General features: G+C 60.1%; 57 protein-coding genes and 1 pseudogene (2 of these 58 cut by a window edge). 20 read left to right on the top strand and 38 right to left on the bottom strand.

The genetic code is table 11. The annotated features are described in order from the left end of the window. From AC1Q64_RS05655 to AC1Q64_RS05640, 4 genes are all read right to left on the bottom strand, one after another. On the bottom strand, positions 1-427 hold the 5' portion of the coding sequence (locus AC1Q64_RS05655; protein ID WP_288852070.1) for a helix-turn-helix domain-containing protein. 26 nt of this gene lie to the left of the window's left edge; only the first 427 of its 453 coding nucleotides appear in the window; the start codon lies at positions 425-427; the stop codon falls past the left edge of the window. A gap of 148 nt (positions 428-575) precedes the next feature. After that, positions 576-887 carry an HU family DNA-binding protein gene (locus tag AC1Q64_RS05650; RefSeq protein ID WP_056057356.1) on the bottom strand — a complete coding sequence of 104 codons (312 nt, stop codon included), beginning with the start codon at positions 885-887 and terminating at the stop codon, positions 576-578. A gap of 70 nt (positions 888-957) precedes the next feature. Next, the gene (locus tag AC1Q64_RS05645) at positions 958-1773 is read right to left on the bottom strand and encodes a DNA/RNA non-specific endonuclease (RefSeq protein ID WP_288852069.1); all 816 of its coding nucleotides are present in this window, start codon (positions 1771-1773) and stop codon (positions 958-960) included. Positions 1774-2084: 311 nt separating this feature from the next. Beyond that, complete coding sequence (locus AC1Q64_RS05640) at positions 2085-2783, bottom strand: SOS response-associated peptidase (RefSeq protein ID WP_492250717.1); 699 nt, start codon at positions 2781-2783, stop codon at positions 2085-2087. Between the two features lie 36 nt (positions 2784-2819). Between AC1Q64_RS05640 and AC1Q64_RS05635 the strand changes: the two genes are divergently transcribed. Further along, positions 2820-3266, top strand: coding sequence for a LexA family protein (locus AC1Q64_RS05635; RefSeq protein WP_492250716.1), 447 nt, complete (start codon positions 2820-2822; stop codon positions 3264-3266). A gap of 20 nt (positions 3267-3286) precedes the next feature. After that, complete coding sequence (locus AC1Q64_RS05630) at positions 3287-4585, top strand: Y-family DNA polymerase (RefSeq protein ID WP_288852066.1); 1299 nt, start codon at positions 3287-3289, stop codon at positions 4583-4585. A 225-nt stretch (positions 4586-4810) separates the two neighbouring features. On the opposite strand, the gene AC1Q64_RS05625 is transcribed toward AC1Q64_RS05630, so the two are convergent. From AC1Q64_RS05625 to AC1Q64_RS05605, 5 genes are all read right to left on the bottom strand, one after another. Continuing rightward, positions 4811-5464 (bottom strand): DUF599 domain-containing protein, encoded by a 654-nt coding sequence (locus AC1Q64_RS05625; protein WP_108500256.1) that lies wholly within the window; start codon positions 5462-5464, stop codon positions 4811-4813. Positions 5465-5554: 90 nt separating this feature from the next. Continuing rightward, positions 5555-6844 (bottom strand): MFS transporter, encoded by a 1290-nt coding sequence (locus tag AC1Q64_RS05620; protein WP_108500257.1) that lies wholly within the window; start codon positions 6842-6844, stop codon positions 5555-5557. Positions 6845-6851: 7 nt separating this feature from the next. Beyond that, positions 6852-7607 carry an MBL fold metallo-hydrolase gene (locus AC1Q64_RS05615; RefSeq protein ID WP_108500258.1) on the bottom strand — a complete coding sequence of 252 codons (756 nt, stop codon included), beginning with the start codon at positions 7605-7607 and terminating at the stop codon, positions 6852-6854. A gap of 101 nt (positions 7608-7708) precedes the next feature. Further along, positions 7709-8377, bottom strand: coding sequence for an ArsR/SmtB family transcription factor (locus AC1Q64_RS05610; RefSeq protein WP_108500259.1), 669 nt, complete (start codon positions 8375-8377; stop codon positions 7709-7711). Between the two features lie 428 nt (positions 8378-8805). After that, the gene (locus AC1Q64_RS05605; RefSeq protein WP_288852065.1) at positions 8806-9780 is read right to left on the bottom strand and encodes a ChbG/HpnK family deacetylase; all 975 of its coding nucleotides are present in this window, start codon (positions 9778-9780) and stop codon (positions 8806-8808) included. Between AC1Q64_RS05605 and AC1Q64_RS05600 the strand changes: the two genes are divergently transcribed. Next, a complete protein-coding gene (locus tag AC1Q64_RS05600) occupies positions 9718-10086 on the top strand; it encodes a GtrA family protein (RefSeq protein WP_288852064.1) in 369 nt (122 codons plus the stop codon). The two genes, AC1Q64_RS05605 and AC1Q64_RS05600, sit on opposite strands and share 63 nt — an antisense overlap. On the opposite strand, the gene AC1Q64_RS05595 is transcribed toward AC1Q64_RS05600, so the two are convergent. The 3 genes from AC1Q64_RS05595 to AC1Q64_RS05585 form a co-directional block, all read right to left on the bottom strand. Then, positions 10010-11506 (bottom strand): ArnT family glycosyltransferase, encoded by a 1497-nt coding sequence (locus AC1Q64_RS05595; RefSeq protein ID WP_288852063.1) that lies wholly within the window; start codon positions 11504-11506, stop codon positions 10010-10012. The two genes, AC1Q64_RS05600 and AC1Q64_RS05595, sit on opposite strands and share 77 nt — an antisense overlap. Before the next feature lie 92 nt (positions 11507-11598). Continuing rightward, a complete protein-coding gene (locus tag AC1Q64_RS05590; protein WP_492250715.1) occupies positions 11599-12654 on the bottom strand; it encodes a glycosyltransferase family 2 protein in 1056 nt (351 codons plus the stop codon). Further along, entirely contained in the window at positions 12651-13232 is a 582-nt protein-coding gene (locus AC1Q64_RS05585) for a phosphatase PAP2 family protein (RefSeq protein ID WP_288852062.1), read from the bottom strand. Before AC1Q64_RS05585 ends, AC1Q64_RS05590 begins: the two co-directional genes overlap by 4 nt. A 258-nt stretch (positions 13233-13490) precedes the next feature. Here AC1Q64_RS05585 and AC1Q64_RS05580 point away from each other — a divergent pair, with 258 nt between their 5' ends. Beyond that, positions 13491-14453, top strand: coding sequence for a cation diffusion facilitator family transporter (locus AC1Q64_RS05580; protein ID WP_288852060.1), 963 nt, complete (start codon positions 13491-13493; stop codon positions 14451-14453). A gap of 202 nt (positions 14454-14655) precedes the next feature. Here AC1Q64_RS05580 and AC1Q64_RS05575 read toward each other — a convergent pair. The 7 genes and pseudogenes from AC1Q64_RS05575 to AC1Q64_RS05545 all read right to left on the bottom strand — a co-directional run. Further along, positions 14656-15072: pseudogene (locus AC1Q64_RS05575) on the bottom strand (HD-GYP domain-containing protein); the annotation flags it as partial. Between the two features lie 329 nt (positions 15073-15401). Further along, complete coding sequence (locus tag AC1Q64_RS05570; RefSeq protein WP_288852059.1) at positions 15402-16667, bottom strand: IS256 family transposase; 1266 nt, start codon at positions 16665-16667, stop codon at positions 15402-15404. 83 nt (positions 16668-16750) lie between these two features. After that, positions 16751-17422, bottom strand: a complete 672-nt coding sequence (locus tag AC1Q64_RS05565) for a hypothetical protein (RefSeq protein WP_288852058.1) — start codon at positions 17420-17422, stop codon at positions 16751-16753. A 393-nt stretch (positions 17423-17815) separates the two neighbouring features. Continuing rightward, positions 17816-18244, bottom strand: a complete 429-nt coding sequence (locus tag AC1Q64_RS05560; RefSeq protein WP_288852057.1) for a hypothetical protein — start codon at positions 18242-18244, stop codon at positions 17816-17818. A gap of 24 nt (positions 18245-18268) precedes the next feature. Next, positions 18269-18598, bottom strand: coding sequence for a hypothetical protein (locus AC1Q64_RS05555; RefSeq protein ID WP_288852056.1), 330 nt, complete (start codon positions 18596-18598; stop codon positions 18269-18271). 76 nt (positions 18599-18674) lie between these two features. Further along, the gene (locus AC1Q64_RS05550) at positions 18675-18809 is read right to left on the bottom strand and encodes a hypothetical protein (protein WP_255409640.1); all 135 of its coding nucleotides are present in this window, start codon (positions 18807-18809) and stop codon (positions 18675-18677) included. A 21-nt stretch (positions 18810-18830) separates the two neighbouring features. Then, positions 18831-19052: a hypothetical protein gene (locus AC1Q64_RS05545; RefSeq protein ID WP_100409567.1), complete on the bottom strand. Its 222-nt coding sequence runs from the start codon at positions 19050-19052 to the stop codon at positions 18831-18833. A 110-nt stretch (positions 19053-19162) separates the two neighbouring features. Here AC1Q64_RS05545 and AC1Q64_RS05540 point away from each other — a divergent pair, with 110 nt between their 5' ends. After that, positions 19163-19468 carry a helix-turn-helix domain-containing protein gene (locus tag AC1Q64_RS05540; RefSeq protein WP_288852055.1) on the top strand — a complete coding sequence of 102 codons (306 nt, stop codon included), beginning with the start codon at positions 19163-19165 and terminating at the stop codon, positions 19466-19468. Positions 19469-19500: 32 nt separating this feature from the next. Here AC1Q64_RS05540 and AC1Q64_RS05535 read toward each other — a convergent pair whose 3' ends face one another. Continuing rightward, on the bottom strand, positions 19501-20385 hold the full coding sequence (locus AC1Q64_RS05535) for a hypothetical protein (RefSeq protein WP_492250714.1): 885 nt from the start codon (positions 20383-20385) through the stop codon (positions 19501-19503). Positions 20386-20997: 612 nt separating this feature from the next. On the opposite strand from AC1Q64_RS05535, the gene AC1Q64_RS05530 reads away from it, so the two are divergent. Next, entirely contained in the window at positions 20998-21279 is a 282-nt protein-coding gene (locus tag AC1Q64_RS05530) for an H-NS histone family protein (RefSeq protein WP_288852052.1), read from the top strand. Between the two features lie 755 nt (positions 21280-22034). Here AC1Q64_RS05530 and AC1Q64_RS05525 read toward each other — a convergent pair. From AC1Q64_RS05525 to AC1Q64_RS05515, 3 genes are all read right to left on the bottom strand, one after another. Beyond that, positions 22035-23015 carry a recombination directionality factor gene (locus AC1Q64_RS05525; RefSeq protein WP_288852051.1) on the bottom strand — a complete coding sequence of 327 codons (981 nt, stop codon included), beginning with the start codon at positions 23013-23015 and terminating at the stop codon, positions 22035-22037. Positions 23016-23146: 131 nt separating this feature from the next. Next, a complete protein-coding gene (locus AC1Q64_RS05520) occupies positions 23147-24160 on the bottom strand; it encodes a YqaJ viral recombinase family nuclease (RefSeq protein WP_288852050.1) in 1014 nt (337 codons plus the stop codon). 165 nt (positions 24161-24325) lie between these two features. Continuing rightward, positions 24326-25327, bottom strand: a complete 1002-nt coding sequence (locus AC1Q64_RS05515) for a DUF932 domain-containing protein (protein ID WP_288852049.1) — start codon at positions 25325-25327, stop codon at positions 24326-24328. Between the two features lie 238 nt (positions 25328-25565). On the opposite strand from AC1Q64_RS05515, the gene AC1Q64_RS05510 reads away from it, so the two are divergent. Further along, a complete protein-coding gene (locus AC1Q64_RS05510) occupies positions 25566-25703 on the top strand; it encodes a hypothetical protein (RefSeq protein WP_172727755.1) in 138 nt (45 codons plus the stop codon). Between the two features lie 515 nt (positions 25704-26218). Here AC1Q64_RS05510 and AC1Q64_RS05505 read toward each other — a convergent pair. From AC1Q64_RS05505 to AC1Q64_RS05475, 7 genes are all read right to left on the bottom strand, one after another. Further along, positions 26219-26569 carry a hypothetical protein gene (locus tag AC1Q64_RS05505; RefSeq protein ID WP_069105678.1) on the bottom strand — a complete coding sequence of 117 codons (351 nt, stop codon included), beginning with the start codon at positions 26567-26569 and terminating at the stop codon, positions 26219-26221. Positions 26570-26854: 285 nt separating this feature from the next. Beyond that, positions 26855-27397 carry an Rrf2 family transcriptional regulator gene (locus AC1Q64_RS05500; protein WP_492250713.1) on the bottom strand — a complete coding sequence of 181 codons (543 nt, stop codon included), beginning with the start codon at positions 27395-27397 and terminating at the stop codon, positions 26855-26857. Positions 27398-27457: 60 nt separating this feature from the next. Further along, positions 27458-27952 carry a hypothetical protein gene (locus AC1Q64_RS05495; RefSeq protein ID WP_108500008.1) on the bottom strand — a complete coding sequence of 165 codons (495 nt, stop codon included), beginning with the start codon at positions 27950-27952 and terminating at the stop codon, positions 27458-27460. Continuing rightward, positions 27949-29274, bottom strand: a complete 1326-nt coding sequence (locus AC1Q64_RS05490; RefSeq protein ID WP_492250712.1) for a hemolysin family protein — start codon at positions 29272-29274, stop codon at positions 27949-27951. Before AC1Q64_RS05490 ends, AC1Q64_RS05495 begins: the two co-directional genes overlap by 4 nt. 184 nt (positions 29275-29458) lie before the next feature. Next, positions 29459-29800: a hypothetical protein gene (locus AC1Q64_RS05485; protein WP_288851644.1), complete on the bottom strand. Its 342-nt coding sequence runs from the start codon at positions 29798-29800 to the stop codon at positions 29459-29461. 876 nt (positions 29801-30676) lie between these two features. Then, on the bottom strand, positions 30677-31360 hold the full coding sequence (locus AC1Q64_RS05480; protein ID WP_108500232.1) for a heavy metal response regulator transcription factor: 684 nt from the start codon (positions 31358-31360) through the stop codon (positions 30677-30679). Positions 31361-31612: 252 nt separating this feature from the next. Beyond that, on the bottom strand, positions 31613-32140 hold the full coding sequence (locus tag AC1Q64_RS05475; protein ID WP_288851643.1) for a DUF4148 domain-containing protein: 528 nt from the start codon (positions 32138-32140) through the stop codon (positions 31613-31615). A 392-nt stretch (positions 32141-32532) separates the two neighbouring features. Between AC1Q64_RS05475 and AC1Q64_RS05470 the strand changes: the two genes are divergently transcribed. The 3 genes from AC1Q64_RS05470 to AC1Q64_RS05460 all read left to right on the top strand — a co-directional run bounded on the left by AC1Q64_RS05470 (position 32533) and on the right by AC1Q64_RS05460 (position 34254). Beyond that, on the top strand, positions 32533-32886 hold the full coding sequence (locus AC1Q64_RS05470) for a hypothetical protein (RefSeq protein WP_146191474.1): 354 nt from the start codon (positions 32533-32535) through the stop codon (positions 32884-32886). Positions 32887-33127: 241 nt separating this feature from the next. Beyond that, positions 33128-33871 (top strand): HupE/UreJ family protein, encoded by a 744-nt coding sequence (locus AC1Q64_RS05465; protein WP_199227824.1) that lies wholly within the window; start codon positions 33128-33130, stop codon positions 33869-33871. 32 nt (positions 33872-33903) lie between these two features. Then, a complete protein-coding gene (locus tag AC1Q64_RS05460) occupies positions 33904-34254 on the top strand; it encodes a DUF6488 family protein (protein WP_288851642.1) in 351 nt (116 codons plus the stop codon). A 75-nt stretch (positions 34255-34329) separates the two neighbouring features. Here AC1Q64_RS05460 and AC1Q64_RS05455 read toward each other — a convergent pair whose 3' ends face one another. Next, on the bottom strand, positions 34330-34608 hold the full coding sequence (locus AC1Q64_RS05455) for a metal-sensing transcriptional repressor (protein WP_108500227.1): 279 nt from the start codon (positions 34606-34608) through the stop codon (positions 34330-34332). A gap of 101 nt (positions 34609-34709) precedes the next feature. Between AC1Q64_RS05455 and AC1Q64_RS05450 the strand changes: the two genes are divergently transcribed. Continuing rightward, positions 34710-36026 carry an MFS transporter gene (locus AC1Q64_RS05450; RefSeq protein ID WP_108500226.1) on the top strand — a complete coding sequence of 439 codons (1317 nt, stop codon included), beginning with the start codon at positions 34710-34712 and terminating at the stop codon, positions 36024-36026. A 32-nt stretch (positions 36027-36058) separates the two neighbouring features. Here AC1Q64_RS05450 and AC1Q64_RS05445 read toward each other — a convergent pair whose 3' ends face one another. Continuing rightward, a complete protein-coding gene (locus tag AC1Q64_RS05445; protein ID WP_108499856.1) occupies positions 36059-37393 on the bottom strand; it encodes a heavy metal sensor histidine kinase in 1335 nt (444 codons plus the stop codon). 262 nt (positions 37394-37655) lie between these two features. Between AC1Q64_RS05445 and AC1Q64_RS05440 the strand changes: the two genes are divergently transcribed. The 8 genes from AC1Q64_RS05440 (at position 37656) to fliQ (ending at position 46778) form a co-directional block, all read left to right on the top strand. Beyond that, positions 37656-37994, top strand: a complete 339-nt coding sequence (locus tag AC1Q64_RS05440) for a DUF4148 domain-containing protein (protein WP_108499857.1) — start codon at positions 37656-37658, stop codon at positions 37992-37994. Between the two features lie 144 nt (positions 37995-38138). Continuing rightward, positions 38139-38588 carry a hypothetical protein gene (locus AC1Q64_RS05435; protein ID WP_291437270.1) on the top strand — a complete coding sequence of 150 codons (450 nt, stop codon included), beginning with the start codon at positions 38139-38141 and terminating at the stop codon, positions 38586-38588. Positions 38589-38656: 68 nt separating this feature from the next. Beyond that, positions 38657-39787: an efflux RND transporter periplasmic adaptor subunit gene (locus tag AC1Q64_RS05430; RefSeq protein ID WP_108499854.1), complete on the top strand. Its 1131-nt coding sequence runs from the start codon at positions 38657-38659 to the stop codon at positions 39785-39787. A 1-nt stretch (position 39788) separates the two neighbouring features. Beyond that, positions 39789-42896, top strand: coding sequence for an efflux RND transporter permease subunit (locus AC1Q64_RS05425; protein WP_288851640.1), 3108 nt, complete (start codon positions 39789-39791; stop codon positions 42894-42896). After that, a complete protein-coding gene (locus AC1Q64_RS05420; RefSeq protein WP_108499852.1) occupies positions 42889-43191 on the top strand; it encodes a DUF3240 family protein in 303 nt (100 codons plus the stop codon). Before AC1Q64_RS05425 ends, AC1Q64_RS05420 begins: the two co-directional genes overlap by 8 nt. After that, positions 43188-44435: a TolC family protein gene (locus tag AC1Q64_RS05415; RefSeq protein ID WP_288851639.1), complete on the top strand. Its 1248-nt coding sequence runs from the start codon at positions 43188-43190 to the stop codon at positions 44433-44435. Before AC1Q64_RS05420 ends, AC1Q64_RS05415 begins: the two co-directional genes overlap by 4 nt. 109 nt (positions 44436-44544) lie before the next feature. Continuing rightward, on the top strand, positions 44545-46428 hold the full coding sequence (locus AC1Q64_RS05410; protein WP_108499850.1) for a heavy metal translocating P-type ATPase: 1884 nt from the start codon (positions 44545-44547) through the stop codon (positions 46426-46428). A gap of 80 nt (positions 46429-46508) precedes the next feature. Then, positions 46509-46778, top strand: coding sequence for a flagellar biosynthesis protein FliQ (gene fliQ, locus AC1Q64_RS05405; RefSeq protein WP_108499849.1), 270 nt, complete (start codon positions 46509-46511; stop codon positions 46776-46778). A 1003-nt stretch (positions 46779-47781) separates the two neighbouring features. On the opposite strand, the gene AC1Q64_RS05400 is transcribed toward fliQ, so the two are convergent. The 6 genes from AC1Q64_RS05400 to AC1Q64_RS05375 all read right to left on the bottom strand — a co-directional run bounded on the left by AC1Q64_RS05400 (position 47782) and on the right by AC1Q64_RS05375 (position 54511). Beyond that, positions 47782-48195 carry a hypothetical protein gene (locus AC1Q64_RS05400; RefSeq protein WP_233250714.1) on the bottom strand — a complete coding sequence of 138 codons (414 nt, stop codon included), beginning with the start codon at positions 48193-48195 and terminating at the stop codon, positions 47782-47784. Then, entirely contained in the window at positions 48192-48662 is a 471-nt protein-coding gene (locus tag AC1Q64_RS05395) for a chromate resistance protein ChrB domain-containing protein (protein WP_288851638.1), read from the bottom strand. The genes AC1Q64_RS05400 and AC1Q64_RS05395 overlap by 4 nt, the downstream gene beginning before the upstream one ends. Then, entirely contained in the window at positions 48659-49579 is a 921-nt protein-coding gene (locus AC1Q64_RS05390) for a Fe-Mn family superoxide dismutase (RefSeq protein ID WP_492250711.1), read from the bottom strand. Before AC1Q64_RS05390 ends, AC1Q64_RS05395 begins: the two co-directional genes overlap by 4 nt. A gap of 25 nt (positions 49580-49604) precedes the next feature. Next, positions 49605-50807, bottom strand: a complete 1203-nt coding sequence (locus AC1Q64_RS05385; RefSeq protein WP_288851636.1) for a chromate transporter — start codon at positions 50805-50807, stop codon at positions 49605-49607. A gap of 24 nt (positions 50808-50831) precedes the next feature. Continuing rightward, positions 50832-51794 carry a chromate resistance protein ChrB domain-containing protein gene (locus AC1Q64_RS05380; RefSeq protein ID WP_288851635.1) on the bottom strand — a complete coding sequence of 321 codons (963 nt, stop codon included), beginning with the start codon at positions 51792-51794 and terminating at the stop codon, positions 50832-50834. A gap of 320 nt (positions 51795-52114) precedes the next feature. Then, positions 52115-54511 carry a DNA polymerase II gene (locus AC1Q64_RS05375; RefSeq protein ID WP_288851634.1) on the bottom strand — a complete coding sequence of 799 codons (2397 nt, stop codon included), beginning with the start codon at positions 54509-54511 and terminating at the stop codon, positions 52115-52117. A gap of 390 nt (positions 54512-54901) precedes the next feature. Here AC1Q64_RS05375 and AC1Q64_RS05370 point away from each other — a divergent pair, with 390 nt between their 5' ends. Next, on the top strand, positions 54902-55181 hold the beginning of the coding sequence (locus AC1Q64_RS05370) for a hypothetical protein (RefSeq protein ID WP_492250710.1). 305 nt of this gene lie beyond the right edge of the window; only the first 280 of its 585 coding nucleotides appear in the window; the start codon lies at positions 54902-54904; the stop codon falls past the right edge of the window.

Genomic DNA, 55181 nt, shown 5'->3' with positions numbered 1-55181 from the left:
CCTTGCGCTTGCCCAGTTTCAGTACTTCAGCGATGCGCTCCAACTGCGCGGCCCGTGGGTGTACCTGGCCGGACTCCCACTTGTAGACCGACAGCGAGGAAGCCCCCAGCAGCTGGGCCATCTGTTTCTGTGTGATACCGAGTGCCGCGCGTTTGTCGATCAACACCTGAGCATCGAACTGGATCTGCTTTGACTTCTTGGGAGTGGCAGTTTCAGCGATCACCTTGGCTTTGGGTGCATCCGTTGCTTTGACCTGCCGTTGAGTCGCTTTGAGCTGGGAGGTCAGAGCCTTAACCTCACGCTTCAGTGCTGCGATCTCAGAGCGATGGCCGGTGATCGCCTTGCGCATGCCCTGGAGTTCAGGCTTGAGCTCCTTGCGAGCCATGCGAACGACTTCAGCGCGAAAGGCATTAGAAAACGTATTCATAGGCCCGATGGTAACTTTGACGCCTTATCGCGCACTTAGAGGCTGGTGCACTGCCGGAATCGCACTCCTTCTTCGTTCCACAAAAACAAAACCGCCGAAGGCTTGTACCCATGGCGGTTTGTTTCAATGGCGGCCAAGTAAGTCGGACTTACTTCCCAGCCTTGTCCGCCTTGCGCTTGGCTGCCTTGGGATCCACCACGGCCTTGAACTTCGCACCCGCCACAAACTTCGGCACCGTGCTCGCAGGGATCTTCAGCGCAGCACCGGTCGATGGGTTCTTGCCCGTGCGTGCCGCACGCTTGGCCGACTTGAAGGTCCCAAAGCCCACCAGCTGCACGGCATCGCCTTTCTTGACGGCGGTCTGGATGGTGTCGATCAGGGTTTCCAGCACCGCATTGGCTGCGGTCTTGGACAGGTCATTCTTGGAAGCCAGGATTTCAACGAGTTCTGCGCGGTTCATGGATGCTCACGTGTAGAAGTTGGAAAGGATCGATTTATAACCCCGCCGCTGACACAGCCCTTGCTGGGACTCAATGCTGCAGTGCACTTCTTGGCAAAAACTCCACTCCCGTGCGTTTCACCAACTCCTGGTAGCTGATAGGTCGACCCACCGACTCCCCCTCGCGGTTCTCTTGCCAATGCGCCCAGGCCCTTTGGGTGGTCGCGTCGTACACCAGCTTGTACAGATAGGTCGGCACCTTCACCCCGTTGGCTCCGATGCGTGGCCCCGCATCCGTGAACACCGGCCCGGTGATCACAAACACATCCCCCTTGGCCCGCTTCACGTAGTGCCGCGTGTCCTGCTCGATCTTGTTCCAGGCGCCACCGTTGTGCTGCGCATTTTGGGGAACTATGTTCGCCAGGCTGAAGCTCTGCGCCATGGCCGTCGGCGTCGGCATGTCTCCCGCCGGCGCCATGTGTCCTCGGGAGTAGCCAGAGTTCTTGTAGTCCTCCAGCTCCGCCCGCTCAGCGCTGGGTAAGCGCGCATCCGCAAAGAACCGTTTGGCCCGTTTCTCATCGGCATCCTCGATGAGCCTGCGGTTCAACCGCTGAGCCACAAACACCGGTGTCTTGGTCGTCCCGGAATGCAGCACCGCAAACGCCTCATAGCAAAGCTCGCGCAACTGCGGCCGGGGCGTGATGGCCGGTGGCCTGCCATTCGCAAAGAACTGCGGGCACTGCGCAAAGGACGTGGGCTCGGGCGTGAGCAACGCCGCACTGTCAAACTGCGGAGACCGCGCCCAGGAAAGAGTCGGGAGAGCAACGCTGGCGAGAGACAGGGCCAGCACAGCCGCCAGGCGCACACGGCCTGGCCAAGAGAACAAACGATTCACAGAAGAAGACATCGAGTCAAACAAAACGGAGCCCGATTGGAGCACCGTTCATCTCTCACTTCTGGTCCGAATGCTCGGATCCCGCAGGGTTTTACAGCTGCTTGCAGCGACAGGGCCCACAAACAGAAAGGGCTCCCAAAGGGAGCCCGATCTGACTGCCGGCCCCTGCGGTTCAGTGAACACTCCCCACGGCACCAGCACCCGCACCGCGCGAAGTGCCACCACCATGGGAAGTCTTGCAACTGCTTCAATTCAACCCAAGCAGTTGGTCTGCCAAGTTCCATGGCGCTGAATTCGCCAAAGGGTGAGGGCTTCTTCATGCATCACACTGATTCGACAGGTAACTCTACCTGCTGTGCCGGATCTTTCGCCCGGTGCACAAACAGCTCCAGTGGCGGCACTTTGATCAGCGCCTCTGCCTGTTCGACGGTGCCATGCAGCCAGGCATCCCAGTCACCCTTTTCCAGCGGCACCACCGTACGTTTGTCCTGCATGTCCGGCGCGCGCTTGGGGTCAGGCCTGTGCATCAGATTGAGAACAGGCACGTCGTCGCAGTTCTGCGTGATCATGGTGTAGCTGGGCAGCACCTCACCCGTGGCCGGGTCGGTCCACTCGCTCCACAGGCCCGCCAGGCCCCAGGGCTCGCCGTCGGCGCGCTCGAACTGCCAGGGGATGTGCTTCTTGGTCCCCCAGTAGGGTTCGACGTACAACTGCGCCGGGATGATGCAGCGCTGTCCCTTGCGCCAAGGGCCGCCATAGGTCCATGACTTGGCCATCCCTTCGCGCCGGGCGTTGACGGTGCTCAGGCGCTTGTCATCCTTGCCAGTGGGGATGTGTGTCTTAGAGTGCGGCGGGATCATGCCCCACTGCCCCACCATCAGCTCGCGGCCCGCCTCGCCCTGGGCGCGCAGGAACGGCCCCCGATATAGCGGGCTCATCTTGTCGCGCCACTCTTCCTCGGGCACGTCACCGAAGTGCAGCACCAGCTGCTCGCGGCCCGGGACCTCGTAGTAGGTACACATGGCAACATTCTGGCAGCAGGGAGCTATACTGTAAATATGTACAGTCTTTGGAGTTCCCCGCTACCGGTGCCGTACGACACGGCGGCGCAGTCGTTGGCCTTGCCCCTGTGCGGGGTGAGCGTGCGCGCGGGGTTTCCCTCGCCAGCTGACGACTTCGTGGTGGAGCGGCTGGACATCATGAAGCTGCTGGCCAAGCACCCCCAGGCCACCTATTTCTGGCGCGTGCGGGGGGATTCGATGCGCGACGCTGGCATTGATGACGGCTGCATCATCGCGGTGGACCGGGCGATCAAGCCCAAGCACAACAGCATCGTCGTGGCCATTGTGGACGGCGAATGCACCGTGAAGTATCTGCACCAGCGCGCCGGCCGCATCAAGCTGCGCGCGGCCAACCCTACCTATCCCGACATCATTCCCCGAGAAAGCCAGACCATTGAGGTGTGGGGCGTGGTGAGTGGGTGCGTGAAGCTGTTTCTCACCTGATCTGATGGACGGAGGCCAGCATGTATGCGCTGGTGGATGGCAACAACTTTTACGTGAGCTGCGAGCGGGTGTTCCGCCCCAGCCTGAACGGCCGCCCGGTGGTGGTGCTGAGCAACAACGACGGCTGCGCCATTGCCCGCAGCAATGAGGCCAAGGCCCTGGGCATCAAGATGGGGGCGCCGTGGTTCCAGATACGGCACATGGAAGAGACCCACGGCCTGGTGGCCTTGAGTGCCAACTTCACCCTGTACGGCGACATGAGCAACAGGATGATGAGCTTGGCGGCGGGTCTGGGGCCTTCGCAGGAGATCTACAGCATCGATGAGTCGTTCATCGGCCTGCAGGGTGTGCGCGGCGACCTGACCAACCGCAGCCACGCCATCCGTGCGCGCATCCACCAGTGGGTGGGCATCCCCTGCGGCATTGGAATTGGCCAGACCAAGACACTGGCGAAGCTGGCCAACCACATCGCCAAGACGGCCGAGCGCAAACCGGGGAGCTACCCCGCCGAGCTGGCCCAGGTGTGTAACCTGACCGCCCTGCCTGCCCAGGACCTGGACGACGTGTTGGCCAGCACGCTGGTGGAAGAAGTCTGGGGCGTGGGCCGCAAGATCGGCGCGCAGCTGCATCAGTGTGGGGTGCATACGGTCCTGGACCTGGCCCGGCTGGACCCAGCCATGGTGCGCAGGCGCTGGAGCGTGGTGCTGGAGCGAACGGTACGCGAGCTGCAGGGTATGCAGTGCATTGAGCTGGATGACGCGCCCGAGCCCAAGAGAGAGATCGCCTGCACCCGGTCGTTTGGCCATGCGGTGACCGAGTTGCCTCCGCTGGTGGAGGCCGTGAGCGAGTTCGCCAGCCGCGCGGCCGAGAAACTGCGCAAACAAGGCAGCCTGGCCAGCCAGCTGCTGGTGTTCTGCCACACCTCGCCGTTCCGCCCCGGCCCGCGCTTCAACAAGTCAGTCGTGGTGCCCCTGCGCCGGCCTACGGCTGACACCGGCAAGCTGGTGTGGGCGGCAGCTGCCGGCATGCGCCGCATGTTCGAGCCCGGCTTCAAGATGGCCAAGGCCGGGGTGATGCTGCTGGACCTGGTGCCGGGCAATGTGCTGCAGTGTGAGCTGGATCTGGAGGATGAAGACCACCGGGACCGCACCCAACTGATGGTGGCGCTGGACACGCTCAACCAGCGCTATGGCAAGGGCACCGTGCATTCGGGCGCCACGGGCGGCACCAGCAAGGGCAAGGACTGGGGGATGAGGCAGGAGAGGCGCACACCTCAGTACACGACGCGGTGGGAGGATGTGCCGGTGGCTAGGGCCTGAGAGTGGCGGCGCTCGCACGCTGGAGATCTGTTTTGCAGCGATTCCAGTCTTTTGCGGCAGATAGTCGGAGTTCTGCTCCGGGGCACGAAGCAGTCATAGAGTCAGCTCATGACTCGGGGAAGCCACGGGCGCTTCACGAATGCTGCTCTGAACCGGCGCGGGTGACGATGAAAGCAGACAGGTACTCGCCGACATCGACCGAGAAGCCATCCTCACGCGGCTGCGTTAATCGCTTTCAATTCTGTATCGGTCAAACTGAACGAGAGCTGCCACCACGACCAGTGCTCCTGCTACGCCGGCCACAGGGTGCAGGACAAAAGCAACTATGGGGACTAGCAGCATCAGCTGCCGCAGGCCCCAGCTGTAGAGCAGGCCGGCCTTGCGTACATACGCAGTACCAGTAGTCGCCCAGCGTTTGCGTTGGGGTGTACCAACGGGCATCCCACCGATGAAGCTTGCGTGGTTGTAGTAGCGCACCGCCATGACGGAAGCCACGAGCGAAGCAAATAGCAGGCAAAGCAACACTAGCTCCATCGCCAGGCGGGGGGTGACATGCGGCCAAGCGGCACTATCAGTGGCCGCCTGGCCCAAAGTGTCGCGTAGCGTGGGAGCGGTGAGAGAAAGCGATCCCATGAGGCCCAATACAGCAGTGGAAGCCGCCATAGTGGCAGACATCAGCGAGTTTCGCAGAGTCTGGACCGCTAGGATCTCAGACCCTGGCTGCGCAGAAATTGCGGCAAACCAATCTTCGCGCAGTAATGCGTGGGCCGATCGCGCCAATCGTTGAGGGGTGCGCCGTTGCGCTACGGCCAGCCAGATCTCGTACGCAGCAACAATGCCCAAAGTGAAGATGACGGCAAGCCAGGAGGTGTTATTCATTGTCCTTTCCTCCTATGAGGTAGCGTGAGGCACACTGCATGTTGTCTGAGGTAGCGCTTAGCAAAAACGAGGTGATCGCCTGGGCTGAGATCAGCATTTCTCTAATCCAGCGGGATTGAGCTTTGGGTGTGTCTCGTCACCCCAGCGCAACAGGACGGCACCTGACATCCACATGGCAACGGCGACGAACCAGAAAGCGTTTACCAGCCCACCACCCCATGCTGCGGCTGCGCCTAGGCCCATTGCACCGACGCCGTAGCCTAGGTCGCGCCAGAACCTATAGATGCCGATGGCCGAAGCCCGCCAACGGGGGTGTGCAATATCGGCTACCGCAGCGCTCAGGTTTGGATAGAGCATGGCCATGCCAATACCGGCAGTGGCAGCAGACAGGCTCCACCACAACGATCCAGCCCCGAGCGGCATGAGCGCGACCCCGGCTCCACAAATCCACATTCCCCACACATTCAACAGGTGCCGCCCCACACGGTCAGAGAGCCTGCCTGTGAAGAACTGCGCGGCGCCCCAGGTGAAGCCGTAGACGCCCACTGTCCAACCAATGCCTGGCAGACTCAGCCCTTGCTGGTGCAGGTAGATTGGCCACAAGGCCCAGACGAGCGCATCCACAAACTTCTCGACCAGTCCGGCCTGGCAAAGGGCTGCCATCCGCCGGTCGCGCCAACTCATCAAGAAGAACATCTCTGCGGTTGATGGATGCTCACTCACTGCCTCGGGATACCGTGGTCGAAACACTGTGGCGCCAGCCCCTTTGTGCTTTTTCACCTCGTCGTGCGCCCAGGGCAGGGTTTCAGCGACGAATGTCCACGCCTGCATTGTCGCCAGTCCTATGACTGCCCCGCCAAACCACAGCAGGCCTGAACGTGGCCCGAGCATGGAGGCGAGGTAGCCGGTTGCGACACCTGCGATGGCAAGCCCCAGGTAGCCCGAGAACTCATTGAGGCCAATCACAAGGCCGCGCTGGTCGGCGCGCGTGAAGTCAAGTTTGGCGGTCTGCGTCATCGACCAGGTCAGCCCCTGATTGACGCCCAACAAGACCGTGGCGAAGACCACCCAGGACCAGCTCTGCGAAAAGTAGATCAGCACCGGGATAGGCCAGGCCACCAGCCAGCCGAACAGCAGCACCCGCTTGCGCCCCAGTTCCTCTGCCAGGCGTCCCGCGGCGAAGTTCATCGTGCCTTTGACAAAACCAAAGGCCACCACAAACGCCACCAGCAGCATGAACGATCCGCGCGGAACGCCGAACTCAGTCTCGGCCAGTGCGGGCACAACATTGCGCATCATGCCAATGGTCATTCCCACCAGCAGCACCTGCAGCAGCTGGTGCAGGAACTGACAGAGATTGGCGCGGATACCGAAATTCATCACCAGCTCAGACAGTTGCTGAGGCCGGGGCCGTGCCACGCAGATTGGCTTGCACGATCTGCTCCATGTCCGCAGGCTGTGGCGGGATATCGGCAGTCAGTGCAGAGACAAAAGCATCCCTGGACATCGAAAGCATGGGATTGAATCGTTTTTCAAAACCGATGGTGGACGCGGGTTTGCCAGACAGCCCTGCACCGCAGCTGCTTCCCGCCTGGTGGCCCGGGTAGATTTCGAGTTCGGCGGGCAACGACAGTAGCTTGGTATGAAGCGTGTCGTAGAGCTGCGCAGCCATTTCACGCTCGTGTCCCGCCAGATCGGGACGGCCGACTGCGCCCACGAAGAGCGTGTCGCCTGTGATGACAAACCAGGGGTCATCACCACGGCGCAGGTCTCGAACCAGCAGACACACGCTGTCAGGGGTGTGACCCGGTGTGTGAATGACGTCCACCAGTACGTTGCCGGATTCCAAGCGCTGCCCGTCGCGCAGCGGAGACAACGCGAAGGTGGCCCTTCCGAGATTGCTTTCATGAAGGTAGTAGGTGGCACCCGCAAGGCGTGCAAGTTCTGCTCCGCCCGAGTAGTGGTCCGCGTGAACATGGGTGTCGATGACGTGCGCGATGCGCACCCCAGCCTTTTCCGCTTCTTGGAGAAACCAGTTCTCGTCACCGGCCACTACATCGACTGCGACGGCCTTTTGAAGACCGGCGCAGCCGAAGAAATAGGAGAGCGTGGCGTTAGCGGCCGGGCGTTGGCGAAAGAACATGGCTATCTCCTGTGTAGGGTTCCGAGGAGGGGGGCTGGCTTTGGGGAGTAAGGGCTGGGACACGGGTCAAGCGGTTGATCGATGCCCCCACGTCAGTGGCCTCATTCAGACCCTGTCGGGCTGGTAATAGGCAACCCGCGGGCGCGCCATTCCGCTACCCCGTCGGCAAGATGGAATGCCTGGTATCCCTTCTTGCGCAGCAGTTCTGTGGCGGCCTTTGCCATGAGGCAGAACGGGCCCCGGCAATACGCCACTACGGGCACATCCTTGGGCAACTCGGCTAGGCGCTTTTTGAGTTCTTCGATGGGAAGCGAGCGGGCGTGCGGTAAATGCGCCACGCTGAACTCCGCTTGGGGTCGGACGTCCAGGACGGTGATTTCTCCTGCAGCGGCCCGGCGCAGGATTTCGCTGCGATCAATACCTTTAAGGTCGGCACCCGGCTCCGCAATCGCCGCCAGCGCCATTTGCAGCTCGACTAGGCGCTCCTCCGCCTCTGTGCGGAGGGTGACCCACAAGTCGGCCACGCTGCTGCTGGTCAGGCGGTACACCACGTACTTGCCTTCTTTGCGCGTATCCACCAGGCGCGCCATGCGCAGTTCCTTCAGGTGGGCACTGGCGAGTTTGACGCTGATCTCGGCCTGGGCCGCCAGGGTCTCGACGGTCTTCTCGCCCTGGCACAACAACTCGATGAGTTCCAACCGCTTGGGGCTGGCAATGGCTTTGCCAATACGGGCAACTTGCTCATAGAGCTGGTTTTTAAGTTCTCTCATGCGTACATTCTAGTGAATATTAGATTGAGATGGGCATTTTGATACGAGCGACTTGGAAGTCTGGGAGTTTTCTATGGCCTACAGCCCTACGGAACTACCGCGACGCGAGGAGCCAACGCACTGTTCGAACCTGATCAATCGTTTCTGACTTCAGGGCAACTGACGAGATCGGGTGGGGAAGGGATGAAGTGGCGGAGATATTTATGCTGACGAGCATCCCCTTGGCGTGCTGAGGTGAGGTTCATTGGCGCTCGACATCCAGAACTTTTCCTGGGGGCGAACTGATCCCGGAACGTCCAATATGGGAGAAAGCAGATGTTGCGCTTAATGGGCTGATTGACCGCAACCAGCCTATATCAGTCGGCCGAGCGAGGATTCAAATTGCTGGCCGTTTCCGCCGAAAACAGGCGATCAAAGCTGCTTCAAATTCATTCGAGCATATTCCGCATGGTTTCAAGCCGAATGCAGTGTTCGGCGAGCAACACCCCAAACTGCCCGCCGGATATCACGTTGTATTCCTTAAGCCGGAAGTCAACCGCCTCCTGCGAATGCGCCCCTAAGCTCGGATGGCACATCAAGAGATCGCCGTCCTCACTGACTTGCAGCCAACGATCTACGCAAGCTAGATAGTTGCTCTCATCGCCGCGGAATCCATGGACTCCCAGTAGATGAGCATTCTGGCGAAAACCAAGCCTATTTGCCTCGCGGGAAAATGCCGATGCCCCTAGCGCTTCGATGATCCGGGGTTTCAGGTCTATGCCCTCGGTTTTAAGAAATCCCAACGACGAGCGGGTGTACTCTCGTGTGCTTCTCAGCCAAGGCAACCTGCCCTTGTAGCGCTGACCCAGTTCTGACAGTAGTTCATCGCGCACCACGGGAAACTGATGCACATGCTGGTGCCCATCTACGTACGCAGGTGAACTTCCGATTAACTTCTCAAAAGCGTCTAGTTGAGCTCGGATTTCCGCTCGAATATCAACACGCGAAATCGTCCGCAGCCAGCAAGACAGGATGAGTGGACCCAGCACGTATGGGCGCATCGTCAGAGGATACTGCGTAAGGTCGAAATGCAGACCCAGTTCTGTCTTGTTGGGATCGCACTCTTGAAGCTGCGGAGCCCACTTAGGCCACGCCGGAGCACCGACCATGCAGCTAATCGCCTGGGCACGTCCTTGCAAAGAAAGTGAAATCGCTGCTGCGCAAGTATCGGAATCTAGCCCGAAATCATCCACAGCGATACAGAGTCTGCGGCTATGCTCAGCTGAACCATGCAGACGCAATTTCGTATTCGCCAACGCATCACACTGGTCAAGCAGTTGTGCCGTGGCATCTCCCGTTTTGTGCTCGTGGGCACTGCTGCTGCTGCCGTGCACTGGAGCGTCGTAGTCATACTTGTTGAGCATGTTCACTGGCGCCCCTTAGTTGCAAACATCCCTGGCTGGCTGGTGGCGTTCAGTGTTTCTTTTACTGGACATTATTTCTGGACCTTCCGTCACGAGAGCAGTTCTCTGGCAAGCTCCGCAGGGAAGTTCTTTGCGGTGTCGGCCTGTGGTTTCTTCGTCAACGAAATGGCTTATGCGTTGCTGCTCTCTCATAACGACGTGCGTTATGACTTGGTACTGGCCGCGGTGCTCATAGCAGTGGCTGGGATGACGTACTTGGCGAGCCGCTATTGGGCGTTTCGGCGCACCCCAAAGAGGCAGACATGACCGGAGTACGAGTTTCAATTCGCCACAGTGTTGTCTCTTGAAGGTGATGCACGCTCACTGCTTGCTTCAAATACGGATAGCGCTCCACAGCTGCAGTGGGGCCAAGCAACCACACGATGTCCGAGCTGCATAGTAACTGCGGCAGAAATGCAGGCAGAAGCAGGTACTTTGCGGCTGATGCCCTGTCAAACAGTCCGGCATCAGCGATTTCTTTGCGCTGGTTGTCCTGCCGATGAAGTTCTGGATCGTCCCACTTCTCGAACACTGCCACAGGCTTACTCAGCCCTGCGTAGAAGGGAAAGTCGAAGTAGTACTTTTCAAGCATCACGACAAGTTCGGAAGGATGATGACCTTCTTTGAAGGCCTGCCCAAAACTACGCATCGAGTGCTGTGGATGTACAGCGAGCCAAGTCAGCACCGAAAGCGTCAACGCGACTCCCAAGCCGGCCACCAGGGACCCAGCAGCAAACTTGCGCCCAGACAAGCGCCCTTTTCCCACATAACCCTGCGCCGCCAACATCGCCAGCGGTGCAACGGCGGGCAGGACATAGCCCAGCAACTTAGAACGCGGAAGCGAGAAAAACACCACGATCACAGCGGCCCAGATCAGCAGCAGGAGCCGCAACGAATTTTGGGTATCTGACGATTCAGCGCTAGCTTTGCTCGCCCGCACTATCCATGGCAGCCATGGCAGAAACGCAAGCGCAAGCACTGCCGGATAGAACCACAGCGGCATCACGTTGTTGAATCCGCTCTCCGTGAACCGCTTGAAGTGCTGCACTACGAAGAAGTAGTCCAAAAAATCTGGGAACCGGTGCTGCATCGCAGCGAACCAGGGAACAGTCAAAAGTAAGAACAACAGCACGCCTGGCCAGTCGAGCAGACCAAAAAGGCGGCGCCACTTCTTTTGCGCGACCAGCCATACCGTTATCACCATCGCAGGCAGAACGAAGCCAATCAATCCCTTGGCAAGTATCCCCAAGGCAGCCATACCCCAGCCCGCTGCTAACGCCCCGCGGAAGGGCTGCGCCTGCTCGGAAAGCAAAACAGAGTGAGCGAGCAGACATATCGTTGCGACGATGCATCCCGCAACGAGCATGTCAAGATTGGCGAACTGCGCTGCAATCATCCAGAGGGGCTGTGCCATCAAGACAATGAGGCCCATTTGCCCGACCCTGTTGCTTAACCACCTCCGGAAGAACCCGTAGCAAGCCAAGCTACCTACCGCGGCGCCGACCAAAGAGGCGAAGCGGGCAGCCCATTCATGGTTCCCAAATAGCCACAAAGACGTCGCTGTAATCCAGTAAAAAAGCGGCGGCTTATGAAAATAGGGCAACCCATTCAGCGTTGGTGTGAGCCAATCCCCTGAGCGCACCATCTCCCATGCAACACCAACATACCGCCCTTCGTCGGGCAGCATCAGTGGACGCATCCATGCAGTGACAGTCAGCCAAACCAGCACCAACACTACGGTCGCGCTGACTACAAGTTTTGCTCGATTTTGACTCTGAGTCATAAATCAGCCGTGGCGATACCTTGGCCCAGTTCGTGCTGAATTACATACAGCGGCCGAGCCTTAACTTCTTCCGCAATCTGTCCGACGTATTCGCCGACGATGCCCAGCGACAGGAGCTGTATGCCAGAGAATCCCATCAGACCGACAACGATGGTTGTCCAGCCGCTGATGACGTGTCCGTACAGCAGATAGTCAACTGTTAGATAAGCTCCATAAAGAAGAGCAAGAATAGCGAGTACAAACCCAATGCCACTGACAGCTCGGAGGGGCCATGTAGTAAACCCGGTCAATCCGTCGAGGGAGAGGCGAATGAGTCGCAAGGGGCTGAAGGTGGTATGTCCGTGCAACCGAGCGCTGGGCATATAAGGCACTGCTGTCGCATCGAATCCAACCCATGCATACAGACCTTTCATGAATCGATTGCGTTCTGGCAATGACAACAAGGCATCGACAACGGAGCGGTCCATCAGTCGAAAATCGCCTGCCCCAGCCGGCACCTTGAATCGCCCGGCCATGTTGACCAGGGCATAGAACCAAGCCGTCCCCCATCGCTTGAACGCGCTTTCATCCGTCCGGTCTTCGCGCAAGGCGTAGACCATATCTTTGCCTTCGCACCAGTGTTTAATGAACACTGATATCAACCCAGGGGGGTGTTGAAGATCACCATCCATCATCACAACGGCATCGCCGTGGGCTGCCTCGAGACCTGCCATCAAAGCGGCCTCCTTGCCAAAGTTTCGAGACAGGATCAACGCACGAAACCCGGGTATCTGCGCCCACTTCGCCAGAACTATTCTGGTCGCATCCGAGCTGCCATCGTCTACCAGAATTACTTCCCACCGCTCGACGCAGGCGTCAAGGGCTTCACGCAACTGAGGAAGCAACTTTTCTAGATTGGCAGCTTCGTTATGGCAAGGAATGACGCAGGAAAGCGATCGGAGTCTGCGTAGCTTCGGTTCAGTGGCAGCTTGAGTGTCCATTTCGCCGATGAAAGTCCGGGAAATCTGAGGGAGCAGACCTAGCGAGGTTTTGGAGTCTACGAACAGTTTCAAGTGAACCTCCTGATGGCGGAGTCTGCAGAAATGGCCAGCGTTGAACCTGACGCACAGCCTGCGATAAGGCATCCGCAGAATATGCCCATCACGGCCCCTGCACCGACGTCGGAAGGGAAATGCAATCCAAGGTACACGCGGCTCCAGGCTATGAGGCCTGCAGCTAGAAAAGTGGGCACCGCCCATCGAATACGCCGAGTGGCAAATGCAGTAGCTGCTGCAAAAGCGAATGCGACGCTCGCGTGCTTGCTGGGGAACCCGTTTGACGCGGCATGCGGTAGCCACTGCTTGCCGAGGCCGATGCTGAAGGGGCGATCTATGGAAAGAAAGTGCTGCCCCAGACTCGCCAACAGCCAAGCGGTCGCCATGGCCAGCAGAACTTGCACTGCGCCCGACTTGACCTGGCGATCTCCAACAAGGAGCGCTCCAGCAAGCCCACCCGCCATCAACAGCGGTAGTTGTTGGGTTGCAAAAAAGGCGCAATACGTCTGCCACTGGGGAGACGAAACTGAGCCGTTGACATACAAAAATAGAACATGATCCAGCGGCATAGAAATCGCCTTGGCCCAGGAGGACAATTTTTGTATGGTCCTACGAATGCCTTAACGCAGCCTTAGCTGTATGTGGCAGCTCATTGCATGCTTATCTGAAAAGACATTCTTGCGACAGCGCGAGTGGAGCTGTCATATCGGCAGTGGGTGATATTCAGCCGAGCTCAATGATCAGGTTCGGAGTCTTCTGTTCGTCGGTGGATAAGCGCTTGTTAATCGAACCTTAAGGATCAACCAGTAGCCTAAGGCGAAGCGTCGGCAAACGCGGCGTATTGATGGAGCATCGTGACTGCGTTACTACCGCCAACTGAAGATTCAGAAGCTGACGATTACTCGATTGCAGACCGGGCTGCCGCCGCCTCGCGCAGTACCTGGGTCAGCGTTGCCGTCAATTTGGGTCTTACTGCCACGCAGATCTTTGCCGGTGTACTGACCAAATCACAAGGCTTGGTCGCCGACGGATTGCATTCGCTATCTGACCTCATCGCGGACTTCGTGGTGCTACTCGCCAACCATCACAGCCGCAAGGAAGCGGACAAAGATCATCCATACGGACATCACCGCTACGAGACCGCCGCGTCTTTGGTCTTGGGGCTGCTCCTACTGGCAGTCGGGCTGGGCATGCTCTGGACGGCAGTTATAAAGCTGGAGCAACCTGAGACAATTCCCCAGGTGCATATGGCGGCACTCTGGGTAGCGCTCGGCGCGCTTGTGGCCAAGGAGCTTCTTTTTCGGTACATGCTCTCTGTCGCCAAACGGGTGAAGTCGAGCATGCTCGTGGCCAATGCTTGGCATGCCCGATCAGATGCCGCCTCATCGTTAGTAGTGAGTTTGGGGATCGTCGGAAACTTGGCTGGCTATCCCATCCTGGATCCCATCGCGGCAGCCATTGTGGGCTTTATGGTCGCCAAGATGGGATGGGAGTTCGGCTGGGACGCTCTGCACGATCTAATGGACCGCGCAATAGACGACGAAGAGATTGCAGCCATCAGCCGAACGCTATTAGCAACGCCAGGAATTATTAACGTGCACGACATTCACACGCGCAAGATGGGCGACATGGTTGTCGTTGACGTGCACCTTGAGGTTGACGCTGCGCTCACCGTTGAGGCAGGTCATGACATCGCTGTTGAGGCCCGTCGACGCGTCCTGCAGCACCACAGAGTTTTGAAACTGATGACGCACGTGGACCCTTGGCGCCGTCCCGACGGAGACCACGACAAGGTGATGTCTTCGAGGCAAGCCTGAGTAGTTGAACGTGAGTCTCACGATCGCCTATTCTCTTTTGGGACATGCGCTCGTCCGGTACCCTTAGCTTGACAGATGCTCTCCCCGCAAACCGCCGCACCTGGCCGCAGCGCAGCTTGTGTGTGGGGGCCACGTGGTCGGTGGTGGTCGCCAGGTCCAGGGCGGGGTTGAGCGTCAGGGTGATGATCAGTGCAGGCATGGGCTACCAGACCTTGTCGGAGAAGCCGGACCACAGCTCGTCCAGGTCGGGAAAGCGCCACTTCTCGGGGTCTTCGCGTGCCACGATCTTCTCGTTGCAGTCCGGGGCGGCCAGGTTCACCACCTCGGGCGGAATGCGCAGGTCGGACTTTGTGGAGAAGAACACCTTGACGATGGGGGGGGGTGAGCGCGGTGGGCGATTGTTCCGTCATGATCCCGATGCGGCCCGAGGTCAGCCGCACCAGCGAGCCCACGGGGTAGATGCCGATGCTTTTGACAAACCCTGGAAGATGCGCGCGTCGAAGTGGTCCTTGGTGCACTCGGCCATGCGGCGCAGCGACTCGGCCGGGTCCCAGCCGCGCTTGTAGGGCCTGTCGGAGGTGCTGGCTTCGTACACGTCGCAGATGATCCATCCACGAGCCGGAAAACTCGTGCAGGTACATGCCCAGGGTCAGGTGTTGGATTTGAATGCGCTTGAGCATGACGGGGCCCCTGGGTACGAGTCTTTTCGACCTACGTCGGCGACGGCTGAATCGAATGAGATTCGTCGAGCGCGACAGATGGTCGGAATGCGGCTGGTACGCGCTCCATCACAGTGCCTAGTTGAGTCGAGGCGCAGCGAACGACAGTCCAGGCGTGCGCGCCAAGGCCCCGTGTCCGCCTGGCAACTTGAAGAACGCGGGCCTGTCCGAGTTTCCGTGTGTGAGGCTCACTGAGCCTTCACCGATTTGGCGAAGGTGAATGAGTATCTTACGTGCTCGATTTCGTGAACCGGTCCTCGTAGAGGATCGCAAATTGGTTCATTGCTGACTTCCAGTTGTTGGCAGCCCGCCCCCAGTCTTCGGTGATGTTGCGCAGTGCCAGCCAGATCAGCTTGGTGGCTGCATCGTCGCTGGGGAAGTGCCCTCGGGTTTTGATGATCTTGCGCAGCCTCGCATTCACGCTCTCAATCGCGTTGGTTGTGTAGATCACGCGGCGCACCTCGGGTGGGAAGGCAAAGAACGGTATGACCTTGTCCCAGACCCTGCGCCAGGCGCCCACGACAGTGGGGAACTTCTGGCCCCAGGGCCCGGCTTCAAACGCAGTCAGCTCGGCCTCAGCGGCCTCGGCGCTCACCGCCGTGTAGATCGGCTTGATGGCCGTGGCCAGGCTCTTGCGGTCCTTCCATGACGCAAAGTCCAGGCTGCCCCGGATCAGATGCACGATGCAGGTCTGCAGCGTCGTGGCCGGGAACACTGCGCCCAGCGCCTCTGGCATGCCCTTGAGCCCGTCGGTGACGGCGATCAGGATGTCATGGACTCCGCGCGTCTTCAGGTCGTTGAAGACCTTCATCCAGAACTTGGCTCCCTCGGTGTTTTCGATCCAGATGCCCAGGATGTCGCGGCTGCCATCGGGTAGTACGCCCAGGGCCAGGTAAACGGCCTTGGAGCGAACCACGGCTTCCTCGCGGATCTTGACCCGCAGCGCGTCAAAGAACACGACCGGGTACATCGACTCCAGCGGGCGACTCTGCCAGGCCGTGACCTCGCTCATCACGGCGTCAGTGACGCTGCTGATGAGGTCGGGCGAGACGTCCACCGAGTACATCTCGGAAAGAAAGCCCTGGATCTCGCGCACCGTCATGCCGCGCGCGTACATGGCGATGATCTTGTCATCAAAGCCCGTAAAGCGGCGCTCATGCTTGCCAATTAGTTGCGGCTCGAAGGTGCCCTCGCGATCGCGGGGGACGTCGATGCGCAAAGCGCCGACATCGGTGAGAACGGTCTTGGCGCTCTTGCCATTGCGGTGATTGGTGGCAGCCCCTTCGGGTTTGGCCTGACCGGGCGCGTAGCCCAGGTGGTGACTCATCTCGGCGCCCAGTGCGCGCTCCAATACGGCCTTCTTGAACTGCTGGAAGATGCCCTCAAGCTCGGCTGGCGTCACCGGCCCGGGGATCAGTTGATCAAGCGCTGCGGCTGAGAATTGCGGCTGCGCCGCCTTGTCCGCTGCTGTGGTTGTCTTCGTCTTGCGTGGCATTCATGCTCCTTGTTGACATGCTATGCCTCACACACAAAACATCTGACAGGCTCGTCGATGTCGAACGAGCACGTAGCGCTCGTTCACAACACCTCAAACCTAGCAGCTGCTAGTGCGTACTCTTTTAGGTCCGTGTCGATCTCCGGCCGTTGTGCAAGGTAAGCACCGATCAAAGGGCTCGTCTCTGGGTGACGCAGGTGCCCCAGTCCGTGTAGCGCTGCCATCTGACATTCCTCCGAAGGTAGTCGCAGTATTTTGCCCAACGTATCGAACATCACGTCTTGCATCTGCTCATCCTCGCCTCCTTTGCCTCTTGCGCGAATGCCGCAGTCCCAATCGTAGGCAAGTGAATCCCACCACATATCTGCAGCGGTCTCGAGTGAAATTTTAGAGAACAGCTGTTCGTACAAGTGGAACATTGACCGAACACAACTCTCACGGATATCAAACGGCAATGCTTGATCCCAAATGACCTCCGGTATCCCACATTGGAGGTTGGAGCTTTGGATCGCCCAGAACCCCTGGTTTAGTTGTTCCGAGGAATAGTTCTCCAAAACCGTATTCGGCGTCGTGAACAGCGCAATGTAGAAGGAAGCAATTTGCGTGGGGTCGAAAGCGACCTCAGCACGCCAGTGCCACGGCTTCGGCGCACCGTTCTCCTGCATCGAGATCGGGACTACTTCGCGGTCGAAGAGAAAGCCCACAAATTCACCAAATGTCGCGTTCCGAAGGTCGTATGGATCGTAGTCGTCCATGAAAGCTTGAAATGGTTGGTTGACGCTTTGGCTACAGCCACCGACTCGCTCCATGACTAGTTTGGGTTACTCATGAGGCGCTTTCGCAATGATCAAATGACCGCTGTTGGCCGATAGTACCCATCCGCGCGGACGAAGCGAGCGTCCGCAGCCAGCCTGAAGCAGCCGTATTGACCATTTTTCAGCTGCATTCGTTCGCTTCATCCCATCCAAAGCAATCACCTCCCACTGGAAGCCCTCGCTTCTTATCTTTTGTGGGACGACCATCAGCGCCACCCCCCGAGCTGCGTTCACATCTGCTCAGACCAAAAAAAGAAGCCACAATAAAAAAGGGACCAGGCCACAGCCTAGTCCCCTTCAACAAGTAGTGGCCAACGCCACATTCGCCAGGCCTCACCCCAGCCTGCACAACTCCATGTTTACCTTGACGAGCTCTGACTCGTGAACCCACCCGAGGGTGGAGTTCGGACCAAACTCGGCGTCATGGACTCCCTTCAACTGCACCCACTCCTGAAACCGCCCCACCACCCGCAAGGTAAACCCCTTCATCAGGATCATCTTGGGCTTGGTGTCCTCGTACGGCACAGCAGTCTCAAATACCCGCGTGCCTACAAACACCGTACGGTTCTTCACCTCCTTGCTCAGCGGCCGCACGCAAGCCGAAGTCTCCGGCTGTGGTGACTGCGCCCATGCGCCTTGCACCAGCAACGCACACAAAAGGCCGCCAGCTAGCAATAGGGCAGGGCAGGTAACTCCCTGGAGGTGCCTAGGAATTGCTTTCGTTCCAACATCTTGAACCTGCTTATTTTTTGTTGTCTTCATTGCATATCTCCTTTCCGCGCCAGTTCAGCGCCCGTGTTTCTGAACACACTCGATCAAAGCCTTCGCAAAATCTGCCTGCAGGGTCTGCAGCGGAATCCCGCCCCGGCTCTCCGCAAACTCATCCAGGTTCTTGAGGTCGTAGCGCTCGCCCATCTTGTCCACCGCGCACTGACAGGTCTTCTTGCTGCTGCCCCCATCAGTGCAGCCCTTGACCATCATTCGTTCCGTCTTGGAGCCAGAACACCCCACCAAAGCCAGCACGGCACCCAACGTGAGTGCTGTGATCGCACCCCTGGACCCACGGATCCAGCTTTGCAGACCCACTAGCTGCGCCCCCGTCATTCCGAATCGCATAACCCCTCCTTGTGTAAAAAAACGCACGCCCAGCCCTCCAGGCGCGCTCATCGTTCTGTTCCCAACTCAAAGCCCTTCACCGCTTTCCACTGTTGGCCATCCCAATCAGCAGCCAGAGCACGATCACTCCCAGCCCGAACCAGAAGCCCAGCGAGGCAAAGAACAGGTAGACCATCAAACACACCAAAATCACCTGTGCCAAAAACGCCATGGTGCTTTCTCCTGTCCAGCCTTAACTGGCCATCACAAACGCCACCATGGCAACGATCAGTAAGCCCCCAATGAACTTGCCCAGTCCTGGCAACACCATCACAGGCCACACCAACCCCTGGCCCAGGTGGTACGCAAAACTTCGGTAGGGCTCATCCCCCCAGTTGTTGGCATAGATCGCATACAGCAGCCCGAACAAGAAATACCCCACCACCACCCAACGACCCCAAGCAAACCGCTTCATGGCAATTCCTCCTAAAGTTGAAGCACTAACCACTCAAAATTCCCACGGAGCGCACAAATAGTGATGCAAACTCCGTAGATGCAAAGAAGGCAAAACCGCATCCTCCCGCGGTGTCTGCCAAACCCACGCCCCCGACCCATCTGCCCGACCCGGGCAACGTTCGCGAAATCCTCGCGTACTGGATTCGGCTACTGCGTGTAGAAAAAGGTTGGTCCCAAGAGCGCCTGGCCCACGAGTGCGAACTCGACCGCACCTATGTCTCGGCGGTTGAGCGCTGCCGCTGGAACATCGCCCTGGCCAACATCGAGCGCCTGGCTCAGGCTCTGGGTGTAGAGCCCTGGACCCTGCTCAAACCCCCAGAGCAAGCGACCAAGCCCGCACGCAAAGCTGCCCGAAAGACCCCTGCCAAAGCTTGAGCCTGCGGTCGAACGCAAAAGTACAAGCCTCTTCATTGCGAAGTCACCGGCTTCCCGTCCCGCGTGAGCGACCCCTGCTGGTACACAAACTCCACCAGCTTCTGAGCCGCCTTGCGCTGCTCTTCCTCGGGCTCGAACGGTCCGGCAAATCCCAGCATCCGGATGGACAGCTTGGGAGCCTGATTCGGTTTCTCCTCGACCACAGCAAACACCAAGTCGGAGCAAGACCCAAACTTCGGAGACACCTGCACCCCCTGGGCCGATACCACCAGAACCTGGAACAGGGCAGGGCAGGCGGTTCCCGATCCGCTTTGCAGCAACAGCACATCCTCTGCCCCCACCGGGGCATTACGCACGATGCTCACAGGCTCTTCCTGAGCGGGTAGAACGGTCTGCCCATTCACCAGCACCGCAGAATCACCCTCCTGAACCACCACATCCCCAAACCGGGTCTTGACCCGGGCCTCAGGTGCCTCCAGTGCCGATTCCACACGGGCAGGGCCCGCATCGATCATTCCCAACCAGGCGGAAGGCGACACACTGAAGCCCAGCTCGGTGAGGACCTTCGTGGCCGGTGCCTGCCCATCCAGCGGCCTGGCGCGTACCCCCTCCACCAGACACGGCATGTTCTGCACACACTGCGACAAAAGCCGCTGACCCAGGGCACTCTTTGGATCGAACACAAACGCCACCAGATCCCCCGTCTCCGGGCTCACCTCGAACACAGCCCCCTTTTCACCCCGGCGATCCAGAACCCCACCGATCTCCAGAAACCCCGAAACCGTCTGCACCGGCAACTCCGGCGTCTCGGCCTCCTTGCGCTGGCAACCGCCCAGCGACCCAGCCAGGCCCAACACCGCTAACGAAACAACCACCAGGCTGGGCGCAAGCCGCACCCTTCTTCTCATGGACTGCATAAAACTCCCTCTCTGTTAGTAAATGATATGTGATGCAAATGCATCAATTGAACGCCAACCAAAGACCATCGGTTGACCGATTGCTGAACGGGCAGGGATGGGGAAGTGGCTGCGAGATCTTTGCCGCAGCTCAGCCGCTACCGTGTGAGATGTTCCATATGGAGCGTGACATCCCTGCCCGTGACCAGCTGACTCCCTGCGCATCTGCGCAAACGCTGGTGCCTTGGTACGATCCCCAGAATCCCAAACCAAGAACCCATCAAGAACAAGTCCCCTGAGTGAAGAACCTGAGTCCCGCCTTCTCGATGAATCCGTCCCCCACCCGAAACTGCTGTGGATACTGTGGTGCCACCAGCTACCACCGGGTGGTCGCACGCGATGACGCCGGAGTCATGCGCTATACCGAAGTCCTGCGTTGCACAGGTTGCGGCCGGGAATACGCCAACCTGCAGGTATGGCGCCAGGGCGACACCCAAGAATCCGTGACTCCCCCCGTTGCAACTGCCCACTGAGCATTCCTGGGCTCCAGTTCGCGTAGAGTGATCCCTGTGCCTAAAAGGTCCTCCTTGGACCCAATCACAACAGCCCAGCACTCATTCCCAACGCATCCCCATGCCCAGCTACGCAGAACTCCTCGCCCAGAAAAAACTCCTCGACGAACAAATCGCCAACGCCAAGAAGGCCGAGTCCGAACAGGCCCTCCAAACCGTCCTGCAACTCGTTCAGGAATTCGGCTTCACGGCCCAGCAGGTCTTCCCCTGGAAACCGAGCAAACCCAAGAAGAAGGTGGAAGCAAAGTACCGGGATCCCGAGACTGGTGCCACCTGGTCCGGCCGGGGTAAGCCGCCCCAGTGGATTGCAGGCAAGGAGCGCACTCCCTTTGTGATTGCCTGATCGGGACTGCAAAAGAGCCAGGCAGCGTCTAGACACTGCCTGACGTACCGCCAGATCACTGGGCGCTCTAGCCCTTGCCGGGAGACAGTGAGATCGCCGAGAGGACGAACCCGCAGTCCAGGTTGCCCTCCACCGTCCGCGCCGACCACACGTTACGACACTCCGCCACCCGTACAGCCGCCTCGTGGTACGGATAGGCCCCTGGAACCAGGCACTGGTTGTGCCCCAATCCCCATCCGGGATGCACCTGGGTGTCCACGACGAGGAGTCCGGACGCCTTCGTGCACACCACACTGCCTGATCCATCCCCCACCGGACTCCAAGGTCCCTCCACCCCCACTACCAACCTCCATTGAGGAGGAGGGCAGGGCCGGCGAGGAGCTCCCCGCACCTCCCTGGCAATCGACTGCCACAGCAGCAGCACCAGACCACCCCGGTGAACCGCGTCGTGGCACAGCGCCAGCAAGTCTGAAGGTGCTTGCTCCCAGACGAGCTGAGCATGGAGCCCCGGCACAAGTCGCTGTGCATGGCGTAGTACCCCAGCTGCACTGGTCACAGTTGGTACTGCTACCCGCTGGCCGGTGAGCAGGGCCACTGCCTGCTGCAGTGCCACTGCCCCCGTGCGATGCGGCGGTGCTCGGTGCCTCACCAGAATCCCAGGAAGCACCTTGGCACCTGGTGCTGAATCCGGCCCACTGCGATAGCAAGGCACCGTCTCCATCACCAGTCCCACGGCATAGCGCCGAACCAGCCCTTCAGGCACCTGCATGGGAAACCCCAGGATCACCTGTTGCGATGGCACGCACTCCCAGCGCTTCCTGCTTGCGATGCAGTTTGCCGCGCAGCGAGATCGGCGCAGGTGCTAGCTCAGCTCCACCCTCTCTATCTCCCTCCGCATCGGAATCCGGATAGAACTCTTCGACGACCCCTACCCCTTCCTCTTCCGATTCCTCGAACTCCCCTAGGGCCAAACCCTGGCGTGCCGCTTCATCGAGCGCCACCTGATCCAGACCCAGCGCAGCCTGTTGCTCGCGTTCCTGCCGTGTCAATGCCACGACCTGGGCCAAGCTGCTTCCCGCTCTCAGCGTCAGATCCACGTAGTAGATCGGTGTGCGGTGCGACAGCGTGGTGGACTTGCCCCGCAGCCGAAGCTCCAAGGGCAACCCGGCCAGCAACCCACCCGACACCGCAAACAGATACCGCAGCCGAGCCGACAGCGTCCGGATGCTGTTGAAGCCCGTCGTCCGAAACACAAAGCTGCCCAGTTCATCGCCACTCATACCCGCCATACCTGCTTCGGTATTCCCCTCAGCCTCCACCCGCACATGCAGCCGTCCATACGGCTTGCAGTTCCCGTCTTGGGCCAGCGGACACACCGCAGGCGAAGGGCAGGGCAGGGACTGCATCCCCGACAGGGTCACCCGCTTGCAGCTTTCTCCATCTCCCACACACAGTGGTCGTCCCGTGGCCCGATCAAACATCGTGTAGTTCGCCCGCAGACTCAGGTCCGGATCATCAAACAGCAGCCGCACCGGAATGCTGCGCAGCTTGGCCCCTGGCTCCTTGCGCAACTGGGCGTCTACGGGATGTGGCACCCACCCCTCCTTGTTCTGGACCTGGCTGGTCAGCGTGAACTCATCGTCCTTCTCCGGAAGACGGCGTCCTGCCTTCTCCACCACCCGCCCAATCGCAATGCGCCCGATCACGGGCGGTGTCAAAGCCAAACCTTTGAGCATGTGAATCTCCTTGTTGAATGTGAACACCCCCAAAACACAACGGGCCTCACCGTCTCCGATGAAGCCCGTCTGGGGATGCGTGTATGAAAATGAATTGAATGAACCTGGGCCCCGATGTTCCCGGCCGACCTTCAGGTCTGCACCAGAAACCTCCGACTCCCTGGCTTGGTCACCGTGTAGGCCTTCACGATCTCCGGCTGCTCCTTGGCCAGCCGCGCTGTATCCAGCTGTGTCCCGTCCCGGCTGCGTTTGAAACTCACCTCACCGTTCTCGAACACCGCCCGGCTCGAATCCCCCATGCGCTGCTGAATGGTTTGCTTGAGTTGGGCTTCCAGCGCCGTGTTGGTGGCCAGCACCTCCCGCACCGCCAACAGGTCTGAGAACACCGCCCCCATCACCAGGTCATGCTTGAGGTTCAGGGTGAAACCCGTGTCCCGGGGATACAGCGCCCGCAAAGCCCGGTCTGCCGAATCCGACCCATCGGCTGGCGGCGCCTGGCCCCGTTCCACATAACCCCAGAACTCCCGCTCCAGGGTGATGAGCTGGGCGATCAGCTCCTCATCCCGCTCGATGCGAAAGATCTGCAGCTCCTGGCCCCCGAGCAACACCGCCACGTCCGCAGCCTGTTTGCCCGTCACGGCCAACTGGTGCTGCACCTGCAACTGCACATACTCCGGCACCCCATCGCGCCAAAGCCAGGCCCCTTGAATGCCTGCGGTCTTGCACTCAAGCAATTGGACATCGGTTGCCCCAAGGACCTCCCGGTCGATATTGGCCAGCATCCAAGGATGCTCAGGATGCTGCAGCACCGCATTAATGCGCCGCACCCGGTTACCCGTGCGGCGCGTGTAGTGCGCCGCCACGATGGGCTCCAGGAGAGATCCCCAGTACATCGGACTCAGATCGTCCGCACCCCCATCCCCCGGTGGGGCGACAGGCGCACGACCGGTCTTCTCCATCCAGAGCTCCAGTTGCGACTGGTAGGGATTGAGCCCCACCGCCGCCGCCGCATCCGAACTGCCAATGCCTCCTTGGCGGACCTGCAACCACTGATCGCGATCCAGGTCCTGGGTCTTGACCAGCCTGAGAGCTGGGCGGGGTTTGGTGGAGGAAGTCCCCACCGGTGAAACAACAGGTTGAACCATGCTGACTCCTTGAATGTGAAAAAAACGAATACCAGCACCGCCCCCAGAAAAACAAAGACCCCGGTCCACTGAAGGAGCCGGGGTCTATGCCGTTAAGGGCGATGGAGGTGAATGGATAAGGCGCGAGACAAAAAACAGGATGTGCCGCCAGAACGGCAGGCACCATCACGACGCCAACTGCAAGGCCTGCTCCAGAGCCCGCTGCTTGAGCGTGGCCCCCTGACCAAACCAGGCACTGTCCAGTCGGTACTCCTGACTGCGCGCCCGGCGCTCGTGGTCCACAAACTCGGTGACGGCGCACAAGAGGCCCCAGGCCGTGCCCTTGGCGGCTGCCAACTCCGCGCCCCGGCCCTGGCCCTCGTACATGGCCTGCACCTTCTTGAGGGCACGTTCGTTGGTCAGACCTGCAGACGCATCCGCATGAGCATCCGTCTGGCACAGCACCTTGAGGAAGTAGTTCATGGACTCATGGCTCTTGACCCTGCGCTCGGACAAGGTCTTCATGCGGTACATGAAACCGTCCCACTGGGAGACGGCAATCCCCAACTGCTTCTTGACCGCCTGCGCATCAAAGCTGGTGCTGTGGGGCACCTTGATCGCGCTCGATGTTCCGGACAGCGCAATCGAGAGGGTGTTGTTGCAAACCACGCGCACCGTCGTCGGTGTGGCCGTGGTGGCCAAAGTCCCGTCGCAGGACGTGGCCAGCAGCAGATAGCCATTGACCAAATCGTTGCCCTTCAAAGCTGAGGACTTGCCAGTGCGAGCCAGAGCCCAGAACTTGCGCCCGGCCTTGAGAACCCCGGCCGTCTCCAGCTCATAACCAGAGACTTCCGTCAGATCCCGGTAGAACTCCAGTACCTGCTTGGGCTGCACCACCTGGTAGCGGGCGCTGACCACCGACAGAGGAGCTTTGGTATCGCTGCGGTACAGCACCTTCTGATCGGGGAACTCCATGGGTTCGCCATAGAGGTCCGAGACAGAAGAGGATGTACCGACTGCAGAAGCAGATTCCGTGGCCATGTAGCGCACGGGGGTCTCGCGGATGGTCCAGTCCATGCCCGCTTCACGGGCCCAGACATCGATGGGTTGTTTGGCGGGCAGTTGCTGACCCAGGTTGTGCCAAGGGGTCTCACCGACATAGGCCATGGTTTGAACGAGATGTGCCATTGAAATACTCCTTGAAGAAATGGAAGAAAGAACAAGAAAACGAAAGACCGACAACACGAAAACCACCCACCCATAGCTGCGCCACTGCGTGTCTCCGAAGAGCACACGGCTGGAACAAGGAACCAGGGCAGGGGAGTGAGAGAGGAAGAGAGAAAGGAAAAGCCAAAGAAGCGCGAGGCCGAGGAGTCAGCAGGACGAGGACCGCCGAAACACCTCACTCGCGTGGAGGGCCAAAGGTGTGGCCGCATTCCAGGCAGCGGTAGTTGGCGAGGCAGTTCTGATCGACGGCTTCACCGATCTTGCTGCCGACTTCGCAACCGATGGCGCCGCCCACCAGGCCACCGAGGGCGGCACCGGCGAGACCGCCAAGGACTGACCCTGCAGGACCGGCGAATGCGCCGAAAGTAGCGCCCAGTCGGGCACCGCGCAGTGCACTGGCGGCACCACTGGCAGCGCCTGCGATAGCGCCGACAGCGCCACCAGCAGTGCGACCGAGATCGCGGGATTCCAATCGTGGGGATTGGCATTGGGGACAGGTAAGCATGGAAATCTCCTTGAAAGAACATGCGTGTTGAAGAACCAGGGAACCGAGACATAAATACCAACCGGCAGCCCCAAAAAGCAAAAGCCCCGGATGCGTGAACACACGGGGCTGAAGAGGGGGCAGATGGCTGAGCCGAGAAACAGAAGGACAGAAAACCCCGACCAAGACGGCATAAAGCCCGGCAGCTCGAAATGAGCGTGCCGGGCTTTATGGAAGTTGAGCCGCTGCCAAAGGGCAGATGGTGGTCAGGTCACTGGGGTGATATGTGACTGAAGAAATTTAGGATCGAGGAAAAAGACACCTCCAGGGAGATGTGAAGAGCCATTGAAGCGCATTGCCAAAGGGTCTCAAGCCGCGGTGGGCTGCGGTTGGACGCTCGATGAAGGCCCCTCCACGCTGAGGATGCATTGCCGCACGGAACGCATGATGGAGATGGTCTGCATGGATCGATCCTTTGCGTGGATGGCAAAGCAATGGCGGCCGTACTTGCCCTGGATCACACGAATCTGTGCGTCAGATGCGGGAGGCTGAGGAGTTTGCTGTGCACTGTGTATCAGGCGTTTGATCTCGAGTTGATCGGGGTCTGATACTGATTGGCCTGGCTGATGGCGGTGCAGGATCTCTCGGTAGAAGAGGCTGGCTTTGTTGATGCTCGGAAAGTCTTGGCCGTCGATGTGGACGGGGATTCTGGATGGCATGGGAACTCCACGGGTCGCGGGGACCGTTGTTGTTGAACAAGTGGAGTGGCCCGGGCTACTGTGAACCACTCACAGTATTGGGGGGCTCTTGAGCCGCGTGACTCGTTTCAGAGGGTTGCTTCAGGCTGGTTGCCGTCGCTCAGTTTTGGCCTGCCAATGTCGGTAGTTGCCGATACCCGACCTTCGTTCACCATCCTCGACTGGCGCCAGAAAACATAGGGTAACGTGCACCTGCAGTCCTTCTAGACGGCGGATCACGGCTCAAAGGGGGCTCTGAGCTGAGTGCTATCTCGCCCTCAGAGTCCTACCCAGCGCAAAAACCGAATTCGTAACATTTCCAGTAGGGAGCTGCCGCTCTGGATGGAGTGGGCGTCTTTTGGGGGCAGGCGCTGACGGGCGCAGTCCTTCCTTGATGTCCCCCTTTTCAAGATGCTCTCTCACCACATCGGCCAGAGAGACGGACTGCAGATAGTCATCCACGGTTTGATGGAATGCTCGCCACAGATCATGGGTTATTGCCCCTTGCCGGGCGTTCATCGAGTCACGCTCGCAGGACACACCTCTTAGTTCCCCTTGCTCGGAGGCCCTTGCGATGTCGGCAACGGTGATGTCGGACGCGTTCCGAGCCAATTTGTATCCACCACCTGGCCCTCGCGTGCTCGCGACCAGTCCTGCTTGACGCAGCGCGCTGAACAGCGTTTCAAGGTAAGACAGTGAAATACCTTGCCGCTTTGCAATGGTAGACAGCGCAACGGGCCCATGGACGTCACGTACAGCGACATCCGCAATAGCAATGAGCGCAAACCTGCTTCGTGTCGTCAGACGCATGCATTGCTCCCTTCATGGTGCTGTTTCACGGTATCAGTCTGATCGTTGTCTAGTACCGAATCACGCATCAGTACAACCCTTCTCTACCATTCGCAGAATCCTGGCCATCCCGATGGCCTGCGCCCATTCCTGGGCTGCCAGGACCGTGGTCTCGCCCTCGGAGGCTGGGCGGGCGGGTTTGACTTCAACATCGAACGTCTCGTCTGTCTTGTTCGTTGCCACCTTGACGCTTGCACCAAGAAGCGGGATATCGATGGCCGGACGCGGACCTGCCGCACCATCGACATCGATGCGCAAAACACAACCAGGAAGGAGGTCGTAGCTCCACTGGCGTTCGGGGTGGGCTTCTTCGCCAATCGCGTTCATGGAGGCAAGGCGCTGGTCTTGGGTCATGTCCAGCGGGTCAATGGCAGGTATTTCGTGCTGCGGGTAGCCATCCATACACGCAGCGCTCGAGAACACGGCCAACATTGCAAACAACAGGCGCCAGCCCTGCCACGACGTCTTGCGGCAAGTGCCAGTCAGCATGATGCCGCTGGACAGTTGCAGTCTCACGATGGCATCTCCTGCAGGGCCTCAGCCTTTGCTGTCTGGGGAACGCGTGTCGCCAGGATCTTGTCGATGGTCTTGCCATCCATGTCCACCACTTCCAGCTTCCAGTCCTCCCACTGCACGGTGTCGGTCACCTTGGGCAGGCGGCCGGTCAGCAGCATGATCATGCCGCTGAGCGTGTGGTAGCGGCCGCGTTCCTCTTCGGGCACGGCATCCAGATTCAGGCGGTCTTTCAGCTCGGGCACGGGGATGTGCCCGTCCAGCAGCCAGCTGCCGTCCTCGCGCTGCAGCGCCCACGAGGTCTCGGGGTCGCGCGGCTGGAACTCGCCGGTGATGGCCTCGATCAGGTCCTGCAGCGTGACGATGCCCTGCACCTCGCCGTATTCGTCGATCACAAACGCCATGTGCACGTCCGACAGGCGGAAGTTGTCCAGCAGCTCCATGCCCGTGATGGTCTCGGGCACATACAGCGCCGTCTGCAGCGGCTGGTCGGCCAGGCCGCCGCGCGCCTTGTCGCGCAGCGTGCGGGACAGCCATTGGCGCGCATTGATCACGCCCAGGATGTTGTCCATTCCACCGCGCACCACCGGGAAGCGTGCGTGGTCGGACTCTTCGATGCACTTCAGGTTTTCTTCAAACGGAGCATCGATGTCCAGGCACACCACATCGCCGCGCGGCACCATCAGCGAGCCGATCTGGCGGTCGTCCAGGCGGAACACGTTGCGCACCATGGTGTGCTCGTGCGACTCGATCACACCGGCCGTCGTGCCTTCGACCAGCATGGCGTGGATCTCTTCTTCGGTCACCGGGCTGCCGCTGGTTTCCTTCACGCCCAGCAGGCGCAGCAGGGTGCGCGTGGACGTGGACAGCAGCAGCACAAACGGCTTGGTGGCCAGTGCCAGAAAGTTGATGGGCCGCGCCACCAGGCGCGCAAAGGTCTCGGGGTACGACTGGCCGATGCGCTTGGGCACCAGCTCGCCCACCACGATGGAGAAGTACGTGATCAGCACCACCACCAGCCCGGTGGCCGCGTAGCCGCCGTAGGGCAGCGGCACGCCCAGGCGCTCCAGCCACGATGCCAGCGGCGCTGCCAGGGCAGCCTCGCCCACGATACCGTTCAGCACGCCAATGGACGTGATGCCGATCTGGATGGTGGAGAGAAAACGCGTGGGGTCTTCGCCCAGCTTCACGGCAGCGGCGGCACCGCTATCGCCCTCATCAATCAGCTTTTGCAACCGCACCTTGCGGGCCGTGACCAGAGCGATCTCTGACATGGCAAACAGGCCCCTGAGACAGATGAGGGCAAAGAGTATGGCAATTTCCATGATGGAGTTTTTTTGCGGTTTGCATGGTCGCAGCCACTAAATCGATGTGGGTAGCGCCTTGGCAGAGAGGGACAGATGAAGCAGCGGACGTGTCTTGTGCTGAAGCTCAGGAACAGCAGAAGACCATCAAAAAGGGCGGCAGCGGGTGACACTGGCCCTGCGCGCAACTGCGCGGTGCAAAGAATCAGGCGAGGTAGCCTGTCAGCCTGGGCGGCTTGTGGGGTGGATCGACGACAGCAGACAGCACTGGGGCGGCACCTGTGGAAGCCACATCCTTCGTGTTGGTGCCGCCTGAACTGGTTCGCCGTTGCGGCTCCAGCTTATCCGGGAGATCGCCCTTGTCGTCCATCAAGGCGTGGTCGTCCGCGTCAGAAAAGGCGAGGGGTGTTCCTGGGCCACTGGGCGTACTGCGCTCCACTACCTCGGTACCCTGCGGAACAGAGACGGGCGGATTCAAACCGGCGGCAGACAAACCCACACACAAAAGAAAGTGGAGAATCAAAACCGCGATGAAGCGCCGTAGCATGGTGCGGAAATTATAGAGACCACTCGGCTGACCCCTGGTGAGCCTAATGTGGGCTTAGGATGAGCGCAGAGCCCAAGCAACCTAGTGCATCTGCACACTACTTGGATTCGCGTCCCATCAGGAGTGCGTTTTCAATTCGAATGCGGCTTGCCTCGCGGAGCCTCTGCATGCCCAAATCGCAAGCCATTGCCATCACAGATTTTCGTTCTGAGAGCCCTCGGTGCAACACCCAGCGGGCAAGCGACAAAGGCTACGCCGTACAGATTTCTTCGACGCTGCGGGCGCTGTCATCGTCCGCTGGACGACGGAAGGGTATTTCCTCACACGGCTCAATTTCACGAGGCCAGTAGAAGGTCCCACCGGTTTCCTCTGTGGTTTTAAAAAGCTGTTGCGCTACCTTCACGATCCGTTCCTGAATTCGACTATTCGTGACCCTCTATAAACGGTGAGTCGCGGCAGTGCGGCTGCTGCGCTAAAACACATCTGTATTAGAGGTGACACGTGCGAGGATGGAGCATCGCCCGATGCCTGGTGGCAGGCAATCCATTCCGCATGGAACACTCCAATGTTGACGGCGGGATTCAGTGGCAGATTCAACCGGTCGATGCCGCACATTCGCTGAATACCTCAGCGGGTGTGTGGAAGCCTGGTGTCTTGAGCGACCTCTCATTCAATGGTCTCGCCATGGCCTTCAGCCGAAGCTGTGAGAGGTCCGAGAGATTCATGCCCTTGGGCATGTGCTACCTGAGTAAGCAGTTCGAGTTTGCGTTGCTTCCGCCAGCACTACGTGCCTCGGCCCCGCATACAGCACCTCATCCGTGCCGCCTGCGGGGCGCCTCAGGCGCTGCGCAGAGCTCGGCATTCTCATGCTGCTGGTCAGGAGCGCTCTTCCATGACATAGCCCATGCCTCTTACCGTGTGGAGCAATGGCTTGTCGAAGTTCACGTCCATTTTTGTGCGCAGCCTTCGGATTGCGACTTCCACAACGTTGGTGTCGCTGTCAAAGTTCATGTCCCACACCTGCTCGGCAATCTCAGTGCGGGAAAGCACTTCGCCCTTGCGGCGAAGGAACAGCGCTAGCAGCAGAAACTCCTTGGCGGTCAGCTCGATGCGCTGGCCCGCGCGCGAGGCCTTCCGCCGAATCAGATCGAGTTCCAGGTCTGCGAGGCCCAGCACTGTGGGTTCCCCTGCATCCCGAGCACCATGGGTACGGCGCAGCAGCACCTGTACGCGGGCGCACAACTCCGAGAATGCGAAGGGCTTGACCAGGTAGTCATCTGCGCCGGTCTGCAGTCCTCGCACCCTGTCTTCAACGCTGACACGCGCCGTGAGCATGAGCACGGGGGTCTGCCTGGTCTTGCGCAAGGCCATCAACAGCGTGAACCCGTCGATGCCTGGAAGCATCCCATCAAGAATCACGAGGTCGTGTGCACCCTCCAGAGCCATGTGCAGACCATCCACGCCGTTGTGAACCACATCGACGTTGTAGCCGGCTTCGCCAAGTCCTTTGCGCAGGTACTCGGAGAGCTTGACCTCATCTTCAATGAGCAGGATTTTCATTCAACGATTTTCCGAGATATCGGGCTTTTGCAGATCAATAACTTGTAACTCCGGTGCGCGCGCCCGGCTGCGATCCGCGCCCGGAGAAGGTCCTGGTGCCGCACAGGTCAACTTAGCTAGGGGCGGGCTCAAAGGCCAAGCTGCCGCTGCCACCATGCGGTGGCGCGGCAGCGCTTTGGGGTCGCCTGATCAACGACTTCTCTTGTACTCCACGAACAGGCTACCAGGGAGCCTTATGCACTTGAGACTCAATCACATACCCTGGCTTCCGCCGCCCTTGAAGCTGCGCTCTGCCGCAACATCCTGGGTGTCTCGGTACAGGCCAGGGAACACCTCCTTGAGCATGCGCCCGTCTTCGCCATTGACCGCGACCTCGCCCTTGGCGATGGCCTGGGCCAGCTCTTCCTTGACCTGATCGCGCGTCTTCGAGGGGCCCGCAACCAACCGCTGGGTCGGGTATTGCCCGGGAGCAACTTCATTGAGCTTGATGCCGGACTCGCCAGCGGCGAGCATCTCGCCGCTCTGGATGGCCTGGTTCAACTCGCGGAGCACCTGGTCACGCGACTTGGAGGCGGTGGGGGCTGGTGCTGGAGGATATGCACGGGGATTGATCTTCCGCATCGGCAAGCTGGCCTCGCCGGCCGAGAGCATGGTGCCGTCGCGCATGGCCTGCAAGGTTTCAGCGCGGACTTGTTCGCGGGTGAGCGGCGCGGCCTGCTCCGAGGCGAATGCCGGTGCAGCTGCGAAGGATGCGATCAACAGTGCGGTGGTGAGTTTCATGGTCATACCTTTCAATGAAAGAATCTGCTGGGGAATCTGAGTTGAGAGAGCGCCGCGGGGGCTGTTGGCTCGCCTCAGTCGACCTAGTGGTGGCGGCTCATTGGCCGTGCCGCGCATGCGGTGCGGTGCTCGGATCCAAAGAAAAGCTCACTGGCAAAGATCAGGCTGAGCAAGTCGATTGAGCGACGAAACTTCATGGTGTTCTCCTGGTGGGCCAGCCGCGTTGTCGGCAGCCGGGTGGTGCATTTCGCGAACCACGGAATGAAGTCTAGAAAGCACGCCCTGCTCGGGCACTGACTGCCAGATTACGTTTGTGTCAGCTTTGGCGGAAACAATGGCTTTTCATCGCAGCCCACGCATTTCTGCGGGCCGCTGATCTAGAATCTGGCGACATGTCCCGACGCCTGTGGTCCATGCTCCTGTTGATTGCCCTGCTGTGGCAATCCGTTGGCATGGCCAGTCCCTTTGCGGTGGCCCAGCGTGCGGAGCAGTTGACACACATGGTGGTCCACACGCAGGACGTGGACCATCATCACCATGCCGACAAGTCCCTGCATCTTGAAGCCTCTGGCGGCCTGGACACCCATCAACATGCGGACGAGGGGATCACCCCCGCAGCCTTGTTGTCCAGTGCTTCATGGAGCATTCCCAGCGTTCCTCCATCCAGCCCTGCGGCTCCTGCCGCTTTGCGGTACAGCCCCCCATCTCTTGAAGGCCTTTTAAGGCCCCCATCAGCGCTCGCCTGAGCGTTGGCGACTGACAGCGACCTCCGCCTGTCTGTTCGCCCTTCGCGCCTCACCTCTCTTCTCCTGACGTCCTTGGCATGTCCATAAGCGTGTGCTTTGCGCGCGCCTGGCTCGGCCTGCCTGGTCGTCCGATACCAAGACCCGCTTTATCGCGCGCCTTGGAGCTTTTGTTCGCTCTTTTTTTGGAAGGCACTTCATGAAACTACCGCTTTGGTTGAGGCGGCTCACTCCGGCATTTCTCATGCTCATTCCTCTGATGGCCGTCGCACACGGCATATCAGACGAAGACAAGCAGCGCATGCTGGATGGTGGTTATCTTCAGTACATCGGTCTTGGCGCGAGCCACATGCTCACCGGCTATGACCACTTGCTATTTTTGTTCGGGGTGGTGTTCTTCCTCACCTCCTTCAGGGACGTCGCCAAGTTCGTCACGGTGTTCACGATTGGCCACTGCATCACGCTGATCTTTGCCACGTACTTCAAGATCACCTGGAACTACTACCTGGTCGACGCCATCATCGCGCTGAGCGTGATGTACAAGGCGTTCGACAACAACGGGGGGTTCCAGAAGTACTTCAACGCGAAGTCTCCCAACCTGTTGGCGGCCGTGTTCGGCTTTGGCCTGCTGCACGGTTTCGGGCTCTCGACGCGGCTGCAGCAGTTGCCGCTGGGGGACGACAACACCTCCATGCTGCTGCGCATCCTGAGCTTCAACCTGGGCGTCGAACTCGGCCAGATCGCAGCGCTTGCCGCGATGGTCGCTCTGCTTACCTTGTGGCGCCACAGGCCGTCGTTCAAGCGATTCAGCTACGTGGCCAACCTGGGTCTGTTTTATGCCGGTGTGTACCTGCTCTTCATGCAGTTGCACGGATACCAGCACGACGTCGATCCAGACAGCTTCCGTTTCCCCGCCACCGAGCACCGGCACATCCATGAAGATATGGATATCCAGAACTCGACTGACAACAGTCGCAACACCCTTTGATCCGTTTTTCAACCACCCTAAAGGAAATCACCATGAAGTACATCATCGCCGCCGCCACCATCGCATCCGGCTTCACCTTCGCGGCTCCAGCAATGGCCGCAGAGGGCAGCAGCTGCCATTTCCACGGCAACAAGCCCACGACCGATACGGTTGTGGTGGGCTGCGCCAATCAGCGCAAGGATGCCCTGGTGGGCAGTGGCAAGCTGGACAAGGGCTGGCAGGCCATCAAGAGCGAAAAGGCTGAGCTCATCGATGGAAAGAAGGGCAAGGAATGGCGCGTGACCTACAGCAATCCTGCTGAGCAGGACAAGAGCAAGGCCAACCTCTACATGTTCTTTACCCCTGCAGGCAACTTCGTTGCCTCGAACTTCACGGGACAGTAATGTCCAGGGCCCCCGGGCAGGGAGCGGGGGCCCGCTCAACCGACGAACACCGGGGCCAAGAATGCTGCCGCTTGGTCAAAGGTATTTCGTCAAATCCTTGAACTCCGCGATGGAGGCACGTGCCGACGCTGCGCTTGCGCCCACAACCTGGTCCAGGCAGTTGTCGAGGTGATCGTGGATCACCACTTTCTTGGCAGCGCTGATCGCGCGCTCCACAGCATGCAGTTGCTGCGCAATGTCACTGCAAGGGCGATGGTCCTCGATCATGGCAATGACGTTGGCCAGATGGCCGTGCGCACGCTTAAGGCGTTTGACCACGTCGGGATGACTGGCATGTACATGATTTTCTGTCATGAAGTATCCTATCCCCCAGGATACGTTAAAGTCAATATTACAACCCTCGCTATGCCGTGATTGCAGGCGGATGCGAAAGGGCGTTTCTCGAAAGGCCACGCATGTTGGACGTGCTCGCAAGCCGGACTTATCGGCATTTGTTCTTCGCGCAGGTGATTGCGCTGCTGGGAACTGGCCTGGCAACTGTTGCGCTGGGCCTGCTTGCATACGACCTCGCAGGCGCCAATGCCGGCGCCGTGCTGGGTACTGCGTTGGCCATCAAGATGCTGGCTTACATCGGCGTGGCGCCGGTCGCATCCGCCATGGCAGAGCGTTTGCCGCGCAGGGCTGTTCTGGTCGCACTGGACCTTGTCCGGGCAGCCGTTGCACTGGTGCTGCCGTTCGTCACGCAGATATGGCAGGTGTACGTCCTGATCTTCGTGCTGCAGTCTGCGTCGGCCGCGTTCACACCGACGTTCCAGGCAACCATCCCCGATGTGCTGCCGGAGGAAGCCGACTACACCAAGGCCCTGTCGCTGTCGCGCCTGGCCTACGACCTCGAATCCCTGGTCAGTCCCATGCTCGCCGCGCTGCTGCTCACTGTCGTGAGCTACCACAGCCTGTTTGGCGGTACCGTGGTGGGATTCATCGCGTCAGCGGCGCTGGTGGTCTCCGTAGTGCTTCCCATAGCCAAGATGCCGCCCAAGCGCAGCATCTACGAGCGCACCACCCGGGGGATGCGGATCTACCTGGCGACGCCGCGGCTGCGTGGGCTACTGGCGCTCAATCTGGCGGTGGCGGCAGGTAGCGCGATGGTGATCGTCAATACAGTCGTGATGGTGCAGTCGCAGATGGGGTTGACCCAGACATCCACGGCCATTGCGCTTGCGTGCTTTGGGGCCGGTTCCATGGTCATGGCCCTTGCTTTGCCCAGGCTGCTGGACAACGTGCGCGAAAGGCCCGCCATGCTCGCTGGCGCATCGGTGGTTGCAGCAGGGCTGGTGCTCGGTTGGATCACTGCCACCCGGTTCGAGGTGCTGTTGCCCCTGTGGTTCGTGATGGGCCTTGGGTACTCGCTCGCCCAAACGCCCTCGGGTCGGCTGTTGCGCCGTTCATCGACTGATGCCGACAGACCGGCCTTGTTCGCCGCCCATTTTGCGCTTTCACACGCCTGCTGGCTGATCACATACCCTCTGGCCGGGTGGGTGGGGGCACGTTACGGGATTGATGTCAGCTTTGTGTCACTCGGCGTGGTTGCAGTTGCCGCCATTGCCCTTTCTGCCCTTATGTGGCCTGAGCATGAGCCTGCGGAGGTTGCACACACCCATGAGAATCTCCCGCCTGATCACCCGCACCTTGTCGAAGTGCCGCAAGGTGCCATGCAGAAACATTCGCATGCTTTTGTCATTGATGATGAACACCAGCGCTGGCCTCACTAACGGAGCGTTGAAAAACTCCAGCTTGCTTTGCCTCAGCGGCTAGTAACATCGATTCCAACGCGGGTAATTCCGTTCTTTGATGTGGCGAATGGCTTTCCCGCATGCATGCGGGCAATGGCTCCGACGATGGCGAGACCCAGCCCGTGATTGGTCTGCGCGTGCGTGCGTGAACGATCTCCGCGAAAGAAGCGGTCGAAAAAATGAGGGAGATCAATGGGATCAACTGGTGCCCCCTGGTTCTCCACGCTGATGGCAACACGGCCGTCGGTCTGAGGATCGATGCAGATCCGTACCTCGGAGCCTCTTGTGGCATAGCGTGTTGCGTTGCCCAGCAGATTGGATACTGCGCGCCGTAACAGAGGCCCGTCAAAAGTCCCTGTGGCATCGCCACGGATCACGGCTGTTACTTCTGCTTCAGCCAGCGCGGCTTCATGGTAGTCAAGAACGTCGCTGGCGACCTGCGCCAAACTGCCGATGTACGCCCTGCGCGCGCTAACACCGCGATCAGCCTGTGACAGGAACAACATGTCGTTGACGATGCCCGTCATGCGCTGCAGTTCTTCGAGGTTGGATGCCAGCACGTCGCGAGTGTCCGCATCCTTGGAATTTCTGAGAGCGAGTTCATTGCTTGTCGTGAGCGTGGCCAACGGGGTGCACAGCTCGTGGGACACGTCCGCATTGAATCCCTCCATCTGGGTATAGGCCTTTTCGATGCGCGACAGCAGGCTGTTGAACTGTTCAACCAGAGGAACCAGTTCAAGTGGTTGGCCTATTCCATCCAGGCGGTGATGCAAGTTGTGCACCGAGAGCGAACGGGTCTGCTCTGCCAAGTGATCCACTGGAGCCAAGCCCAACTTGACCAGGAAGACGCCGCCTAGCGTGATGATGACTGCGCCACCTACTGCCGCAAAAAAGAGCGTGAGACGAAGTCGATACAAAAGAAGATTGTCGGCCTGGATATCTAACGACAGTTGCACGCGCATTACTTTAGTGTCTGGCCCGGCAACCTGGCCCACATCGAACAAGCGGTGACGCAGCACTGTGCGTTTATTCTGATTCCGTGTATCAGAAAATAGAACGGCGCCGGATGGGTCTTCCACTTGAAGCGAGAGATCCCCGTGGCCGACCAGAAAATCACTGAGCCCGTGAGACAAATTGTCCAGGTTCTTGTGCTCCTTGCCATCGGTCAGCATGTGGCGGACCACTGCCTCCTTCTGGGCGAGCGTCTCGTCCTGTCGCTCATGAAAGTTAGCCTCGGTCACTACATACACAGCCAGACAGACCAAGCCTAGGCCGGCAAAGCTTTGCAACGCGAGCCACCAGGTCAGACGTTGTCGCAGGGAGCTAGGTCGAACGAGGCGATTCATGCCCGCCGTCCAGCTGTTCTAGTAAGAGGCAGATGCATTGTGGGTTGCCAATGGATCGGGCGGCCGATTCCAGAGACAGGCTGTTCGACAAGCGGATTGGTCATCAATAGATTTTCTGAGAGAGCGGGCGAGTTGCCGATTACAAATTTGTAATCCGGACGTTGGGGGGCTGTCGCAGTTCGATTTCTACAGTGGGTGCCATGTCAAAAGACATAGCCGAGGCAAGTTGCCGCGGTTCATCTCCAACCAGAAGGACATCACCATGTACTCTCGCAAATCCTTTCTTCTTTCTCTGGCTTTTATCGCGGTGGCGGCACCTGGACTGGTGTCGGCTTCTTCCTTGTATCACCCGACTGGCGGTGAAATCGGGTACACGACTCACCCGGAACACCAGCAGAGCACCAAGTCCCGGGGGGAGGTGCTGCAGGCCGTCGAGGCTGCGCGCAAGGATGGCACCTTGGCCATCATGTCGCGGGGTGCGCCGTTGCCGATGAAGCTGACGGGCCCAACCAAGACGCGTGAGCAGGTGCAGCAGGAATACCTGACGATGACCGAGTCCGAACGGCAGTACCGTCAGGAGATGTACGGAGCTGGCAGCTGAACAGTGTACGGATAGCTTGAGCGCAAGCCAGGCGGCATTGGTTCACTGGAACGGTGCTCTAGCTACACCAAATTGTCCTGAAAGCAGACATCAAAATTTTCAACGGCTGAGGCATAATGGATGCCGCTACACACACGGCCCCCTATGCCTTCCCTCACGTGCAAAGACCCAGTCCAAGTGAGCCGATTTTCGGTCTCTCTGGCGCACGCGTGGTGGATTGCTAAATGGATTTTGGTACTGGTTTTGGCATGGGACCAGATCGCCTCGCCGTTGCATCAACACCACCACGACTCAGGCATTGACGCCTCATGGATTGGTGCCGTGAAAGATGGTGCATCCGCAGGCATGCTGCATGTTGACGATGGCGACAACCTCGCTCTGTTTGCACATGCCACCATGGCGGTGCAACTTCAGGCATCGTCTGGCCAACTGAGCGCGGCCACACAAGCCTTTGCGCTTTATGTCGCGTTTGCTGAGATTTTCGATTTCGCGCAAAGCGAAGAGCCGCACACCTGGCCAGCGTATGTGGCCCCCATCTATCCTTCGTTCCGAAGTTTGCCCCCGGGAGGCCGTGCGCCTCCGCTCCACGCCTGAAAAGCCCCTTCTTTCGCTTTTCCTGACTGCGCCCGTATCGCGGGGTGCTGTCTTTCGTGGAGTTTTCGATGCTGTACCGTTTTTCCCGGCTGGCGCTTGGGCGCCTGGCTGTTTTCGCCTTTCCTTGTCTGATCGCGTCGCCCATAGCGGCTTTGGCGGCTGACGAGTTTCCCGTCAGTGCTGCGCAGATGCAGTCCCTGGGCGTGCAAGTGCAACGCCTTGAAAAATCCAGCGATACGTCAGGCCAGACCTACTCTGCCCGCGTGGTGCTCGCTCCCGGACAGGAGCAGATTGCCAGCGCACCGCTTGCAGGCGTAGTTGACCAGCTGCTGGTCGCTGAGAACGATGCTGTGAAAGCCGGTCAGCCGCTGATGCGCTTGATCAGCCCGGAACTGGGTGAGTTGCAGCTCAAGCTGATGGAGGTGAGCTCCAGCAGCCGCCTGTCCCAGAAGGCCTTGCAGCGCGAGCGCCAGCTCTTTTCGGAAGGGATCATTCCCGAGCGCCGTGTACAGGAGGCTGAAGCCACTGCCGCCCAGGACGCAGCCCGTAAGCGGCAGGCCGAAGCTGCACTCCGCTTGGCTGGCCTGGACAACGCGCGGATCCGCAGCATCGCCGATGGCGGTAGTGTGGAGACGAGCGTCACGGTGCGGGCCAAGGGAGCGGGGCTTGTTGCTGACCTGTCCGTCAAGCCCGGTCAGCGTGTACAGCAGGCTGACTTGCTGATGCGCATCGCTAACCCCAGCAAGCTGGGCCTGGATATCCAGATTCCATCAGCCCGCACCGCCCAGGTTGCAACCGTGAAAGGGTCGGCCATCACCGTGGTCGGACGCGATGGTGTTCAGGGCGAGGCCCTCAGCGTGGGCCCGACCGTCAGCGACAACCAGATCCTTGTCCTCAAGGCCGTAGTCACCAAGGGCGCCGAGCAGCTGCGTCCAGGCGAGATCTTGCAGGTGCAGGTTCCCTTCTCTGGCGGGAGCGAGGGTTGGACCGTGCCGCTGCAGTCGGTGGTGCGCCAAGGAGACAAGGCCTATGTCTTCGTCCGTACGGAAAAGGGCTTTGTCGCCACGCCAGTCTCGGTGCTCGCGAGCGCTGGCCAAACCATGCGTGTCACCGGCGGGCTGCAGGCTGGGCAGGAGATCGCCACTGCGTCCGTGATCGCGCTGAAGGCAGCATGGCAGGGCAAGGGCGGGAGCAATTGAGATGCTGGCACGCCTTGTTCAATTTGCCTTGGCGCAGCGGCTGTTCGTGCTGCTCGCTGGCGCCCTGCTAGCGGGCGCGGGCTGGTTCTCGTTCAAGAACCTGCCCATCGACGCCTTCCCTGATGTGTCCAGCACACAGGTGAAGATCATCATGAAAGCTCCAGGCATGACGCCCGGAGAAATCGAGAGCCGTGTAGCCATCCCCATCGAGGTGGAGATGCTCGGTATCCCCAAGCAGCGGATCCTGCGCTCTGTCACCAAGTACGGTCTGGTGGACGTCACCGTCGACTTCGAAGACGGCACTGACATCTACTGGGCCCGCCAGCAAGTGTCCGAACGCTTGGCCAACATCAGCGCCGACCTTCCGCCGGGCATCTCGGGCGGCATGGCACCTGTCACAACTCCGCTGGGCGAGATGTTCATGTTCACGGTGGAGGCGCCGACCATGACACTGGAGGAGCGCCGTAGCCTGCTGGACTGGGTGATCCGGCCTGCGTTGCGCTCTGTGCCTGGTGTCGCTGACGTGAACGCGCTGGGTGGCAAGGTGCACAGCTTCGAGGTCGTGCTGGATTCCGTGCGCATGGCAGCCATGGGGTTGTCTGTCACAAAGGTCAAGGAAGCGATCGAAGCCAACAACCGCAACGATGGTGCGGGCCGGCTCGGCGAAGGTGATGAAGTGCTGTTGGTCCGCAGCGAGGGCAGCATTCGCACCAAGGATGACTTGATGTCCATCGTCGTCAAGAACGACAGGGGCGGCAGCGTGCGCCTGCAGGATGTGGCGCAAGTGCGCGATGGCAGCGTGACACGCTACGGTGTGGTCACCAAGGATGGCAAGGCTGAGGCGGTTCAGGGCCTGGTGCTGGGATTGGCCGGCGCCAATGCCCAGAAGGTGGTCGAAGGTGTGACCCGCAAGATCGAGGACATCAAGCCCACCCTGCCTGCTGGCGTCGAACTGAAGGTCTTCTACAACCGCGCACAACTCGTCGAGAAGGCGGTGGGCACGGTGTCCAGCGCCCTGATGGAAGCAACGGTACTGGTTCTGGTGCTGCTGGGAGCGTTTCTGGGCAACGTCCGTGCCGCTGTGGCGGTGGCAGTCGTCCTGCCCCTGTCCGCACTGGCGACCTTCCTGTTGATGCGTGCTGCGGGCATGTCAGCGAACCTCATGAGCCTGGGTGGCCTGGCCATTGCATTGGGCATGCTGGTCGACGCCGCCGTGGTGGTGGTGGAAAACATCGTGCAGCACCAGGCTGAAGATGAGTCCAAAGGCAAGCTGCCGCGGCTGCATATCATCTTCCGGGCGGTACGCGAGGTGGCGGCACCCGTGGCCGCGGGCATCCTGATCATCGTGCTGGTGTTCCTGCCTCTGCTCACGTTGCAAGGGCTGGAAGGCAAGTTCTTCGTGCCGGTTGCCATGAGCATCGTCTTCGCGCTGGCCAGCTCGCTGGTGCTCTCGCTGACGATCATCCCGGTGCTGTCGTCCTTTCTGCTCACCAAGGTGGCGCACCACGAACCGTGGCTGCCGCGCAAGCTGCTCAAGGCCTACGAGCCAGCGCTGGCGTTCGCACTGCGCCGCGAGCGGGTGGTTTATGTGGTGGCCTGTCTGATGCTGGTGGCTGCTGCTGTCGTGTACTCGTTTGTGGGCAAGACCTTCATGCCGCAGATGGATGAGGGCGACATCATCGTCGGTATTGAGAAGCTGCCTTCTGTGAGCCTGGAGGAAACGGCCGCGCTAGACCTGAAGATCCACCAGGCGCTGATGAAGGAGATCCCCGAGATCACGGGTGTGGTGGCGCGGGCGGGGTCCGACGAGATCGGCCTGGATCCGATGGGCTTGAACCAGACAGACACATTTCTGATCTTGAAGCCACGTGCTGAATGGAAGTTTGCCAACAAGGAAGAGCTGATCGAGAAGATCCGCGGCGTGCTGGACCAGCTGCCTGGCATCAGCTACAGCTTCACACAGCCCATCGACATGCGTGTCTCGGAAATGATCATCGGGGTACGGGGCGACATCGCCATCAAGGTGTTCGGTCCCGACCTCGACAAGCTCAACGAGCTGGCCGGCCAGATCGAAGGCCTGATGAAGCAAGTGCCCGGCAACCAGGACGTGTATACAGTGGAGAACGATGGCGTGCAGTACCTGCGCGTTGTGGTCAACCGCGTGGCCGTAGGGCGTTTCGGCCTGTCGGTCGAGAACGTGCAGGATGCGCTCAGGGTGCAGATTGAAGGGCAACGCGCTGGTACGGTGATCGACGGCAACCGCCGCATCCCTATTGTTTTGCGCGGAGCAGATGGCGTGAAGGTGTCTCCTTCCGAGTTCGCAGCGCTCACGATCACGACTCCCGATGGCCAGAGCGTTCCTCTGCAGGAGCTTGCAACGCTGGAGCGCGACAGCGGACCGGTCAAGATCGACCGGGAAATGGGCAGCCGCTACAGCGTCGTGATCGCCAACGTGACGGGCCGCGACCTCGTGGGCTTCGTCGAGGAGGCCAAGGCCAAGATCGGCCAGGCTGTGCAGTTGCCCACCGGCTACCGCATCACCTGGGGCGGCCAGTTCGAGAACCAGCAGCGCGCGGCAGCACGCCTGACGCTGGTGATCCCCCTGTCCCTCGGCGTGATCTTCCTGGTGCTGTTCTCCACCTTCGGATCGGTGCGGCAAGCCTTGCTGGTGCTCAGCAACATTCCGTTTGCGCTGGTGGGCGGCATCTTTGCGCTGTGGCTGACTGGGGAATACCTGTCCGTGCCCGCGTCGGTCGGCTTCATTGCGCTGCTGGGCATCGCCGTGCTCAATGGGGTGGTGCTGGTCAGCTACTTCAACCAGTTGCATGCCGAAGGCATGTCTCTGGTGGACTGCGTGACACAGGGTGCACGCCGAAGACTGCGGCCAGTGCTTATGACTGCAGCCATCACGGCGTTCGGTCTCATTCCGCTGCTGTTCGCTTCGGGACCGGGCTCCGAGATCCAGCGGCCTCTGGCCATTGTGGTGATCGGTGGCCTCATCACCGCCACTGCGCTGACGCTCATTCTCTTGCCCATTCTCTACCTGCGCTTTGCACACGCGAAGCCCAAGCAGATCGAAGCAACCACCCCGGAGGCCGCAAATGCCTAAGCACTGTCTTTCACTGGTATGCGGTCCCGACATCGCGGAAAAGCTGCTGGATGCCCTGTTGACGTCCGTTCCGGACCAGGTGTTCACCAGCACGGCCACCTTCAGCCATGGAACCCCGCATGGGCGCCTCTCTGGCGTGGAACAGGTCATGGGGCGCAGCGCGTCCATGCAGATCCAGCTGATCGTGACCGAAGAGCAATTGAAGCAGACCCTGGAGATGGTGCATCAGAAGTTCAAGGGAACGGGTGTGTGCTTCTGGGCCTGCGAATTGAGTGTTGAAGGGGTAGTTGAATGAAACAGTGGATTGCCATCGCGGGATCGACCGCGTTGATGACGTTGGCGCTGCCAGCAGGGGCGTGGGTGAATGGATCGGCGCCCGAGTTGCTGCCTACCCCATTGGTGCGGCAGGCAATTGATCAGGATCCTGCTGTGCTGGAGGCGCGCCGCGCACTGGCGGCGGCAGGGCACGGTGCTGCAGCGTTGCGTGTGGGATCGCATGAGTGGACTACGCGTGCGACCGTGCAGAGCCGCAGGTACGACGCGGGAGGACGCTCCAACGAGTGGGAAGCTGGTATCGAACGCGGGTGGCGCGTTGCCGGCAAGGCCCGGCTGGATGGAGATATCGGGAACGCCGACATCGACATCGCCAAAGCCCAGATCGGGGAGGCCATCCACGAATCAGCGCGAGCGCTCTCCGACCTGTGGATGGATGTCATCGCCGCACGCCGCATCAAGGAGGTGATCGCTGAGCAAAGGGGCTTTGCGCAGGAGAACCTCAAAGCTGTGGAAAGCCGCCGCAAGGCCGGTGACGCATCCGTATTGGACGTCAACCTGGCGACGACCGACATGATCGAGATGGACCGCCAGCTCAGTGCCGCGACGACGGCTGAGGCCAAAGCCCAAGCCACGTTGCGCGCACGCTTTCCTCTCATCACAGACCTGCCGCAACTGGTGGCCGACCCTCAGCCATTGGAAACCCCGCAGGAGCAGTGGCGCGAGCGGATCCTGGCAGAGAGCGATCCGGTGCGCATGGCCGAGGCACAGGCGCGCAAGGCAGCGCTCTTGGCAGATCGCATGCGTGCCGACAAGACGCCTGACCCCACCGTGGGCGTCTTCGTTGCCTCCGAAGCGAGACGCAGCGAGCGGATCTACGGCGTGAGCGTCAGCATTCCTTTGAGCGGTACCTATCGCAATGAGCGGATGCTGCAAGCCTTGCAGGAGGCCGAGGCCGCGCGCGCCAGGCTGGATGGCAAGCGCCGCGCTCTGGAGATTGAAGTCGGTGGTACTTACATCGATGCCACAGGGAGCTTCGAGCGCTGGCGCCTGACCTCGCAGGGCTTGGCCTCCACGCAAAGCAGTGCCCGTCTCACCCAGCGTGCGTACACCTTGGGAGAGGTGGACTTGCAAGGCCTGTTGCTGGCCCGCAAACAGGCTCTGGACGCCACCATGGCTGCCGAGCAGGCACGCGTCGAAGCATTGCGCGCGCAAAGCCGGCTGATGATCGATGCCCACCTGGTCTGGGGCTTGGACGACGACTGAGCCTTCCCAGCGCCTGGTGCGTGAGTGCCGGGCGCTGCGCTGAAGGCGCAGTAGAGACGTTGCCACCGTTCGCGGTGGTATGCGGACCCACATCAACGGAGGAATAACCATGACAACAGTTCCAGCCGATCAACAGCCTGCCGCCTCGAATCTCAAAGCTCTGATGACACATGAGCGGTGGGTGGAGGTCGCACGCATTGCAGTCACCGGATTTATTGCACTGCTCTTTTGGCGGAGTTTGGTAGCGGTCGAGATCCTTTGGGTCGCGATTGCCATCGGTCTGTACCCGCTTGTCAAAACAGGCGTGAATGACCTGGTACGCGAACGCAAGATTGGTACGGAAATTTTTGTCACCGTGGCGACGCTGGTTGCAGTCTTCGGCGGAGAAGCATTGGCCGGTGCAGTGCTGATGGTCATCATCCTGATTGCCGAATTCATCGCCGAGCTGAACACAGATCGTGCACGGGCATCCATCAAGTCGCTGATTGGCTCGGTGCCCCAGACTGCGCTGCTGCGCACCGCGCAGGGTGAGGAGACGGTGCCTGTCAGCACGCTGAGGGTGGGCGACATTGTGCTTGTGCGCCCCGGGGAAAAAATCCCGGTCGACGGCAGAGTGCTCAGCGGCCAAGGCTCGGTCAACGAAGCTACCATAACCGGCGAGAGCGTGCCCAAGGACAAGGCCATGGGCAGCCAAGTTTTTGCCGGAACGCTCGTCGACTCTGGCGCGTTGGATGTCCTGGTGGAGCAACTGGGTGCCGATACGACCTTCTCTCGCATCATCGCCTTGGTGGAAAACGCCGAGGCCGAGCAAGCCCCTGTGCAGAAACTGGCAGACAAGGTGGCGGGCTGGCTCATCCCTGTCGTCTTCATTTTCCTGATCGGCGTGTACCTGGTCACACAGGACGTGCGAACCATCGTCACGCTGTTGATTTTCACGTCGCCTGCTGAGCTGGGGCTGGCGACGCCGTTGGTGATGATTGCGGCCATTGCACGAGCGGCACGATCGGGCATTCTCATCAAGGGCGGCATCTATCTGGAGAGTCTGGCAAAGGTCGACGTCATGGTCTTCGACAAGACTGGCACGCTCACCGCAAATCTTCCCGAAGTGGTGCAGGTGATGTGTGTGGACCCGGCGTTTGATGAAGACAATTTGCTGCGACTGGCTGCCGCGGCTGACCGACGCTCAGCACACCCACTCGCCAAGGCAGTTGTGCAGGCAGCTGCGCAAAGGATCCTGGCGGTTCCGGAGCCCACCTCCTTCGAGCAGTTGCAAGGCCGTGGTGTGCGAGCCACTGCAGAAGGTCATGCAGTGCTGGTGGGGAACTCGGCCTTGTTGCGAGAGAACGGTGTTGATGTCAGCTCCACTGCATCTGAAACGGACGGCCGAACTCCGGTGCATGTCGCCATCGATGGCAAGTTCGCGGGGATTCTCTTCATCGCGGACACCTTGCGGCCAGGGGCCAAGGCCGCGCTGTCACACCTCAAGGCGAACGGCATCCAGCGGACCGTCATGCTGACTGGAGACAACGCAGCCACGGCCAAGGCAATTGCCGATCAGCTTGGCATCGATGAGGTTCGAGCCGATCTCATGCCGGCGGACAAGGTCAAAGCCATCGCTGAGTTCCAAAGCCAAGGCCACAGGGTCGCCATGGTGGGCGATGGCGTCAATGATGCACCCGCCTTGGCCAGGGCCGACGTCGGAATCGCGATGGGCGGCGCAGGTACGCAAGCGGCACTGGAAGCCGCCGATGTTGCGCTGATGACGGATGACCTTGCAAAGATTGCCGCAGCCCGCGCCATCGCCCGCAAGGCCTACCGCACGGTGCAAGAGAACCTGTTTGTGGGCGTCGGCGTTGTGCACGTGCTGGGCATCACCGCAGCGCTGCTTGGGTGGATCGGCCCGATACAGGCGGCAATCATCCATCTTGGACCCGACATCCTCGTTTTTCTCAACTCGGTCAAGTTGCTCAAGGTAAGGATCAGTGGTGCATAGAGGCGGGCGTTTCGAAGCTGGGGCGCGCGCTGTGTGCGCTTGCCAGTGCGCAGACCATTCAGCTTGAAGGATGTCCAGTCATGGAAGCACAACAAGTTCTCACGGCAGGCCAGACCGGGCTGCAGTTGCTGTTGATGATCACGGCCCCTATCGTTCTCGTGGTGCTGGTGGTTGGCCTGGTGGTGAGCATCTTCCAGGCGGTGACTCAGATCAACGAAGCGACGTTGTCGTTCATCCCCAAACTGGTGGCAGCGATCATCGCGCTGACGCTTGCCGGGCCATGGATTTTGAGCACTCTTGTCGACTATCTGCGCGAGGTGCTGATATCGATTCCAAAGGCGGTGGGATGAGATGCCGCTTTTGGGTGACTGCTGTGCAGCGACGCAAGCGCATTGTGCGTGGGGCGCTCCCATGTATGCGCTGGCCGGTTGTGTTCCTCGGCGCTTTCGTGGATCGGTGTCGCTCTGTAGACCAAATGGGTCAATGGTCTTTGCATGCGCTGTCGTTCTGCATGGCGCTGTTCCTTGTAGCTGCACCTGAGCCTCAAGCCGGCGATCAACAATGCCTGTGCTGATCATGCCTTCACGGCCCGGAAAGATGGTCTGGGTGATGGCGGCATGCTTGCCATTGCCATTGCCGTTGTGGTTTGGCAGATCAGGAGCCTGTGGTTCAAGCTCCATCCTGAGAAAGACAAGCGGATCAAGTTCAGCCGGAGATTGGCCAAACGCCTCAGAAGTCGCCAATTGGCGCTGCCCAGAGACAGAGAACGACCTCGGTCTCGGAAACGCAAGCCTCGCTCGTGGAGAGCACAAATCTGTTGTCGAACATTTCTAAGGAGAGTTGAAATTCAATACTCGTATATTCGCATCGCAACGCCCATGCTGGCCATGGTCCTTTCGGCTTGCGCCACCACCCCTGTCTACGAGGGGCGCCTTCCATGGAGGGAAGGATGGAGAGAGGGGGTGGTGGAAGCTGTTGGCGACTCGGATCACCTCAAATCGCGCTACCGCCAATCCTGCAGCACTGAAGCCCCGATGCGAACAACTGATCTTCTCGCTCGCGTTCGTTGGAGGCAAGTCGGCCATGCCCGATGGTGGACTGTGGTCGTGCCGCAAGGCACGGAACTGAAGGTTGGCGATGCTGTGTATGTCAACGTCGCGAGTTGCATGGATGCGGTCCATCCACGTGCACCTCAATTGAGATCCGGGGTCTCGTCAGGTTAACTCTGGATAGAGCTTTCGAGGCAGAGAGCTAGGCACCCCAATGCAATGTCATTCGTGGTGTAGCGCCAAGCTCCCGCAGTTCGCAGTCTGGTGTCTATCCCTCAGCATCCATTTGAGCAATGACACTCGGTCAGCGCTTGGTAGACCGAGGTCGCACTGCACCCTGGTAAACGACCGAGCGCTCATCACGGTACTGCAACTCTCCTTCGATCTGCATCACGTCAAAGCAGATGGGCTCCTTCTTGCTGACCTCGGGCAACAGCAGGCACAGTTGATCGCCGATGACGTTCCAGTTCCCTGACCGGCTTCTGCCGTTCTCCGCGCGTTCTAGCTGGCCGTTTGTAAGGTAGTAGTGGCTCCAATGCCGCCCATCGCTCACTTCCTTCCCTGAAATGGCTGTGCGAATCTGCGGCCCAGAGAGCTTGCGTTCCCCAGACTGTGCAGTCGAAGCCCCGGCCAGCGCTATAGCGTACGCCAGGAGTATCAAGGTGCTGCGCAGACAGCGTCTCGGGAGCGCATTCATTCCATTGAACGGCACGCTCATGCAGAGCCCACCGGTCCCATCTGGGGAGGCCAGTTGTGCGGTTCCTCCTGGCAGGATTTGCACCAGGCGTACAGGGCGTCGTACATCACCATGCCATGTCCGAGCATCTCGTGGTCGTCGCTGAAAGTCTTGGACAGGCCGAGCGACAACGCATAGAGGCCCGCAGACTGCGGCGCCAGATCCAGCCTGGAGGTGTCTGCGCCCCGCACGATCACGGCCAGTTGCTGCAAGGCGGCATCAGTGAGGTCGTACTTCTTGAGAAAAGCGTCAAAGCTGCACAGATCCCCCTCATGGGTCATTTCCACGCCCGGCACGTCGTAGGGTATCGCTCCGGTCTCTTGGGCCACCTGAAGCACAGAGGTCGCAGGCACATAGAGGAATTCTGGTGCCTTGTCGATGAACCGGGCAATCAGCCATGGGCAGGCAATACGGTCGATCTTAGGACGCTCACGGGTGACCCATTTCATGCAGCACCTCTTTGCACTTCAACAGGCAGGCCAGCCGCTAGCCAGGCCTCAATGCCGCCGACGATGTAGCGCGCATCTATTCCCCTGGCCCGCAGCGCCATGACCGTAGAACGACCAATATCCTTGCCGCGCAAGCAATACAGCAGCACCGGCTTCGTGGCTTCCAGTTCTTGGCTCCACTCCAATACGCGCGCAGGATCGCGCCAGGACGCTCCGGCAATGACCTGCGGGCTTTGCAGATAGTCCTCCTCACGTCGCACATCGAACGCACCTTCCGCACCGGCCATCGCGGCGCCTGTGTCGATGCCAAATGCCAACGCATCCGCCTCGACAGCAGCGCCGTAGCGCCTGTACACCTTGTCCCACTGGATGTTCGCCATGAAGGCATCCACATAGGCGCCCGCCTTGGCGCCGAAGTCCAGGTGATACGCATGCTCGTACATGTCCAGCGCCAGCACGGGCGTAGCGCCGGCCAGGAGGTGGGTGTGGTCGGCCGCCCAGTGGTTGATGAGCCGGCTTTCGCGGGAAGACCAGGACAGCAAGGCCCATCCCGATCCGCCGCCCATGGCCTTGGCCAGTCCGGTGAACTCACTGCGCCAGGCCTCGACGGAGCCAAAGTCGCGCGTGAGCGCAATGGAGAGTCCGCAGGAAGGCAGCACGCCGTTGCCGCCCAGGTTGTCGAAATACAGCTCGTGCAGGAAAGCTGAATTGGCGGCGATCAACTCCTCGCGCTTGAGACCGTTGATGGTGAAGGTGGCTACGGCACTCCAGTCCAGCGCTGCGAGTTCGCTCCGTATGGCGTTCAGGCGCTTGACCGCGCCCGAGTAATTATTCTCGTGGTGGCTGGTGATGAGGCGGCTCGACAAACCAGAGAGCTGGTCGGGGTTCAGGGTCAAAGGGCGGATTTGGTAATTCATGAGGTTCTCCTGTAGACGGTCAGCATCAGGCGTGGGCAACCAGCGGATAGACGACCAAGCCGATCAAGGCGGCGGCAGGCACCACCACCGGTTCGGGCAGCTTCTTGAACCGCCACAGGACCGCAGCGGTGGCGAGAAATAGCGCAGCGGTGGGCAGATCCACAATGGATCGCTGGCCCAACACCACAACAGCCCCCGCAATGGCCCCCACGGCGGCGGCCGTGACACCATCGACAAATGCGACCACACCGGGGTGCTTGCCATGCTTCTTGAAGTACGGCGCCGGGATCACGGTGAGCAGGTAGCAGGGAAGGAAGGTCGCTGCCGCCGCGACAACCGCGCCCCAGAAGCCGCTGGTCAGGAAGCCGATGAAGCCTGTGGTGATGACGACGGGGCCCGGGGTGATCATGGCCACGGCCACCGCGTCCACGAACTGGCGGTCGGTCAGCCATGCGTACTCCTTGACCACGCCGCCGTAAAGGAACGGTACGATGGCCAGGCCGCTGCCGAAGACGAAGGCGCCCGCATAGGTGAAGTAGGCTGCGATCTGCCCCAGCTTGTGCCAGTCGAGGTTCTCCAGGCTGAGTGCTGCAGCGATTGGTGCCGCCCACGCCACGCTGTGCAGTTGGCCGCCGGTGCGCTTCAAGGGACCACGCACGGCCCACACCAGCAAACCCGCGCCCAGAAAGACCCAGATCACTTCGGACTGGGTGATGATGGTCACACCGGCGCTGAGCAGGTAGATGACCCACAACAGTTTGTCCTTGCCCACGTTCTTGGTTGTGAGCTTGTAGGCGCTCAGGGCAATGATGCCGATGACGGATGCTCCAACGCCATAGAACACGGCTTGCATCCAAGAGATGCCGCCATAGGCTTTGTAGGCGGCACCCAGTGCGACCACCATCACGAATGACGGCAGCACAAACGCCAGGCCAACCAGCGTTGCACCCCACAGGCGGAAGTGCACATACCCCAGGTAGATGGCCAGCTGCGCCGCCAGGGGGCCGGGCATGAGCTGGGCCAGGGCCATCCCCTCCTTGTAGTCGGCGTCCGAAATCCAGCCGCGTTGCTCCACCAGATCGCGGTACATGTAGCCGACCAGGGCCACCGGGCCGCCAAAGCCGAGCGTGCCCAGGCGCAGCATGTAGCGCACCAGTTGCCACAGCGTGTAACCAGGGGCAGTTGCTGCGCTGGCATCGGGCGCTGCCGTTACGTTGAGATCGTTCATGTTCATTCCTGAAGTTGTGAGGTGCTACGCTTTGCGATTGGCAGAGAAATGGGCATGAAGCGAGTCCAGCACCCCGCCCACATCGGCCAACAGTGCGTCGTCGTCCGGCCAGCGCTTGCGCGCCCCGGCCAGCACGGCCTCGAAGCCGCTGGCTTCGGGTGTGGTTGTGCCCCCTACATCCAGGGCATGCACCATGGAGCCCAGGCGCAACAGGCCGCGATCACCGTCCAAACCAAAGCTCGCCAGCAGTACCTCAAACGTCACACGGTCGCCAACGTGGGAGAAGATCGCGCCATCGAAATCAAAACCCAGCGCGTCGGCGGGACAGTCGGCCGGAGATTCCAGCCAAAGAAAGCGCGCAGCGGGGTCAATGAAGCGCTGGATAAGCCAGGCACTCGCCACGCGGTCTACCCACAGATGCCGACGCGTCGCCCAGAGTCGCCCCTGGTACTGCATCCGATCACGCCGGGCAATACGGCCCGCTGTGGCCTGGGGTTCCCCGGGGGACTGGATGGACTCGACCGCATTCGTGAAGTCCTGCCATTGAGCTTCAGCGCGGATGGAGGCTTCACCGGGAAAGAAGTCGATCTTGCGGATGGCTTCGTAGGCGCGTCCATGCCGACGTTGTAGACGCTGAAGCTCGGCGGTAGGCAGCGTGGGAATAGTCTGGCGGGCTTGCGCCAACTCTTCCAGCCAGGACGTGTAGTCGGCCGTTCGATCAAACAGCGCTTGATAGACTGCTTGCTCAGCCATGTCCTTCGCTTGAACGCGCAACAGCCAAGCTTGCCCGCCTTCCTGCAAGGCATCATCGGCCAGCATCTGCAACTGCGCAGCCTGCTCCACGTAAGCGGGCAACAAGTAAGCTCCGTCACGTAAAGCAGCACAACCCAGTGCCTTGACGGCGCGCCAAATGCGCATGCGGGCCGTGGTGGCTGCAGATGGGAGACTGACGACGAAGGTCAGCCAAGATTCGGATGTGACAGACATGACGGCAGCTTAGTGCGCCGTCGTGAGTGCTGCAATGCTGTAATGATCTCTACAAATTTTGAACCACTAGGTCAGCATGAATCGCAGGCTCCAGTGGGGATCTCGTCAATAAATTTGCTGTCAGCCGAATGGCTGCTTTTCATCGCTAAGCACGCACATTGCGGTTTAGCGGTACCGGCTGCAATCGCTGCGAACCTGTCCTCCAGCGCGCTAGGGCTAAAGCCAAATGGGCAGATGTATTGTCGAGCCGCCACGCTGCCCTCTACCGGCCAAACAGTTCCGTCGTAGGCTATCTCCCCTCGGGTCATCTCCCCTAACTCCTAGAACAGCACCTTCTGCGCACTCGTCAATGCCGCAAAGCTGTCGCCCAACGGCTGAAGAATCGCATCGGCGATGGGCTGGAGTTGCTTGACGAGGTAGTGCTCATAGTCAATGCGCGAATGCCGGGCCTCCAGAGGTTCGGGGCCGCTCTGTGTCATCACGTACTCGATCCAGCCTCCACGCTGGTATTGCTGAGGGCGGTTCAACTTCGCGTTGTGTGCGTCAGCGATGCGTGCTGCGCGCACCTGGGGCGGTACGTTGACCTCGTAGGCATCGAGCCGGTGACGCAGGCGTTTACGGTAGACGAGAAGCGCATCCATTTGGCCCTCCAACATCGACCGCGCATAGTTGGTCACGAAGTCCTGATAGGGCTCACCATGGAAGATGCGTGATAGCAAGCCTTCCTGGAACTGGCGTGCCATCGGCGTCCAGTCGCTGCGGGCCATCTCCAGCCCGCGGTAGACCATCTCCTCCTGACCTTCTTCATCGACGCTCAGGCCGGCATAGCGCTTCTTGCTGCCGACATCCGATCCCCGGATGGTGGGCATGAAGAACTTGGCGTAGTGGGTATCGAACTCGATTTCGAGGAAGTTCTCCAGCTGCTGCTCTTCGCGCAACTTGTGGGTCCACCAGGCGTTGACTTCCTGCACCAGATGGGCCGCAATGGCGTGCGCCTCCGCATTGGGATAGGTGCGTTTGAGCCAGATGAAGATGGAGTCTGTGTCGCCGTAGATGACCTGGTATCCGCGCTCCTCCACAAATGCGCGGGTAAGCTTCATCACCTCGTGGCCGCGCAGGGTCACGGCGGACACCAGCTTCGGATTGAAGAAGCGGCACTCGGACGCACCCAACACTCCAGCGAAAGAGTTCATGAGCAGCTTCAGGGCCTGCGACAGCGGCTGATTGCGCGCACGCTTGGCCTCGTCCCGGGCATTCGACAGGGCGGTCACGATGCCCGGCAGACAGTGCTTCTCGCGCGAGAACAGCGTGCATTGCGGCCCCAGCACCAATCCGGTCTGGACGTTGGTGCTCTCTCCCTCGGCCAGACCCACGGGGTCCACCAGAAAGGTCCGGATGATGGAGGGGTACAGGCTTTTGTAGTCCAGGACTACGACTGAGTCGTAGAAGCCCGGGGTGGAGTCCATCACATAGCCGCCTGGAAAGGCCTTGGCCGCGATGTCACCCACATTGGGCGCTACGTAGCCCAGGCGGTGCATGCGCGGCAGATAGTGGTGGCTGAATGCGGCGATGGAGCCGCCGAAGTGATCTATCTGCAAGCCTGTAGTCTGGGCTCGCTCCAGAACGAACGGCAGCAACTCCAGTTTGTCGAAGATGCGCAGGACCAGCGCACAATCACGGATGTTGTAGCTGGCCAGCGCCTGCTTGTCTTCCTGGTAGCGCCGCTCAATCTCGGCCATTTTGTCGTAAGCATTGCCGATCTCCTTGCCCTCGCCCAGCAGTGCTTGCGAGACCGCTTCGAGGCTGAACGACGGGAAGCTCCACATGCCGGCCCTCAGCGCTTCGATGCCATCGACGACGACCCGGCCGGGCATGGGGGCGAACAGATAGCCTTGTCGGCCCGGGTGTGTGCGCCACGCGATGGGGCGGCGTTCGCGTCCGAGCAGCAGTTGCACGGCATTCGCGTCGGCCGTCTTTTGCAGCACCCGCAGATCGAACTGGATCACGCTCCAGCCGACGATGACATCCGGGTCATGGTCCGCAAACCAGGCATTGAGCTGCTCGATCATCGCCCTGCGAGTTGAGCAGTACACAAGCCTGAAGTCCATCGGCGACACAGCTGGCGCCGACACAGACTCTGGTGCTTCCCCCAGCATGAACACCACCCGGTCGCCTGCAGCATCTAGTGCGATGGAGTACAGCTCCTCGGTCGCGCTCGTCTCAATGTCCAGCGACACCACCTTCAATACCGGGCGCCAACCGGATGCTGGCTTCAACTTGCCGTCGAGGATGGTCGAGCCTTCGCGCTGGCCTCCCTCGATCAGAACACCGGCCGTGATGAACCGCTCCATCAGGTAGCGGTCGTGCGGGCGAACATCGGCTTCGTAGAGCGGGATCCCCAGCGGCTGGAGCGCGCGTGCCAGCTTGCCGAGATCGCGGAACCTGCGGGCATAGACGCCGAGGACGGGCTTCTGGTCGAATGTCTTCAAACCCAGCTCTCTCACCTCCAGGCCCTGCAGGTTTGCCAAGTACGCCTGTGCCGAAGCCCGATGGAGGGCCGGCAGGAAGGCGACCGACGTCTGTCGGGTTATCAGCACCTTCTTCGGCCCCTCGTCGGTGGCCAGCCAGTATTCAATCTCGGTGCCGTCGGGGAGGTCGCGCCAGTGGCGGGTGAGGATGAAGCCCCGAAGTTCGATGGGTGCGAGGGCTAAAGACATCAGGTGGAGCGGAAGACGGTGGCACGCTAATTCTGATGCCTCGGGCGAACAGTCTGAGAGCTACGAAGCGCTCTTGCGCATGATGCTGATGTTTTGTACAGTATTGCAAAAACCGACACCGGGAAAGCCATGCACAAACCATCGCGCTATGTATTCCGTCCTGCCCGGCCAGCACCCGCATTGCTGCGGCGCATTTGGGCGTGGTTCTGAGGCGGCGCTGCAGTGTCATCGGGCCTTGCTTGACGGAAAGGCAATAGAGGAGATGATCAGGAGACGGGCGTTGGCCCATTGAAATGGATTCGCATTGGAGCGCTTCGGTGCCGAAGATGCTTGCACAAAAATTGATACTGTCTAAAAATACAGGCCTATCGCAACTTCTAAGAGGGTGCCGTGTCTAGCTACATCTTTATCTCGCCCAAATCTGATCCTGGCATGGGCTACCCGCTGGCCGACCCGTTGCTCACCACCGGATCTCGGCCAACTATGGGCTCTTGTAGACCGGACCTACGCCGCCTCGTCCGCCCTGGCGACCAGATCTTTGTGATCAGCGGCAGCATGGGCCCCAGGCATCGGCAATATGTGATCGGCGGCTTGGAGATCGCAGAGAAGCTTGAAGACCAACTCGCTGCCTTGCGAAAATTTCCCGAGAACGCCCTGCGCTTCGAAGCGG

This window comes from Acidovorax sp. GW835-FHT14G06, from assembly GCF_058793595.1.
This window is presented reverse-complemented; position numbering and strand designations above follow the sequence as displayed.

Coding starts and splice junctions, on each gene's coding strand:
- AC1Q64_RS05545 (WP_100409567.1), bottom strand. CDS start 19,052: ATGAAGCGGTTTGCTTGGGGTCGTTGGGTGGTGGTGGGGTATTTCTTG.
- AC1Q64_RS05500 (WP_492250713.1), bottom strand. CDS start 27,397: ATGCGTCTGACGACACGAAGCAGGTTTGCGCTCATTGCTATTGCGGAT.
- AC1Q64_RS05450 (WP_108500226.1), top strand. CDS start 34,710: ATGTTGGACGTGCTCGCAAGCCGGACTTATCGGCATTTGTTCTTCGCG.
- AC1Q64_RS05390 (WP_492250711.1), bottom strand. CDS start 49,579: ATGAATTACCAAATCCGCCCTTTGACCCTGAACCCCGACCAGCTCTCT.
- AC1Q64_RS05465 (WP_199227824.1), top strand. CDS start 33,128: ATGCTCATTCCTCTGATGGCCGTCGCACACGGCATATCAGACGAAGAC.
- AC1Q64_RS05420 (WP_108499852.1), top strand. CDS start 42,889: ATGCCTAAGCACTGTCTTTCACTGGTATGCGGTCCCGACATCGCGGAA.
- AC1Q64_RS05505 (WP_069105678.1), bottom strand. CDS start 26,569: ATGCCATCCAGAATCCCCGTCCACATCGACGGCCAAGACTTTCCGAGC.
- AC1Q64_RS05380 (WP_288851635.1), bottom strand. CDS start 51,794: ATGTCTGTCACATCCGAATCTTGGCTGACCTTCGTCGTCAGTCTCCCA.
- AC1Q64_RS05645 (WP_288852069.1), bottom strand. CDS start 1,773: ATGTCTTCTTCTGTGAATCGTTTGTTCTCTTGGCCAGGCCGTGTGCGC.
- AC1Q64_RS05605 (WP_288852065.1), bottom strand. CDS start 9,780: ATGCTCAACAAGTATGACTACGACGCTCCAGTGCACGGCAGCAGCAGC.
- AC1Q64_RS05485 (WP_288851644.1), bottom strand. CDS start 29,800: ATGCTACGGCGCTTCATCGCGGTTTTGATTCTCCACTTTCTTTTGTGT.
- AC1Q64_RS05425 (WP_288851640.1), top strand. CDS start 39,789: ATGCTGGCACGCCTTGTTCAATTTGCCTTGGCGCAGCGGCTGTTCGTG.
- AC1Q64_RS05640 (WP_492250717.1), bottom strand. CDS start 2,783: ATGTGTACCTACTACGAGGTCCCGGGCCGCGAGCAGCTGGTGCTGCAC.
- fliQ (WP_108499849.1), top strand. CDS start 46,509: ATGGAAGCACAACAAGTTCTCACGGCAGGCCAGACCGGGCTGCAGTTG.
- AC1Q64_RS05480 (WP_108500232.1), bottom strand. CDS start 31,360: ATGAAAATCCTGCTCATTGAAGATGAGGTCAAGCTCTCCGAGTACCTG.
- AC1Q64_RS05535 (WP_492250714.1), bottom strand. CDS start 20,385: ATGCAGTCCATGAGAAGAAGGGTGCGGCTTGCGCCCAGCCTGGTGGTT.
- AC1Q64_RS05385 (WP_288851636.1), bottom strand. CDS start 50,807: ATGAACGATCTCAACGTAACGGCAGCGCCCGATGCCAGCGCAGCAACT.
- AC1Q64_RS05595 (WP_288852063.1), bottom strand. CDS start 11,506: ATGCTGCCCGACGAAGGGCGGTATGTTGGTGTTGCATGGGAGATGGTG.
- AC1Q64_RS05555 (WP_288852056.1), bottom strand. CDS start 18,598: ATGCGATTCGGAATGACGGGGGCGCAGCTAGTGGGTCTGCAAAGCTGG.
- AC1Q64_RS05625 (WP_108500256.1), bottom strand. CDS start 5,464: ATGAATAACACCTCCTGGCTTGCCGTCATCTTCACTTTGGGCATTGTT.
- AC1Q64_RS05395 (WP_288851638.1), bottom strand. CDS start 48,662: ATGAAATGGGTCACCCGTGAGCGTCCTAAGATCGACCGTATTGCCTGC.
- AC1Q64_RS05435 (WP_291437270.1), top strand. CDS start 38,139: ATGCCTTCCCTCACGTGCAAAGACCCAGTCCAAGTGAGCCGATTTTCG.
- AC1Q64_RS05615 (WP_108500258.1), bottom strand. CDS start 7,607: ATGTTCTTTCGCCAACGCCCGGCCGCTAACGCCACGCTCTCCTATTTC.
- AC1Q64_RS05410 (WP_108499850.1), top strand. CDS start 44,545: ATGACAACAGTTCCAGCCGATCAACAGCCTGCCGCCTCGAATCTCAAA.
- AC1Q64_RS05520 (WP_288852050.1), bottom strand. CDS start 24,160: ATGGTTCAACCTGTTGTTTCACCGGTGGGGACTTCCTCCACCAAACCC.
- AC1Q64_RS05550 (WP_255409640.1), bottom strand. CDS start 18,809: ATGGCGTTTTTGGCACAGGTGATTTTGGTGTGTTTGATGGTCTACCTG.
- AC1Q64_RS05515 (WP_288852049.1), bottom strand. CDS start 25,327: ATGGCACATCTCGTTCAAACCATGGCCTATGTCGGTGAGACCCCTTGG.
- AC1Q64_RS05565 (WP_288852058.1), bottom strand. CDS start 17,422: ATGGACGACTACGATCCATACGACCTTCGGAACGCGACATTTGGTGAA.
- AC1Q64_RS05475 (WP_288851643.1), bottom strand. CDS start 32,140: ATGAAACTCACCACCGCACTGTTGATCGCATCCTTCGCAGCTGCACCG.
- AC1Q64_RS05490 (WP_492250712.1), bottom strand. CDS start 29,274: ATGGAAATTGCCATACTCTTTGCCCTCATCTGTCTCAGGGGCCTGTTT.
- AC1Q64_RS05460 (WP_288851642.1), top strand. CDS start 33,904: ATGAAGTACATCATCGCCGCCGCCACCATCGCATCCGGCTTCACCTTC.
- AC1Q64_RS05570 (WP_288852059.1), bottom strand. CDS start 16,667: ATGCCACGCAAGACGAAGACAACCACAGCAGCGGACAAGGCGGCGCAG.
- AC1Q64_RS05630 (WP_288852066.1), top strand. CDS start 3,287: ATGTATGCGCTGGTGGATGGCAACAACTTTTACGTGAGCTGCGAGCGG.
- AC1Q64_RS05445 (WP_108499856.1), bottom strand. CDS start 37,393: ATGAATCGCCTCGTTCGACCTAGCTCCCTGCGACAACGTCTGACCTGG.
- AC1Q64_RS05560 (WP_288852057.1), bottom strand. CDS start 18,244: ATGAAGACAACAAAAAATAAGCAGGTTCAAGATGTTGGAACGAAAGCA.
- AC1Q64_RS05455 (WP_108500227.1), bottom strand. CDS start 34,608: ATGACAGAAAATCATGTACATGCCAGTCATCCCGACGTGGTCAAACGC.
- AC1Q64_RS05375 (WP_288851634.1), bottom strand. CDS start 54,511: ATGTCTTTAGCCCTCGCACCCATCGAACTTCGGGGCTTCATCCTCACC.
- AC1Q64_RS05620 (WP_108500257.1), bottom strand. CDS start 6,844: ATGAATTTCGGTATCCGCGCCAATCTCTGTCAGTTCCTGCACCAGCTG.
- AC1Q64_RS05415 (WP_288851639.1), top strand. CDS start 43,188: ATGAAACAGTGGATTGCCATCGCGGGATCGACCGCGTTGATGACGTTG.
- AC1Q64_RS05650 (WP_056057356.1), bottom strand. CDS start 887: ATGAACCGCGCAGAACTCGTTGAAATCCTGGCTTCCAAGAATGACCTG.
- AC1Q64_RS05635 (WP_492250716.1), top strand. CDS start 2,820: ATGTACAGTCTTTGGAGTTCCCCGCTACCGGTGCCGTACGACACGGCG.
- AC1Q64_RS05530 (WP_288852052.1), top strand. CDS start 20,998: ATGCCCAGCTACGCAGAACTCCTCGCCCAGAAAAAACTCCTCGACGAA.
- AC1Q64_RS05610 (WP_108500259.1), bottom strand. CDS start 8,377: ATGAGAGAACTTAAAAACCAGCTCTATGAGCAAGTTGCCCGTATTGGC.
- AC1Q64_RS05400 (WP_233250714.1), bottom strand. CDS start 48,195: ATGAGCGTGCCGTTCAATGGAATGAATGCGCTCCCGAGACGCTGTCTG.
- AC1Q64_RS05430 (WP_108499854.1), top strand. CDS start 38,657: ATGCTGTACCGTTTTTCCCGGCTGGCGCTTGGGCGCCTGGCTGTTTTC.
- AC1Q64_RS05470 (WP_146191474.1), top strand. CDS start 32,533: ATGTCCCGACGCCTGTGGTCCATGCTCCTGTTGATTGCCCTGCTGTGG.
- AC1Q64_RS05525 (WP_288852051.1), bottom strand. CDS start 23,015: ATGCTCAAAGGTTTGGCTTTGACACCGCCCGTGATCGGGCGCATTGCG.
- AC1Q64_RS05440 (WP_108499857.1), top strand. CDS start 37,656: ATGTACTCTCGCAAATCCTTTCTTCTTTCTCTGGCTTTTATCGCGGTG.